The 55,808-nt window shown below is 53.7% G+C and carries 70 protein-coding genes, 1 pseudogene and 1 other annotated feature (2 of these 72 only partly in view); of the genes and pseudogenes, 68 read left to right on the top strand and 3 right to left on the bottom strand.

Annotated elements, in window-relative coordinates; all coding sequences use genetic code 11:
* On the top strand, positions 1-704 hold the 3' portion of the coding sequence (gene disA / locus L6439_RS25065; protein WP_006676462.1) for a DNA integrity scanning diadenylate cyclase DisA. Its footprint begins 370 nt before the window's first position; the window shows 704 of its 1,074 coding nt (coding positions 371-1,074); its start codon lies beyond the left edge, outside the window; it ends in the stop codon at positions 702-704.
* Between the two features lie 54 nt (positions 705-758).
* Positions 759-1,487: a CDP-diacylglycerol--serine O-phosphatidyltransferase gene (gene pssA / locus L6439_RS25060; RefSeq protein ID WP_168182416.1), complete on the top strand. Its 729-nt coding sequence runs from the start codon at positions 759-761 to the stop codon at positions 1,485-1,487.
* Positions 1,488-1,604: 117 nt separating this feature from the next.
* On the opposite strand, the gene L6439_RS25055 is transcribed toward pssA, so the two are convergent.
* Positions 1,605-2,000, bottom strand: coding sequence for a nucleoside triphosphate pyrophosphohydrolase family protein (locus L6439_RS25055; RefSeq protein ID WP_168182415.1), 396 nt, complete (start codon positions 1,998-2,000; stop codon positions 1,605-1,607).
* 202 nt (positions 2,001-2,202) lie between these two features.
* Here L6439_RS25055 and L6439_RS25050 point away from each other — a divergent pair, with 202 nt between their 5' ends.
* The 65 genes and pseudogenes from L6439_RS25050 to L6439_RS24730 all read left to right on the top strand — a co-directional run bounded on the left by L6439_RS25050 (position 2,203) and on the right by L6439_RS24730 (position 53,580).
* Positions 2,203-3,294, top strand: a complete 1,092-nt coding sequence (locus L6439_RS25050) for a PIN/TRAM domain-containing protein (protein ID WP_213471540.1) — start codon at positions 2,203-2,205, stop codon at positions 3,292-3,294.
* Between the two features lie 43 nt (positions 3,295-3,337).
* Complete coding sequence (gene ispD / locus L6439_RS25045) at positions 3,338-4,087, top strand: 2-C-methyl-D-erythritol 4-phosphate cytidylyltransferase (RefSeq protein ID WP_213471539.1); 750 nt, start codon at positions 3,338-3,340, stop codon at positions 4,085-4,087.
* Positions 4,084-4,566, top strand: coding sequence for a 2-C-methyl-D-erythritol 2,4-cyclodiphosphate synthase (gene ispF, locus L6439_RS25040; RefSeq protein ID WP_168182412.1), 483 nt, complete (start codon positions 4,084-4,086; stop codon positions 4,564-4,566). Before ispD ends, ispF begins: the two co-directional genes overlap by 4 nt.
* A gap of 58 nt (positions 4,567-4,624) precedes the next feature.
* Complete coding sequence (gene gltX, locus L6439_RS25035) at positions 4,625-6,079, top strand: glutamate--tRNA ligase (RefSeq protein WP_213471538.1); 1,455 nt, start codon at positions 4,625-4,627, stop codon at positions 6,077-6,079.
* Between the two features lie 1,102 nt (positions 6,080-7,181).
* Complete coding sequence (cysE, locus tag L6439_RS25030) at positions 7,182-7,871, top strand: serine O-acetyltransferase (RefSeq protein WP_168182410.1); 690 nt, start codon at positions 7,182-7,184, stop codon at positions 7,869-7,871.
* A 37-nt stretch (positions 7,872-7,908) separates the two neighbouring features.
* Positions 7,909-9,327: a cysteine--tRNA ligase gene (cysS, locus tag L6439_RS25025; protein WP_213471537.1), complete on the top strand. Its 1,419-nt coding sequence runs from the start codon at positions 7,909-7,911 to the stop codon at positions 9,325-9,327.
* Between the two features lie 71 nt (positions 9,328-9,398).
* Positions 9,399-9,881: a Mini-ribonuclease 3 gene (locus tag L6439_RS25020; RefSeq protein ID WP_213471536.1), complete on the top strand. Its 483-nt coding sequence runs from the start codon at positions 9,399-9,401 to the stop codon at positions 9,879-9,881.
* A gap of 153 nt (positions 9,882-10,034) precedes the next feature.
* A complete protein-coding gene (gene rlmB, locus L6439_RS25015) occupies positions 10,035-10,772 on the top strand; it encodes a 23S rRNA (guanosine(2251)-2'-O)-methyltransferase RlmB (protein WP_213471535.1) in 738 nt (245 codons plus the stop codon).
* A 2-nt stretch (positions 10,773-10,774) separates the two neighbouring features.
* Positions 10,775-11,314 carry an NYN domain-containing protein gene (locus tag L6439_RS25010; protein ID WP_197253690.1) on the top strand — a complete coding sequence of 180 codons (540 nt, stop codon included), beginning with the start codon at positions 10,775-10,777 and terminating at the stop codon, positions 11,312-11,314.
* Between the two features lie 136 nt (positions 11,315-11,450).
* A complete protein-coding gene (gene sigH, locus L6439_RS25005; RefSeq protein WP_040730925.1) occupies positions 11,451-12,110 on the top strand; it encodes an RNA polymerase sporulation sigma factor SigH in 660 nt (219 codons plus the stop codon).
* Between the two features lie 656 nt (positions 12,111-12,766).
* Positions 12,767-12,916, top strand: a complete 150-nt coding sequence (gene rpmG / locus L6439_RS25000; protein ID WP_006676475.1) for a 50S ribosomal protein L33 — start codon at positions 12,767-12,769, stop codon at positions 12,914-12,916.
* 38 nt (positions 12,917-12,954) lie between these two features.
* Positions 12,955-13,146, top strand: coding sequence for a preprotein translocase subunit SecE (gene secE, locus L6439_RS24995; RefSeq protein WP_172879079.1), 192 nt, complete (start codon positions 12,955-12,957; stop codon positions 13,144-13,146).
* Positions 13,147-13,169: 23 nt separating this feature from the next.
* Positions 13,170-13,703, top strand: coding sequence for a transcription termination/antitermination protein NusG (gene nusG, locus L6439_RS24990; RefSeq protein WP_006284329.1), 534 nt, complete (start codon positions 13,170-13,172; stop codon positions 13,701-13,703).
* Between the two features lie 76 nt (positions 13,704-13,779).
* The gene (gene rplK, locus L6439_RS24985) at positions 13,780-14,205 is read left to right on the top strand and encodes a 50S ribosomal protein L11 (RefSeq protein ID WP_006676477.1); all 426 of its coding nucleotides are present in this window, start codon (positions 13,780-13,782) and stop codon (positions 14,203-14,205) included.
* Between the two features lie 62 nt (positions 14,206-14,267).
* Entirely contained in the window at positions 14,268-14,960 is a 693-nt protein-coding gene (gene rplA, locus L6439_RS24980; protein WP_168182404.1) for a 50S ribosomal protein L1, read from the top strand.
* 99 nt (positions 14,961-15,059) lie between these two features.
* Positions 15,060-15,224: a sequence feature (ribosomal protein L10 leader region), on the top strand.
* 60 nt (positions 15,225-15,284) lie between these two features.
* On the top strand, positions 15,285-15,788 hold the full coding sequence (gene rplJ / locus L6439_RS24975; RefSeq protein ID WP_168182403.1) for a 50S ribosomal protein L10: 504 nt from the start codon (positions 15,285-15,287) through the stop codon (positions 15,786-15,788).
* A 71-nt stretch (positions 15,789-15,859) separates the two neighbouring features.
* Positions 15,860-16,225 (top strand): 50S ribosomal protein L7/L12, encoded by a 366-nt coding sequence (rplL, locus tag L6439_RS24970; protein ID WP_168182402.1) that lies wholly within the window; start codon positions 15,860-15,862, stop codon positions 16,223-16,225.
* A gap of 194 nt (positions 16,226-16,419) precedes the next feature.
* Positions 16,420-17,025, top strand: coding sequence for a class I SAM-dependent methyltransferase (locus L6439_RS24965; RefSeq protein ID WP_172879077.1), 606 nt, complete (start codon positions 16,420-16,422; stop codon positions 17,023-17,025).
* A gap of 379 nt (positions 17,026-17,404) precedes the next feature.
* Entirely contained in the window at positions 17,405-20,947 is a 3,543-nt protein-coding gene (rpoB, locus tag L6439_RS24960) for a DNA-directed RNA polymerase subunit beta (protein WP_168182400.1), read from the top strand.
* Between the two features lie 167 nt (positions 20,948-21,114).
* Positions 21,115-24,738 (top strand): DNA-directed RNA polymerase subunit beta', encoded by a 3,624-nt coding sequence (gene rpoC / locus L6439_RS24955; RefSeq protein WP_168182399.1) that lies wholly within the window; start codon positions 21,115-21,117, stop codon positions 24,736-24,738.
* A gap of 185 nt (positions 24,739-24,923) precedes the next feature.
* Complete coding sequence (locus L6439_RS24950) at positions 24,924-25,181, top strand: ribosomal L7Ae/L30e/S12e/Gadd45 family protein (RefSeq protein ID WP_168182398.1); 258 nt, start codon at positions 24,924-24,926, stop codon at positions 25,179-25,181.
* Positions 25,182-25,317: 136 nt separating this feature from the next.
* The gene (gene rpsL, locus L6439_RS24945; protein WP_143802307.1) at positions 25,318-25,740 is read left to right on the top strand and encodes a 30S ribosomal protein S12; all 423 of its coding nucleotides are present in this window, start codon (positions 25,318-25,320) and stop codon (positions 25,738-25,740) included.
* Between the two features lie 122 nt (positions 25,741-25,862).
* A complete protein-coding gene (rpsG, locus tag L6439_RS24940; RefSeq protein ID WP_006284340.1) occupies positions 25,863-26,333 on the top strand; it encodes a 30S ribosomal protein S7 in 471 nt (156 codons plus the stop codon).
* A gap of 62 nt (positions 26,334-26,395) precedes the next feature.
* Entirely contained in the window at positions 26,396-28,468 is a 2,073-nt protein-coding gene (fusA, locus tag L6439_RS24935; protein ID WP_213471534.1) for an elongation factor G, read from the top strand.
* Between the two features lie 96 nt (positions 28,469-28,564).
* Positions 28,565-29,758 (top strand): elongation factor Tu, encoded by a 1,194-nt coding sequence (gene tuf / locus L6439_RS24930; protein WP_168182396.1) that lies wholly within the window; start codon positions 28,565-28,567, stop codon positions 29,756-29,758.
* A 242-nt stretch (positions 29,759-30,000) separates the two neighbouring features.
* The gene (locus L6439_RS24925) at positions 30,001-31,350 is read left to right on the top strand and encodes a globin-coupled sensor protein (protein WP_237096637.1); all 1,350 of its coding nucleotides are present in this window, start codon (positions 30,001-30,003) and stop codon (positions 31,348-31,350) included.
* A gap of 313 nt (positions 31,351-31,663) precedes the next feature.
* Complete coding sequence (gene rpsJ / locus L6439_RS24920) at positions 31,664-31,972, top strand: 30S ribosomal protein S10 (RefSeq protein ID WP_006676490.1); 309 nt, start codon at positions 31,664-31,666, stop codon at positions 31,970-31,972.
* A 48-nt stretch (positions 31,973-32,020) separates the two neighbouring features.
* Complete coding sequence (gene rplC / locus L6439_RS24915) at positions 32,021-32,644, top strand: 50S ribosomal protein L3 (protein WP_168182395.1); 624 nt, start codon at positions 32,021-32,023, stop codon at positions 32,642-32,644.
* Between the two features lie 25 nt (positions 32,645-32,669).
* Positions 32,670-33,293, top strand: a complete 624-nt coding sequence (gene rplD / locus L6439_RS24910; protein WP_006676492.1) for a 50S ribosomal protein L4 — start codon at positions 32,670-32,672, stop codon at positions 33,291-33,293.
* Positions 33,293-33,583: a 50S ribosomal protein L23 gene (rplW, locus tag L6439_RS24905; RefSeq protein WP_006676493.1), complete on the top strand. Its 291-nt coding sequence runs from the start codon at positions 33,293-33,295 to the stop codon at positions 33,581-33,583. The genes rplD and rplW overlap by 1 nt, the downstream gene beginning before the upstream one ends.
* A 33-nt stretch (positions 33,584-33,616) precedes the next feature.
* A complete protein-coding gene (gene rplB / locus L6439_RS24900) occupies positions 33,617-34,447 on the top strand; it encodes a 50S ribosomal protein L2 (protein ID WP_168182394.1) in 831 nt (276 codons plus the stop codon).
* Positions 34,448-34,518: 71 nt separating this feature from the next.
* Complete coding sequence (rpsS, locus tag L6439_RS24895; RefSeq protein WP_006284347.1) at positions 34,519-34,797, top strand: 30S ribosomal protein S19; 279 nt, start codon at positions 34,519-34,521, stop codon at positions 34,795-34,797.
* A gap of 35 nt (positions 34,798-34,832) precedes the next feature.
* Positions 34,833-35,165, top strand: coding sequence for a 50S ribosomal protein L22 (gene rplV, locus L6439_RS24890; protein ID WP_087444234.1), 333 nt, complete (start codon positions 34,833-34,835; stop codon positions 35,163-35,165).
* Positions 35,166-35,178: 13 nt separating this feature from the next.
* The gene (gene rpsC, locus L6439_RS24885; RefSeq protein ID WP_168182393.1) at positions 35,179-35,844 is read left to right on the top strand and encodes a 30S ribosomal protein S3; all 666 of its coding nucleotides are present in this window, start codon (positions 35,179-35,181) and stop codon (positions 35,842-35,844) included.
* 2 nt (positions 35,845-35,846) lie between these two features.
* Positions 35,847-36,272, top strand: a complete 426-nt coding sequence (gene rplP, locus L6439_RS24880) for a 50S ribosomal protein L16 (RefSeq protein WP_006676497.1) — start codon at positions 35,847-35,849, stop codon at positions 36,270-36,272.
* Entirely contained in the window at positions 36,272-36,472 is a 201-nt protein-coding gene (gene rpmC, locus L6439_RS24875; RefSeq protein ID WP_006676498.1) for a 50S ribosomal protein L29, read from the top strand. Before rplP ends, rpmC begins: the two co-directional genes overlap by 1 nt.
* A 61-nt stretch (positions 36,473-36,533) precedes the next feature.
* On the top strand, positions 36,534-36,800 hold the full coding sequence (gene rpsQ, locus L6439_RS24870; protein WP_006676499.1) for a 30S ribosomal protein S17: 267 nt from the start codon (positions 36,534-36,536) through the stop codon (positions 36,798-36,800).
* 35 nt (positions 36,801-36,835) lie between these two features.
* Positions 36,836-37,204, top strand: coding sequence for a 50S ribosomal protein L14 (gene rplN / locus L6439_RS24865; protein ID WP_006284354.1), 369 nt, complete (start codon positions 36,836-36,838; stop codon positions 37,202-37,204).
* Between the two features lie 39 nt (positions 37,205-37,243).
* On the top strand, positions 37,244-37,594 hold the full coding sequence (gene rplX, locus L6439_RS24860; protein WP_087444235.1) for a 50S ribosomal protein L24: 351 nt from the start codon (positions 37,244-37,246) through the stop codon (positions 37,592-37,594).
* Positions 37,595-37,620: 26 nt separating this feature from the next.
* Entirely contained in the window at positions 37,621-38,163 is a 543-nt protein-coding gene (gene rplE, locus L6439_RS24855; RefSeq protein WP_168182392.1) for a 50S ribosomal protein L5, read from the top strand.
* An 86-nt stretch (positions 38,164-38,249) separates the two neighbouring features.
* A complete protein-coding gene (locus L6439_RS24850) occupies positions 38,250-38,435 on the top strand; it encodes a type Z 30S ribosomal protein S14 (RefSeq protein WP_006676503.1) in 186 nt (61 codons plus the stop codon).
* A gap of 32 nt (positions 38,436-38,467) precedes the next feature.
* Positions 38,468-38,866 carry a 30S ribosomal protein S8 gene (gene rpsH / locus L6439_RS24845; protein ID WP_168182391.1) on the top strand — a complete coding sequence of 133 codons (399 nt, stop codon included), beginning with the start codon at positions 38,468-38,470 and terminating at the stop codon, positions 38,864-38,866.
* A gap of 33 nt (positions 38,867-38,899) precedes the next feature.
* Entirely contained in the window at positions 38,900-39,442 is a 543-nt protein-coding gene (gene rplF / locus L6439_RS24840; protein WP_168182390.1) for a 50S ribosomal protein L6, read from the top strand.
* Positions 39,443-39,506: 64 nt separating this feature from the next.
* Positions 39,507-39,875 carry a 50S ribosomal protein L18 gene (gene rplR, locus L6439_RS24835; protein ID WP_168182389.1) on the top strand — a complete coding sequence of 123 codons (369 nt, stop codon included), beginning with the start codon at positions 39,507-39,509 and terminating at the stop codon, positions 39,873-39,875.
* A gap of 26 nt (positions 39,876-39,901) precedes the next feature.
* Complete coding sequence (gene rpsE, locus L6439_RS24830) at positions 39,902-40,399, top strand: 30S ribosomal protein S5 (RefSeq protein ID WP_006284361.1); 498 nt, start codon at positions 39,902-39,904, stop codon at positions 40,397-40,399.
* 13 nt (positions 40,400-40,412) lie between these two features.
* Complete coding sequence (gene rpmD, locus L6439_RS24825) at positions 40,413-40,598, top strand: 50S ribosomal protein L30 (RefSeq protein ID WP_168182388.1); 186 nt, start codon at positions 40,413-40,415, stop codon at positions 40,596-40,598.
* Positions 40,599-40,686: 88 nt separating this feature from the next.
* Complete coding sequence (gene rplO, locus L6439_RS24820) at positions 40,687-41,130, top strand: 50S ribosomal protein L15 (protein ID WP_168182387.1); 444 nt, start codon at positions 40,687-40,689, stop codon at positions 41,128-41,130.
* Positions 41,130-42,425: a preprotein translocase subunit SecY gene (gene secY, locus L6439_RS24815; RefSeq protein ID WP_168182386.1), complete on the top strand. Its 1,296-nt coding sequence runs from the start codon at positions 41,130-41,132 to the stop codon at positions 42,423-42,425. The genes rplO and secY overlap by 1 nt, the downstream gene beginning before the upstream one ends.
* A 141-nt stretch (positions 42,426-42,566) precedes the next feature.
* Positions 42,567-43,211 carry an adenylate kinase gene (locus tag L6439_RS24810; RefSeq protein WP_168182385.1) on the top strand — a complete coding sequence of 215 codons (645 nt, stop codon included), beginning with the start codon at positions 42,567-42,569 and terminating at the stop codon, positions 43,209-43,211.
* 4 nt (positions 43,212-43,215) lie between these two features.
* A complete protein-coding gene (gene map / locus L6439_RS24805) occupies positions 43,216-43,968 on the top strand; it encodes a type I methionyl aminopeptidase (RefSeq protein ID WP_168182384.1) in 753 nt (250 codons plus the stop codon).
* Between the two features lie 10 nt (positions 43,969-43,978).
* A complete protein-coding gene (locus tag L6439_RS24800) occupies positions 43,979-44,290 on the top strand; it encodes a KOW domain-containing RNA-binding protein (RefSeq protein WP_006676513.1) in 312 nt (103 codons plus the stop codon).
* A 2-nt stretch (positions 44,291-44,292) separates the two neighbouring features.
* Entirely contained in the window at positions 44,293-44,508 is a 216-nt protein-coding gene (gene infA, locus L6439_RS24795) for a translation initiation factor IF-1 (RefSeq protein ID WP_006676514.1), read from the top strand.
* Between the two features lie 97 nt (positions 44,509-44,605).
* On the top strand, positions 44,606-44,719 hold the full coding sequence (rpmJ, locus tag L6439_RS24790; RefSeq protein ID WP_003333770.1) for a 50S ribosomal protein L36: 114 nt from the start codon (positions 44,606-44,608) through the stop codon (positions 44,717-44,719).
* Positions 44,720-44,739: 20 nt separating this feature from the next.
* Positions 44,740-45,108, top strand: a complete 369-nt coding sequence (rpsM, locus tag L6439_RS24785; protein ID WP_111154675.1) for a 30S ribosomal protein S13 — start codon at positions 44,740-44,742, stop codon at positions 45,106-45,108.
* A gap of 19 nt (positions 45,109-45,127) precedes the next feature.
* Entirely contained in the window at positions 45,128-45,523 is a 396-nt protein-coding gene (rpsK, locus tag L6439_RS24780; RefSeq protein ID WP_006676516.1) for a 30S ribosomal protein S11, read from the top strand.
* Positions 45,524-45,660: 137 nt separating this feature from the next.
* Positions 45,661-46,605, top strand: a complete 945-nt coding sequence (locus L6439_RS24775; RefSeq protein ID WP_006676517.1) for a DNA-directed RNA polymerase subunit alpha — start codon at positions 45,661-45,663, stop codon at positions 46,603-46,605.
* Positions 46,606-46,638: 33 nt separating this feature from the next.
* Positions 46,639-47,004: a 50S ribosomal protein L17 gene (rplQ, locus tag L6439_RS24770; RefSeq protein WP_006676518.1), complete on the top strand. Its 366-nt coding sequence runs from the start codon at positions 46,639-46,641 to the stop codon at positions 47,002-47,004.
* A gap of 137 nt (positions 47,005-47,141) precedes the next feature.
* Positions 47,142-47,963, top strand: a complete 822-nt coding sequence (truA, locus tag L6439_RS24765) for a tRNA pseudouridine(38-40) synthase TruA (protein WP_168182383.1) — start codon at positions 47,142-47,144, stop codon at positions 47,961-47,963.
* Positions 47,964-48,198: 235 nt separating this feature from the next.
* Positions 48,199-48,636 (top strand): 50S ribosomal protein L13, encoded by a 438-nt coding sequence (gene rplM / locus L6439_RS24760; protein WP_006676520.1) that lies wholly within the window; start codon positions 48,199-48,201, stop codon positions 48,634-48,636.
* 21 nt (positions 48,637-48,657) lie between these two features.
* On the top strand, positions 48,658-49,050 hold the full coding sequence (gene rpsI, locus L6439_RS24755) for a 30S ribosomal protein S9 (RefSeq protein WP_006284382.1): 393 nt from the start codon (positions 48,658-48,660) through the stop codon (positions 49,048-49,050).
* Positions 49,051-49,174: 124 nt separating this feature from the next.
* Positions 49,175-49,387: pseudogene (locus tag L6439_RS24750) on the top strand (DUF2264 domain-containing protein); the annotation flags it as partial.
* Positions 49,388-49,628: 241 nt separating this feature from the next.
* Positions 49,629-50,321, top strand: coding sequence for a phosphoadenylyl-sulfate reductase (locus tag L6439_RS24745; protein ID WP_168182382.1), 693 nt, complete (start codon positions 49,629-49,631; stop codon positions 50,319-50,321).
* 21 nt (positions 50,322-50,342) lie between these two features.
* The gene (sat, locus tag L6439_RS24740) at positions 50,343-51,518 is read left to right on the top strand and encodes a sulfate adenylyltransferase (protein ID WP_213471533.1); all 1,176 of its coding nucleotides are present in this window, start codon (positions 50,343-50,345) and stop codon (positions 51,516-51,518) included.
* A 109-nt stretch (positions 51,519-51,627) separates the two neighbouring features.
* On the top strand, positions 51,628-52,398 hold the full coding sequence (gene cwlD, locus L6439_RS24735; RefSeq protein ID WP_168182380.1) for an N-acetylmuramoyl-L-alanine amidase CwlD: 771 nt from the start codon (positions 51,628-51,630) through the stop codon (positions 52,396-52,398).
* Positions 52,399-52,473: 75 nt separating this feature from the next.
* A complete protein-coding gene (locus L6439_RS24730; protein ID WP_168182379.1) occupies positions 52,474-53,580 on the top strand; it encodes an Mrp/NBP35 family ATP-binding protein in 1,107 nt (368 codons plus the stop codon).
* A gap of 70 nt (positions 53,581-53,650) precedes the next feature.
* Here L6439_RS24730 and gerD read toward each other — a convergent pair whose 3' ends face one another.
* Positions 53,651-54,337, bottom strand: a complete 687-nt coding sequence (gene gerD / locus L6439_RS24725) for a spore germination lipoprotein GerD (protein WP_168182378.1) — start codon at positions 54,335-54,337, stop codon at positions 53,651-53,653.
* Positions 54,338-54,472: 135 nt separating this feature from the next.
* On the opposite strand from gerD, the gene L6439_RS24720 reads away from it, so the two are divergent.
* The gene (locus L6439_RS24720; RefSeq protein ID WP_213471532.1) at positions 54,473-55,075 is read left to right on the top strand and encodes a KinB-signaling pathway activation protein; all 603 of its coding nucleotides are present in this window, start codon (positions 54,473-54,475) and stop codon (positions 55,073-55,075) included.
* Positions 55,076-55,123: 48 nt separating this feature from the next.
* Here L6439_RS24720 and pdaB read toward each other — a convergent pair whose 3' ends face one another.
* On the bottom strand, positions 55,124-55,808 hold the 3' portion of the coding sequence (gene pdaB, locus L6439_RS24715) for a polysaccharide deacetylase family sporulation protein PdaB (RefSeq protein WP_213471531.1). 119 nt of this gene lie beyond the right edge of the window; only the last 685 of its 804 coding nucleotides appear in the window; its start codon lies beyond the right edge, outside the window; its stop codon occupies positions 55,124-55,126.

Here is a 55,808-nt window from a genome sequence, read left to right as displayed (position 1 = left end):
CCCAGCGCCGCAATATCATTACCCTGTACCAAGGCAGCCTCCGGTATGCGCTGAAGGAGATTGGCGTCATCCTGACGAAGGCGAATCAGGCGATTCAGACCTTGGAGAAATATCGAGCCGTGCTCGTTCAGGGAATGACGAACTTAACCGCTTCCGAATTCGAGGAGCAAGTGACGCTGTACGATGTCGTCAATGTGTTGCAACGGATCGAGATGGTATTACGTATTAAAATGGAGATAAAGCGATACATCAACGAACTGGGAACGGAAGGCCGTCTCATCAGCATGCAGTTGGAGGAATTGGTGAGCAACACGGAAGAGGATGCGTGGCTGCTGCTCAAGGATTATGCCCGCGACAACGGGGATGACAAAGTCCGCGAGATTCTCGTTCAACTGAAGAAGAGCACCGCCGACGAGCTGCTGGACGCGCACCATCTGATACGGCTGCTCGGTTACCCGACGACAAGCGCCATCCAGGATGAATCGGTATCTCCGCGCGGTTACCGCGTGCTGAGCAAGATTCCTCGCTTGCCGAACGTCATCATTCAGAACCTGGTAGATACGTTCCAATACTTGCCTCACGTCATGATGGCTACGATCGAAGAACTGGATGACGTGGACGGAATTGGCGAAGTGCGCGCACGCGCCATCAAGGAAGGGCTCAAGCGTATTCAGGAGCAGGTATTCATTGACAGGCAAATTTGATTTTCCTACAATGAAAAGATGAACGTTGGGCATAGTAAAATTAGAGGTGAACCTATGATTACAAAGTCCATTCCGAGCTTGTTTACCGTTGGTAACCTGTTCCTCGGAATCATTTCCATCATGCTTGCGTTTCATAATAATTATGATTTGGCTGCTCTCATGATTATCATCGCAATGCTGCTGGACGGTCTAGACGGCCGCGTGGCCCGGGCCTTGAACGCGCAGAGCGAATTCGGCAAAGAGCTCGATTCCTTGTCCGATGTCATTTCCTTCGGTGTGGCGCCGGCATTTATTATGTACGTGGTCGCTTTTAGCGATATGAACCCGGCGTTGGGTTGGGTCGTTACCGCCATCTTCCCGATTTGCGGGGCGCTCCGGCTGGCCCGCTTCAACGTGAAGGCAGGCATTCCGGGCTACTTCATCGGCTTGCCGATTCCGGCCGCAGGCGGCGTAGCCTGCACCTTGGCGCTGTTCCATGAAAGCATTCCGGCACCGTACCTTATCATCGCCATGCTTTTATTATCGTACTTAATGGTTAGCACCGTGAAATACCCGAATTTCAAAAAGGTCGGCATTTCCAAAAAAGCGCTCTGGCTGACGCCTTTCGTCATCGCGGCAGCTGTCGGCATCGCGCTCTGGAAGCCGGAACAGACGCCGAAGCTCATTTTCGTGCCGCTGGTTCTGTACGCACTGCTCGGCTTAAAAAAAAACGTTAGGATGCTGAAACGGCGCCGAGGCAAACAGCGCGATTCGGAAGAATGGGTCCGCTCGAAGCATTCGTAACGGCATCCTGCACTTGCTATCGTTCATGAGTTTATACCGAAGAAGCCCTCTCCATCGGCGGAGAGGGCTTTTTGCATACCTTGACACAAAAAAGCAGCCGCGCATGCAGCTGCTTCTTCAAGACAAGTTAAAGATACCGAGCGTATCGCACCGGCTGGATTCCTGCTTCACTACATCGTCGAGACTGATGTCGAGGAGGTTGCACAGAGCCGACATGTAGAACAGATGCTTGCCCAGTTCATGCTTCACGATATCTTTGCAATTTTCGCATAAATGGCCGTGAACATGGCTTTCGAGGGACTGGCGAGCTTCCTCCACGTCCATCTCTGCCCTGTAAGGCTGCCGCTTGGCGTGAACCTCCAGGCATCCGCATTCTGTGATTGCCTTCGTCACGGCACGGTTAACCGAGGCGTCGGACTGGCCGTACTTGGACAGAATGTCCAACAGGCTCCGGTGTCGCAGGACAAGATCGGCTACTTGCTCTTGGAGCGCTTGCAAATTGGGAGTACTCATTTCCATCCACCTCTATTCTTGATATGATGCGGCGCACAGCCCGCATAAATCGCTCACAACACGGTTTCATGTCCATTATACGTCTCTGAATTACCAGATTTCAACTTGGACAGGCAGGAAAATCTGGAAGTGAACGATTAGGAGATGGGATCTTGGGCCATAATTGTAAGGAAATCGATTGAAAGTGAGGAGGTGGACGCACATGTTCAAACGTTGGTTTACCGGAATGGCGGGCGTGATCGGCGCCTGGGCCGGTTGGGAGTTCCATGGCTATTGGTACGCCCAGACCATGGGCTTCACGGGATTGGCGAATCCGGGACTATCTGCCGGCCGGCTCGCTTGGGCCTTGGGCGGGGCATTTTGCTTATTTGTACTCAGTCGTGTACTTTTTATGCCGTTGGCAAAAAGCTGGAATGAATGGCGGGAGAGAATCACGCTCATGTCCACAGGAACCTTGGTTACGGGTACGGCGGGCGCTTTCGCCGGAATCTGCTTTGCCGCGCTGCTGACGCCGCTGCTGCGCGAATTCGGAAGTGCCGGGCTGATGCTGTCGGCGGTGTTGCTGGTGCTGTTCGCCAGCGCGGGCATGCAGATTGCGCTGATGAAGCAGCAGGATCTGGCGGAATGGATCGCCGCCCTGCCATGGCTGAGCGAGCCGGTGGCTGAGGAAGAAGAGCTGCGCGCCGAGGAGCATAAAATATTGGACACGAGCGTCATTATCGACGGCCGCATCGCCGACATCTGCAAGACAGGATTCATTGAAGGGACGATCGTCATCCCGGAATTCGTGCTGGAGGAGCTGCAGCATATCGCCGACTCGTCGGACTTGCTGAAGCGTAACCGCGGCCGGAGGGGCTTGGATATTTTGAATAAAATCCAAAAAGAACTGGAAGTGAAGGTCCTGATCTACGAAGGAGACTTCGAGGAGATCTCCGAGGTGGACAGCAAGCTGGTGAAGCTGGCCAAAGTCTTGAAAGGCAAAGTGGTTACGAACGACTTCAACTTGAACAAAGTATGCGAGCTGCAGGGCGTGTCGGTTCTGAACATCAACGACCTGGCCAATGCGGTCAAGCCGGTTGTCCTTCCCGGCGAGGAAATCGTCGTCCAAGTCATCAAGGACGGCAAGGAACATGGCCAAGGCGTCGCTTATCTGGATGACGGCACGATGATCGTCGTCGAAGGCGGGCGCGAATACATCGGCATGACGATGGAGGTGCTCGTGACGAGCGTGCTGCAGACGTCGGCCGGACGCATGATTTTTGCCAAGCCGAAACTGTTGGAAAAAGCCCAATAAAACAGGTATGATGGGAAGAGCACCATCATGGAGGTTGACAGGGATGGAACAGGGCTTTGGAGTGGTTATCGTGGCGGCCGGCAGAGGCTCGCGCATGGGGGCCGCGGAGAGCAAGCAATATTTGACGCTGCTGGACAAGCCGGTCATTATACATACGCTGGAGCGCTTCCAGACGATGCAGACATGCGAAGCCATCGTCTGGGTCGTCTCCCCGGAGGATACGGCCCGCTGCGCCGCTTGGCAGGAGGAGTACGGCCTGGACAAGGTCCGGGCCATCGTCCCCGGCGGCGCGGAGCGGCAGCATTCCGTATATGCCGGGCTCCAGGCGATCCAGGCGTTGGGACTGGACTACGTGCTGATACACGACGGCGTGCGGCCGTTCGTGGAGACGGGCAGCGTAGAGGCCTGCTACCGGGCTGCCAGAGCGCACGGGGCGGCCGTCCTGGCCGTGCCGGTGAAGGATACGATTAAGCAGGTGAACGGAGGCGTCATTACGGCGACGCCGGACCGACGCAGCTTGTGGGCGATTCAGACCCCACAGGCTTTTCGTCTTGCCGACGTGATGGCTGCGCATGAACAGGCCGCGGCGGACGGATTCATCGGCACAGACGATGCGATGCTGGCGGAGCGGGCCGGGATGGAGGTTCGCATCGTGGAAGGCGAGTACACGAATGTGAAGCTGACGACGCCCGACGATCTGGAGTGGGCGTCCTGGTGGCTCGGCCGCCGTGCGGCGGCGCCGGGGGAGAGCGGGAAGACCGGATGGAATGATGAAGGGAGAGGCAGAACATGATACGAGTAGGACAAGGCTTCGATGTGCACCAATTGGTGGAAGGCCGTCCTTGCATTATCGGAGGGGTGCGCATTCCGTATGAGAAGGGGCTGCTTGGCCACTCGGATGCGGATGTGCTGCTGCATACGGTCAGCGATGCGGTGCTCGGGGCGCTCGGGCTGGGCGATATCGGCAAGCACTTCCCGGATACCGATGAAGCCTACAAGGACGCGGACAGCAGCGTCCTGCTGGAGAAGGTTTGGGCGCTCGCCAAGGAGCGGGGCTACCGGCTGGGCAACCTCGACTGCACGATTATCGCGCAGAAGCCGAAGATGCTGCCGTATGTCCCGGAGATGGCCGCTAACCTGGCGCGTCTCCTGGAAGCGGACGTGTCGCAGATCAACGTCAAGGCGACGACGACCGAACAGCTTGGCTTCACGGGCCGGGGGGAAGGCATTGCGGCTCAAGCGGTCGTGTGCTTATTTCACGTTTCGCGGTGATATGGTATCATAATTGGATAGATTCAAGACTAGGCAATGGGTCCGGAGGGGAATTCGAATGAGCAACGACATTCGTGTCCGGTATGCGCCAAGTCCGACAGGACATCTGCATATCGGCAATGCGCGCACGGCATTATTCAACTATTTATTTGCACGCCATCACGGCGGCGACTTTATCGTCCGCATCGAGGATACGGACGTGAAGCGCAATGTGGAAGGCGGCGAAGAGAATCAGTTCAAGTATATGAAATGGCTCGGCATGGATTGGGACGAGAGCGTCGATGTCGGCGGGGAATACGGGCCGTACCGTCAGACCGAGCGTCTCGATATTTATAACAAGCATGTGGATGAGCTGCTTGAGCGCGGTCTCGCCTACCGCTGCTACTGCACGGAGGAGGAGCTGGAGGCGGAGCGGGAAGCGCAGATGGCGCGAGGGGAGACGCCGAAGTATGCGGGCACCTGCCGTCATCTGACGGCGGAGGACCGGGCGCGCCTCGAAGCGGAAGGCCGCCAGCCGAGCATCCGCTTCCGTGTGCCGGAGCAGCGCTCCTATACATTCCACGATCTCGTCAAAGGGGAGATTACGTTCGATTCGGAGACGACCGGCGACTGGGTCATCGTGAAGAAGGACGGCATTCCGACCTATAACTTTGCGGTCGTGCTCGACGATTATTTGATGCGCATCTCGCATGTGCTCCGCGGCGAGGATCATATCACCAATACGCTGCGCCAATTGATGATCTACGAAGCGTTCGGCTGGGAAGCGCCGGTATTCGGGCATATGACGCTCATCGTAAACGAGAACCGGAAGAAGCTGAGCAAGCGGGACGAGTCGATTATCCAGTTCATGGAGCAGTACGAGCAGCTCGGTTATTTGCCGGAAGCGATGCTGAACTTCATCGCGCTGCTTGGCTGGTCGCCGGAAGGTGAAGAAGAGATTTTCTCCCGCGAGGAGCTGATTCGGATTTTCGACGCGAACCGGTTGTCGAAGAGTCCCGCCGTATTCGATACGAACAAATTGGCTCACTTGAACAACGTATACATGAAGCAGGCGGATCCGGAGCGGATTGCGGCGCTGGCCATTCCGCACTTGCAGAAGGCGGGGCGCTTGCCGGAGACGATGAGCGAGGAGCAGCAGGCATGGTCGAAAGCGCTCGTGAAGCTGTATCAGGAGCAGATGACCTGCGCTTCGGACATCGTCGCGCTGTCGGAAATGTTCTTCCGCGAAGAGCTGGCGCTAGAGGAAGAGGCCAAGGCCATCCTCGAGGAGCCGCAGGTTCCGGCGGTGCTGCAGGCGCTGCACGCCAAGCTTGAAGCGGCGGAGGCATGGGACGCCGACACGGTCAAGGCGGCTCTGAAGGAAGTGCAGAAGGAGACCGGCGCCAAGGGCAAAGGGTTGTTCATGCCGGTCCGTGTCGCCGTATCCGGCCAGATGCACGGGCGGGATCTGAACGAGACGATCGTGCTGCTCGGCAAAGAAACCGTACTCAACCGTCTCCATCAACGCGCGTAGGCGGGCAGGCGGGCAGGCAGCGGCAGGACCGGCGGTCTGTCAGCGCCTAGGCGTGTAGCTGGGGAACCGGCACTGCGTGGAGCGCAGATGCGGAATCGTCACGGCGTGGAGCGCAGATGCGGAATCGTCACGGCGAGGAGTGCAGATGCGGGACCGTTACGGCGAGGAGTGCCAATGCGGGCCCCCTCGGTCAAGGGTCATAAATGTCCGCGCAAAGCCTAGGGGTCCAACTTCTTATTGTCATTCGGAGGACCGATCCGATATACTGGGAAGCATCAGGATTAGTGGGACTGCAGGGATTGTCGGGACTTCGTACCGATAGGTTAGACGATGCTCAATAATCGACGACAGGAAGCCGAATCATCCGAAAAAAGGCGTTGAACGGGAGAGCGCCAGCGACACCGAACCGCACAGAGAGAACGACCGGCAGGACGCGGCAGACAGCCAAGGCCTGGCAGGCTGCAAGTCGTTCCGGTTCGCAGCTGGCGCGTTGCGCCCGGAAGCTCCGTCCTTGAGCGTGCCACGGCACGGGTAGGGGGCGGCGGGTTGTCCGCGTTACGGGACAGTGAAGATGGATAGCGATATCCGTTGGTGCAGCCGGATCCTTGCCAAAGGGCTGCCGGCGCCTCATCGCTGTCTATGCAGAGTGGAACCGCGCCTTGCGCCTCTGCAGCCGATACCGGCTGCGGAGGCATTTTTTGTGTGAAGGGCTCGAAGGGCCCTTGTAAAATCATTGATCCTGCAAAAATGCATCAATTTCTCGTCTCGGAGCGGGAATCTGCGTAAATTGCTGCTAGAATGCAGTATTTTTCCGGGATTAGGGCGAAACTCGGCAAAAGCGGCGAGAATTCCTGTATATTTGCAGGATTCATTCAGGTGCTCGCCGGCGTTAATGAAAATCATGTAATTTTACAGCATTTTGGAATGCATGCTTGGACTACACTTTTGAAGTACATTTTGAAGTCCACGTTTGAAGCGTACGTTTGAAGCACACTTTTGAAGTACACATTTGGAGTACACGCATGCGGAAATCCCGAACACCGTGTTCTCCGACCACCGTATGATGAACGAAGCAAGCCGACAAAGAAGAGGGGGACGGGTCATGCGACGCATTTACCGAAGAATGCAATCCGACATCCGGGCCGTATTCGAGAACGACCCGGCGGCACGCAGCCGATTTGAAGTGATTTTTACCTATTCCGGCCTGCACGCGATCTGGGCTCATCTGGCGGCGCATTGGTTCTATAAGCACCGCTGGTTCACGATCGCCCGCATTATCTCCCAGGTGAGCCGCTTCTTTACGGGCATCGAGATACATCCCGGCGCCCGCATCGGGGAACGGCTGTTCATCGACCACGGCATGGGCGTCGTTATCGGCGAGACCTGCGAGATCGGGAACGATGTCGTGATCTACCAAGGCGTCACGCTTGGCGGTACCGGCAAGGAGAAAGGCAAGCGACACCCGACGATCGGGAACAATGTCGTTATCGCCTCCGGGGCCAAGGTGCTCGGGTCGTTCAAGGTCGGGGACAATTCGAATATCGGGGCCAACTCCGTCGTCCTGCGGGAGGTGCCGGCCAACTGCACGGTCGTCGGCATTCCGGGCCGGATCGTGAAGCAGGACGGCATCCGCGTCGACCGGCTCAACCATGCCCAGCTTCCGGATCCGGTCATTGATATGCTGCGCGGGATGCAGCGGGAGATCGATGCGCTGCGCGCGGAGCTGGAGCAGCACAAGCAGGAGACGGCGGCCCCCCGCGAGGGCTCCGCAGAGCTTGCGCAACGTCAATAGCCCGTACGGGCACATGAAACAGGGAGGTTAACTCAACATGACGCTTCAGATTTACAACACGATGACGCGCCGCAAGGAAACGTTCGTTCCGGTCAATCCGGATAAGGTGAACATGTATGTATGCGGCCCGACCGTGTACGATTATATTCATATCGGAAATGCCCGCCCTCAGATCGTCTTCGATGTGGTGCGGCGCTATTTGGAACAGATCGGCTATGAAGTGAATTATGTCGTGAATTTCACCGATGTGGACGATCGCCTCATCCGCAAGTCGATGGAGACGGGCGATCCCGTGCCTGTCATCGCGGAACGGTTCATCCAGGCGTTCTATGAGGATATCGATGGCCTCGGCGTGCGCCGCGCGACGCACAATCCGCGCGTGCTCGATCATATCGGGGAAATTATCGCCTTCATCGCCAATCTGGTGGAGGAAGGCTATGCTTACGAATCCGGCAAGGATGTCTACTTCCGCACGAACCGGTTCCAAGAATACGGGAAGCTCTCCCATCAGAACCTGGAGGAGCTGCAGCACGGCATCCGGGTCGAGGTCGACGAGCGGAAAGAGAATCCGGAAGACTTCGTGCTCTGGAAGGCGGCGAAGCTGGGAGAGATCTCGTGGCCGAGCCCGTGGGGCGAGGGCCGTCCGGGATGGCATATCGAGTGCTCCGCCATGGCGCGCAAGTTTTTGGGCGATACGCTGGATATTCACGGCGGAGGCCAGGATCTGCAATTCCCGCATCACGAGTGCGAAGTGGCGCAATCCGAATCGCTGACCGGCAAGCCGCTCGCGAATATTTGGATGCATAACGGGTACATTCATATCAACAACGAAAAAATGTCGAAATCGCTCGGCAACGGCGTCATCGTCAAGGAACTCCGCGCGCGTTACAAAATGGAGGCGATCCGCTACTTCATCCTCGCCACCCATTACCGCAATCCGCTCAATTTCAGCGAGGAAGCGATGATGCAGGCCGAGAAGAGCGTGGGCCGCATCGTCAATGCGGTCCAGAATCTACGCCATCTGCTCAAGTCGGCGGAGGACACCGCGGAGCGCGAGCCGGACGAGGCGTTGCAGCAGAAGCTGGCCGGCATCCTCGATACGTTCGACGCGAAGATGCAGGACGACTTCAATACGGCCGATGCGATTACGGCCATGTTCGATTGGGTGAACCTGGCGAACAGCACGATGCAGCAGGGAAGCGAGGACGAACGGCGGACGGCGAATCTGCAAGCGCTGCTCGATGCGCTCGAGGCGATGAACAATGTCCTCGGGCTCGTACCGGAGCAGGAGGAAGAGGAACTGCTTGACGAGGAGATCGACCGCCTGATTCAGGAGCGCGCCGAAGCGCGCCAGGCGAAGAACTGGGCGCGCGCCGATGAGATTCGCGATATGTTGACCGCTCAGGGCATCATCCTGGAAGATACGCCGCAGGGCATCCGTTGGCGCCGCAAATGAGGGAGCCGCGAGTGCAGCCGGATACAAAGGACGGAGCAACAGACGTGAGGAATGACAATGAGGAACAGGGAATGAATGCCGTGCGCCCGGACGGCGCAGAGGCGGGAGGGACATGGCTGTTCCCTTACCCGCCGGCGAAGGAGCCGAAGCTGCTGCCGCCGATCGTGCTGGCGTATATGGGCGATGCGGTCTATGAGATGGCGATCCGGCAGTATCTCATCTCGATGCCGAACCACCGGCCGCAGGTGCTGCACCGGCAGGCGACACGCTACGTGTCGGCCAAGTCGCAGGCGCGGGCGCTTGCGCGGCTTGCGCCGATGCTGACGGCGGAGGAGGCGGACATCGTTCGCCAGGGGCGCAATGCCAAGTCCGCGGTGCCGAAGAGCGCCAATGTGAATGAGTACCGCCAGGCGACGGCGCTGGAGGCGCTGTTCGGCTACTTGTACTTTATCGGCCGCGGCGACCGAATTCGGGAGCTGGCCGAGATCATCGTGCAGGCGCCGGATGGGGAGGAAGCGCCGTCACAAGCGGGTGCGCGCGGGAAGCCCGATTAAAGGATAGCGGCGAAGTGGCCGGGGGAGCGGGAATTGGATGCCCGCTCCGGAGGCGAACATTCGCCCAAGCCGGCCCGGCCGCGACAGCCGGTACAACCCGGAATAAGCAGTGAGAGGCAATAGGAAGCAACAATTACGGGAGGCAGCAGAGACATGGAAGAATACATTGCCGGGAAGCACTCGGTCACCGAGGCGCTCCGCTCCGGCCGTACCATTCATAAAATATGGATTGCGGACAACGCGCAGAAGCATCTGACGCAGCCGATTACCGCCGAAGCGAAGAAGGCGGGCGTCATCGTTCAGACCGTGGACAAGCGCAAGCTCGATCAGATGGCCGAGGGCGTTCAGCATCAAGGGGTCGTCGCCCAGGTGGCCGCTTACGGCTATGTGGAGGTGGACGACATCCTCGCCCGGGCGGAGGCGAAGGGAGAGACGCCGTTCCTCCTGATCCTCGACGAGATCGAGGATCCGCATAATCTCGGATCGATTCTGCGGACGGCCGACTGCACGGGGGTGCATGGCGTCATCATTCCGAAGCGGCGTTCGGTCGGCTTGACCGCCACCGTGTCCAAAACATCCGCCGGCGCCGTGGAATATGTGCCGGTCGCGCGGGTAACGAATCTGGCGCAGACGATGGAGCAGTTGAAGGAGCGGGGCGTCTGGCTTGTCGGAACCGATGTGTCCGCGACCCAGGACCTGTACGAGACGGACCTGTTTACGATGCCGCTCGCGCTGGTCATCGGAAATGAGAGCAAGGGCATGGGCCGCCTCGTCAAGCAGACCTGCGATGCGCTGCTGAAGCTTCCGATGGCCGGACAGATCAATTCGTTAAATGCGTCGGTCGCCGCCGGGATATTCATGTATGAGGTCGTGCGCCGGCGCCGCGGCTGAGAATGCGCCAGCAAGATTGGCGCGACGTGCTGTTGGTCGATGGCTACAATATGATCGGCGCCTGGCACGAGCTGAAGCAGCTGGCAGACCGGAGGCTCGAGGACGCGCGCGACCGCCTGCTGGACAACCTGGCGGAATACCAGGCGTATTCCGGCCGGCGGGTCATCGCCGTCTTTGACGCCTACCGCGTCCCCGGTCTGGGGGCTACCTATACCCAGGGCAAGATCGAAGTCTACTTCACGAAGGAGAAGGAGACGGCGGACGAATGCATCGAGCGTCTTGTCAAGGAGCTCTCCCATCGCCGGCGCCAGATCTATGTTGCCACTTCGGATATGACAGAGCAGCGCGTCGTCCTCGGCCTCGGCGCGCTGCGGATATCGGCACGCGAGCTTCGGATCATCGTGGAGCAATCGAGGCGGGAGGTGGAGAGCCGGATTCGCGAGCATGCCTCGAAGCCGGTGAAGCGCAATCCGCTGGAAGGAAAGCTCAGCCTCGACCAACTGCTGAAGCTCGAACGGATGCGCCGGGGGGAAGAAGATTAGGACAATTTGTCGAATAGCTGGAATTCCGCGCCGGATAAGGCTTTCCTTGGTTGACGGTGCGAGATAGATTCATATATACTGAATCTATCATTTGTGATGTGACGGTGAATTGCGTTGCAGGCCGGAGGGATTGCTAGTGAGTGTTGACCTCAGAGCATTGAGCACCCCCTGTCCGTACGAACGGTTGTCGGATGAACTTCTCGTCGACGCAGTTCGTGAGGGAGACAGCGAAGCGCTAGAGTATTTAATTAACAAGTACCGTAATTTCGTACGTGCCAAGGCACGCTCTTATTTTTTGATAGGAGCCGATCGCGAGGATATCGTACAAGAAGGTATGATCGGATTATATAAGTCAATCCGGGATTTCAAGGGCGATAAGTTGGCTTCATTCAAGGCGTTTGCCGAACTGTGCATCACGAGGCAGATCATTACCGCAATCAAGACGGCAACGCGCCAGAAGCATATTCCATTGAACTCCTATGTATCCTTGGACAAGCCGATCTATGATGAGGATTCGGACCGCACGCTTCTTGATATTATCGGAGGCTCCCGCGTGTCGGATCCCGAAGAGTTGATTATCAATCAGGAAGAATTCGTCGGACTGGAAGACAAGATGGCCGAGATTTTGAGCGATCTTGAGCGCAGAGTGCTAATGTTGTATTTGGATGGCCGATCCTATCAGGAGATTGCCGTTGACCTGGATCGCCATGTCAAGTCGATAGACAACGCCCTCCAGCGCGTCAAGCGCAAGCTGGAGCGCTATCTGGAACTGCGGGACGGCGACGGAGAAGAGTAGAAGAAAAGTGTCCGTGGCTTCTATAAGAAACTTGTTCAAAAAGGCTGGCGCTCCGCGCCGGAAGGTTGCTTGAGCACGAGTAAAGAGCATCGGGATGTAGTTGAGGCTGCATGATCGGCTAAAATGTTTCTCTTGGAAACATGCTTCGAAGCTGGCTCTCTCCGAGAGGAAGCGCAAGATTCGATGCTGCCTGCCTGAGCTGCTCGTGATCACAAGCGGACTTTTTGAACACCCTCTGCGAGGAGAGGCCGGACGCTTTCTTTTTTTGCCCAACTCTCCCCTTCTGCTGACCGCCCCTATCGCCTTGTCTGTCGATTGCCTCATCGTCGCAGGTTTAGATTTGTTCAGATTCCACAATAATGAATAATAGTCGATTCGAGAGAGCGGATTTACCAGCAAGCAGCTGTTCTACGGCATAGCGAGGAAGCCCTGCGAACCCCACAGCAGCGCTATCTTTTCATTGACTTCAATTGACCCTTGTGATAAAGTGTTTTAGGTAGGCCTAAATATGCGTACGTATTACTGAGTAAGCTTGGCTTATTCAGCTTGCGGGAACGGAAGCTCCCTGTCATCGGGCAGGAGGGCGTATCCGTATTCGTTAGACTATAATTTCGACGCTTCTTATCACAATAAGGTGTCTTCAGGAGGTGTACTACATGCGGGTAATTATTACGATGGCTTGCACGAGCTGCAAACAACGCAACTACACGACGACAAAGAACAAGCGCAATCACCCAGACCGCATTGAGTTGAAGAAATTCTGCAAGTTCTGCAACGAGCATACTTCTCATCGCGAAACGAGATAAGTCTGATGGAGGTGTAGTCCGTGGCTTTCTTCGGGAAACTGAAACAACCTTTCAGTTCATTGTTTTCCTTCTTTGCCGACAGCTGGGGTGAATTAAAAAAAGTTCGCTGGCCCAATCGTAAAGAACTGACAAGCTATACGCTGGTCGTATTGGGGACGGTTATCTTTATGACGCTTTATTTCTGGGTCCTTGACATCGGGATTTCCGCGATCGTCGAAGCGATTATTTAATAAAGTCCCAAGGTGGCTTAGTTATGGAAAAGAGATGGTACGTTGTTCATACCTACTCCGGGTATGAGAACAAAGTGAAAGCCAATCTGGAAAAGCGCGTCGAATCCATGGGAATGGAAGACAAGATATTCCGGGTTCTTGTTCCGATGGAAGAAGAATTGGTGAACAAAGACGGCAAGAAAAAAACCGTCATGCGCAAGGTTTACCCTGGCTATGTTTTGGTTGAGATGATCCAGACGGATGAATCTTGGTATGTTGTCCGCAATACGCCGGGCGTCACTGGATTTGTCGGTTCCACCGGATCCGGCTCCAAGCCGATTCCTCTGATGCCGGAAGAGGTTGAACAGATTTTGCGGCAGATGGGAATGGAAGAGCCGAAGCCGAAGGTCGATTTCGAGTTGAAGGAATCGGTACGCATTAAGGTAGGGCCTTTCGCTAACTTTGTCGGCACGGTCGAAGAGATCCTTCTCGATAAAGCGAAGTTGAAGGTCCATGTTAACATGTTTGGAAGGGAAACCCCGCTTGAACTGGATTACCATCAGGTGGAGAAGATTTAATACATCTTTGACAGGTTTTCTAATGTGAGAGGGGCTTGCTCCGGACTCACATATTAGCGCAAGGAGGTGTACGACAATGGCAAAAAAAGTCATCAAAGTGGTAAAATTGCAGATTCCTGCAGGGAAAGCGAATCCTGCGCCGCCGGTCGGTCCAGCATTGGGTCAAGCAGGCGTGAACATCATGGCATTCTGTAAGGAATTCAACGCGAAGACTGCCGATCAAGCAGGCCTTATCATTCCTGTTGAAATCACAGTATTCGAGGATCGCTCCTTTACGTTCATCACGAAGACGCCTCCAGCAGCAGTATTGCTGAAAGTGGCTTCCAAGATCGAAAAAGGTTCCGGCGAGCCAAACAAAAAGAAAGTAGCTACAGTGAAGCGCGACACGGTTCGCCAAATCGCTGAGCAAAAAATGCCAGACCTGAATGCGGCATCCGTAGAATCGGCTATGCGCATGGTTGAAGGCACAGCCCGCAGCATGGGTATCGTCATCGAAGACTAATCGGGTCTGCGTGACAGATGTGGGAGGTCCAACCGCTATTACCACGAAGGAGGAACAAAATCATGGCAAAACGTGGCAAGAAGTATGAAGAAGCCGCGAAGTTGATCGATAGAGATGCAACTTATGAGCCGGCGGAAGCCATTGAATTGGTGAAAAAGTCGGCTACGGCTAAATTTGACGAAACCGTTGAAGTTGCTGTGCGCCTGGGCGTTGACCCGCGCAAACAGGACCAAAACGTGCGTGGGGTAGTTGTGCTTCCTCACGGAACAGGTAAGACGAAACGCGTTCTCGTCTTTGCAAAAGGCGAAAAAGCGAAAGAAGCGGAAGCGGCTGGCGCTGATTTTGTAGGTGATCAGGACATGATCAACAAAATCCAGCAAGGCTGGTTCGACTTCGATGTCTGCGTGGCAACACCGGACATGATGAGCGAAGTAGGTAAATTGGGCCGTATCCTCGGCGGTAAAGGCCTGATGCCTAACCCGAAAGCCGGCACGGTTACATTCGATGTTGCCAAGGCGATCCAAGAGATCAAAGCGGGTAAAATCGAGTACCGTCTGGACAGAGCGGGCCAAATTCATGCGCCTATCGGAAAAGCGTCCTTCAGTGCTGAACAGTTGAATGAAAACCTGAAAGCACTCATCGACGCGCTGAACCGTGCGAAGCCGGCAGCAGCCAAAGGCGTATACATGAAGAACATCGCGGTATCTTCCACGATGGGACCTGCCGTACGCGTGAACACGGCGAACTACCGCTAAGTTTGACAGTCTCTCGCATTGTTGGTCTGCTATAGTTAAGGTTGACACCGGTTAGCCATCTATGGTATTCTAATGAGGTTGTGAGATTCGCGCGTATGTTGAAAATGAATAATCGTACCATAGACAGTAGGTGCCGTAAGGCTTAATCTCCTACCGAGGTGTTCGAAATAGAAGATGCGGTGGCGCATGGGAACATGCGTGATCAGGCGCCGCTGCATTCGTGATGCCTCTGTAGATTGCTGCAGAGGCTTTTCTTATGCTCGTGTAGGCAGAACATAATAGTCCAGGATGCGGTTAGATAAGAACTTGTAGGAGGTGGATCGAGTGGCAAACGCAAAAGTTATCGAAGCGAAACAGCAAGAAGTGAAAGTAATCGCAGAGAAACTGCGTGGCAGCGTAACGACGGTTGTTGCCGACTATCGTGGTTTGAACGTGTCTCAAGTGACTGAACTTCGCAAGCAGCTTCGCGAAGCGGGCATCGAGTTCCAAGTGTTGAAGAACACGATGGTTCGCCGCGCGACAGCGGAAGCGGAATTGACTGAGCTGGATCAAGTGTTGTCCGGACCGACGGCTATCGCTTTCAGCCCGGAAGACGCAGTAGCTCCTGCGAAGATTTTGAATGATTTTGCGAAGAAGAATGACGCTCTTGAGATCAAAGGTGGCGTGGTCGAAGGCCGCGTTGTCGATGTAGCTCAGATCAAAGCACTGGCCGAGCTGCCTTCCCGCGAAGGTTTGCTGTCCATGTTGCTCAGCGTGCTCCAAGCGCCTATGCGCAACTTCGCACTCGCCGTCAAGGCGGTCGCAGAGAAGCAAGAAGCAGAAGCGTAAGAGACTTCCGTGCCCATCCGGGGACGTGAACATTTACTACTATCACTTACTATGAATATGGAGGTTTAACCATGAGCAAAGAGCAAATCTTGGAAGCCATCAAAGGCATGTCCGTATTGGAACTGAACGACCTGGTTAAAGCAATCGAAGAAGAATTCGGCGTAACCGCTGCAGCTCCTGTGGCAGTTATGGCTGGCGGTGCTGGCGATGCTGGCGCAGCTGAGCAATCCGAATTCGACGTAATTCTGACGAACCCAGGCGCTGGCAAAATCAACGTCATCAAAGTCGTTCGCGAAATCACAGGTCTCGGCCTGAAAGAAGCGAAAGATCTCGTAGACAACGCACCAAAGCCATTGAAAGAAAAAGTAAGCAAAGAAGAAGCAGAAGCAGTAAAAGCGAAGCTCGAAGAAGCTGGCGCAACTGTAGAACTGAAATAGTATTTGCTTGCTGAAGTGCGGAACCCCTTGAAGAATATTCAAGGGGTTCGTTGTCTAGGATACGACGTCACGAAGCGCCTGTCCTTGCCGCCTCCTTGGGGCCCAGGACAGAGGACCGGGATAGCATCACAGAGGCTAGCGCATCTTAGCCAATGAACAGCAGCACTTTGAACGCAGAGGAAGGAGGACGGAAGTTGACGGGACATTATTATAGTCACCGGCCGGATACGCCGCATGATCGGCAGTATTGGAAGACGGAGCTGCGCGGGCATACGCTGCAGTTCGTGTCGGATGCAGGCGTGTTCTCGAAGGGCGGAGTTGACTTCGGAAGCCGCGTGCTGATCGAACATATGGACATTCCGGACGGCGCACAGGTGCTTGACGTCGGCTGCGGCTATGGCCCGATCGGAATGGCGGCCGCCAAGCTTGCTCCACAGGGGCATGTGACAATGGTGGATGTGAATGAACGGGCGCTGGAGCTGACCCGGGAAAATGCGGAGCGGAACGCCATAACCAATGTGACGGTGCTGAAGAGCGACGGATTGAACGGCATCGGCTCGTCAACCTTCGACGTCATTTTGACGAACCCGCCGATACGGGCAGGCAAAGAAGTCGTGCACCGGATTTTTGAACAATCACAGGGACATTTGAATGCTAGAGGAGCGCTGTGGATCGTCATTCAGAAGAAGCAGGGGGCGCCTTCCGCGGAAGCCAAGCTGCGGGAGCTGTTCGGCGAGGAGCAAGTGGAGTTGGTCGCCAAAGAGAAGGGGTACCGCATCTATCGGGCTGTCAAAGAATAGTTTAAATTCGACGTTGACTCGGCATGCCCATTATGGTATTATTATAAAATGTCAGTATTAGGATGGCCTTCATGTCTTTACATGACCAAAATGTCAAGCTTTTTTTTGAAAAGACGAATACATTTTCGTGAAATGAAGTATAATGTTTACATTTTGGGCAAGTCTATCGGATATGAAGGATGTTCTACAACAGGAAACGACGGCACGGGGAAACGGCGTCCATCGGAAAAGGCGTTTTATCGTGAGCGTACGTTTTTCTTTTTGTTTGATCAACCCATTTTCTCGTTTTCAGAGTCTCTTTCGTGGACTTTATTATAAAGGATATCGAAAAGGATTCGCAATCCAATTTTTGTGAGTAGACATGAGGGGTGAGTTAAAGTTGGCAGGACATCTTGTTCAGTATGGTCGACGCACTCGGCGCAGCTACGCGCGCATCAAAGAGGTACTCGAAGTCCCGAACTTGATTGAAATCCAACAGAAATCGTACGAATGGTTTTTGGACGAAGGATTGCGTGAGATGTTCCAAGACATTTCGCCGATTCAGGATTTCACGGGTAACTTGGTTCTGGAGTTTATCGATTACAGCTTGGGCGAGCCTAAGTATTCGGTCGATGAATCGAAGGAACGCGATGTAACGTATGCAGCACCGCTCCGGGTCAAGGTGCGTCTCCTCAATAAAGAGACCGGAGAAGTCAAAGAGCAAGAAGTGTTTATGGGTGATTTCCCGCTCATGACGGAGACAGGCACGTTCATCATCAACGGTGCGGAACGTGTTATTGTCAGCCAGTTGGTTCGCTCCCCAAGTGTCTATTTCAGTACGAAAGTCGACAAGAACGGGAAGAAGACATATACGGCAACCGTCATCCCGAACCGCGGGGCCTGGCTTGAGCTGGAGACGGACGCCAAGGACATCATCTATGTCCGTATTGACCGCACGCGGAAGATTCCGGTCACCGTCCTTCTTCGCGCCTTGGGCTTCGGTACGGACGAGCAGATTTTGGAGCTGCTTGGACAGGATGAATACATCCGGAACACCCTGGACAAGGACAATACCGATTCTACGGAAAAAGCGCTGATCGAAATCTATGAGCGCCTGCGTCCGGGTGAACCGCCGACATTGGATAATGCGAGAAGCTTGCTCATCGCACGTTTCTTCGATCCTAAACGTTATGATCTGGCCAACGTGGGCCGGTACAAGATTAATAAAAAGCTTCATATCAAGAACCGTCTCTTCAACCAGCGCCTCGCCGAGACGCTGTTCGATGCGGAGACGGGCGAGATCGTGGCGGAAGCAGGGCAAATGATCGACCGCCGCTTGCTGGATGAGATCATGCCGCGCCTGGAGAGCGGCGTCGGCTTCAAGACATATCACGTCGCAGGCGGAGTGTTGGAGTCCGATGATATTCCGATGCAGGTTATCAGCGTGTTCTCGCCGATGGAAGAAGGCAAGGTCATCAAGGTTATTTCCAACGGCAACATCGATAAATCGGTGAAGAACATTACGCCGGCCGATATCATCTCCTCGATCAACTATTTCATCAACCTGCTGCACGGAATCGGCAGCACGGATGATATCGACCATCTGGGCAACCGCCGTCTCCGTTCGGTCGGCGAATTGCTGCAGAACCAGTTCCGGATTGGTCTGTCCCGGATGGAACGCGTCGTCCGCGAGCGGATGTCCATCCAGGATGCGAGCGTCATTACGCCGCAAGCGCTGATTAATATCCGTCCGGTCATCGCCTCGATCAAGGAGTTCTTCGGCAGCTCGCAGCTGTCCCAGTTCATGGACCAGACGAACCCGCTGGCGGAATTGACGCACAAGCGCCGTCTGTCCGCGCTCGGACCGGGCGGTTTGACGCGGGAACGCGCGGGCTTCGAAGTCCGCGACGTCCACCATTCGCACTATGGGCGGATGTGTCCGATCGAGACGCCGGAAGGTCCGAACATCGGTCTGATCAACTCCTTGTCCACCTTCGCTCGCGTCAACGAGTACGGCTTCATCGAAGCGCCGTATCGTTGGGTCGATCCGAAGACCGGCAAGGTCACGGAACAGATTGATTATATGACGGCGGATGAGGAAGACAACTACGTCATCGCCCAGGCGAACGCGCTGTTGAATGAAGACGGCTCGTTCCAGGACGATATGGTTATCGTCCGCTACAACAAGCAGTCCGACAATATTTTGACGATGCCAAGCGAACGCGTCGACTATATGGACGTCTCGCCGAAGCAGGTCGTGTCGGTTGCGACCGCGTTGATTCCGTTCCTGGAGAACGACGACTCCAACCGTGCGCTGATGGGTTCCAACATGCAGCGGCAAGCGGTGCCTCTGCTGGTGCCGGAAGCGCCGTTCGTCGGGACCGGAATGGAGCACAAGTCCGCGAAGGACTCCGGTGTCTGCATCGTGTCCAAAGTGGACGGCATCGTGGAGCGCGTAACGGCGAACGAGATTCAAGTCCGCCGCATTGAAATGATTGACGGCAAAGAGGTCAAGGGTGACCTCGTCAAATATAAATTGCAAAAGTTCATGCGTTCCAACCAAGGAACCTGCATTAACCAGCGCCCGCTGGCGAAGAAAGGCGATATCGTCAAGAAAGGCGATATTTTGGCGGACGGTCCGTCCACGGAGATGGGTGAACTGGCGCTGGGCCGCAACGTTGTCGTTGCCTTCATGACTTGGGAAGGCTACAACTACGAGGACGCGATTCTGCTGTCCGAGAAATTGGTCAAAGAAGACGTCTACACTTCGATTCATATCGAGGAGTACGAGTCGGAAGCCCGCGACACGAAGCTGGGGCCGGAAGAGATTACGCGCGATATCCCGAACGTCGGGGAAGAAGCGCTGAAGAATCTCGACGAGCGCGGCATTATCCGTGTCGGCGCCGAGATCAAGGCCGGCGACATCCTCGTCGGTAAAGTAACGCCAAAAGGGGTTACCGAGCTGACGGCGGAAGAGCGTCTCCTGCACGCGATCTTCGGCGAAAAAGCGCGGGAGGTGCGCGACACGTCCCTGCGGGTTCCGCACGGAACCGACGGGATTGTCGTTGACGTGAAGGTGTTCACGCGGGAGAACGGCGATGAGCTGCCTCCAGGCGTCAACCAACTGGTACGTGCTTATATTGCCCAAAAGCGGAAAATATCCGAAGGGGATAAAATGGCGGGACGCCACGGTAATAAAGGGGTCATCGCCCGCATTCTACCGGAAGAGGATATGCCGTTCCTGCCGGATGGCACGCCGGTTCAAGTCGTATTGAACCCGCTCGGCGTTCCTTCCCGGATGAACATCGGTCAGGTGCTCGAGGTTCACTTGGGCATGGCGGCTCGGTACCTCGGCATGCATATGGCTACGCCGGTCTTCGACGGAGCGACCGAGTACGACGTATTCGACACGATGGAAGAAGCCGGCATGCAGCGCAACGGCAAGACGATCCTGTACGATGGCCGCACAGGCGAACCGTTCGAGCGTGAAGTGACGGTCGGCGTCATGTACATGATTAAGCTCGCGCACATGGTTGACGACAAGATTCACGCCCGTTCCACAGGTCCTTACTCGCTCGTTACGCAGCAGCCGCTCGGCGGTAAAGCCCAGTTCGGCGGACAGCGCTTCGGCGAGATGGAGGTGTGGGCTCTTGAAGCTTACGGCGCAGCTTACACGCTGCAAGAGATCCTTACCGTCAAATCCGATGACGTTGTCGGCCGGGTGAAGACGTATGAATCGATTGTCAAGGGCGAGAATGTGCCGGAGCCGGGTGTTCCAGAGTCCTTCAAGGTCTTGATCAAAGAGCTGCAAAGCTTGGGTATGGATGTCAAGATTTTGACGGAGAACGAGGAAGAAATCGAAATGCGCGAATTCGACGATGACGATGATATGCCGCAAGACAAGCTGAACCTTGGCATGGATGACGAATACGTGGCGGAATAAGCCGCCGCAACTGCATCAGGACACGTTGGTATCGACGGTGGCCGGAAGCCGCGCTGAATACAGCCGCTGCCGGCCACCGTCAGCCCCTATAGATTGGAACACAGCCTGCCGCTCCTGTGTGAAGTGAACAGCGGCGAACTCTAGTACAAATTAAGGAGGGTCGCTCCTTGATGGACGTCAACAATTTTGAATATATGAAGATTGGGCTCGCCTCTCCCGACAAGATTCGCTCTTGGTCTCGTGGCGAAGTCAAGAAGCCGGAGACAATCAACTACCGCACGCTCAAGCCGGAAAAAGAAGGCCTGTTCTGCGAGAAGATCTTCGGACCGACGAAAGACTGGGAATGTCACTGCGGCAAGTATAAGCGGGTGCGCTACAAAGGCGTCGTCTGTGATCGATGCGGCGTTGAAGTCACGCGCCAGAAAGTGCGCCGCGAACGGATGGGCCATATCGAATTGGCCGCTCCGGTCTCGCATATCTGGTATTTCAAGGGCATTCCGAGCCGGATGGGCTTGGCCCTCGACATGTCGCCCCGCTCGCTGGAAGAGATTATTTACTTCGCCTCCTATGTGGTGACGGATCCGGGCGATACGCCGCTGGAGAAAAAGCAATTGCTGTCGGAGAAGGAATACCGCAGCTACCGCGAGAAGTACGGCCATGCATTCCAGGCCGGCATGGGCGCGGAAGCGGTCAAGAAGCTGCTGCAGGATCTGGACGTGGAAAAAGAGCTGACGATGCTGAAGGAAGAGCTTCGCACGGCTCAAGGCCAACGCCGCAACCGCGCGATTAAGCGTCTGGAAGTCATCGAGGCGTTCCGCAATTCGGGCAATGCGCCGGAGTGGATGATCCTCGATGTGCTCCCGGTTATTCCGCCGGAGCTTCGTCCGATGGTTCAATTGGACGGCGGACGCTTCGCGACCTCGGACTTGAACGATCTGTACCGCCGCGTCATCAACCGGAACAACCGCCTCAAGCGGCTGCTCGATCTGGGCGCGCCGGACATCATCGTGCAGAACGAGAAGCGGATGCTTCAGGAAGCCGTTGATGCCCTGATTGACAACGGGCGCCGCGGCCGTCCGGTTACCGGACCGGGGAACCGTCCGCTCAAGTCGCTCAGCCATATGCTCAAAGGGAAACAAGGCCGCTTCCGTCAGAACCTGCTCGGGAAGCGCGTTGACTATTCCGGACGTTCCGTTATCGTTGTCGGCCCGTATTTGAAGATGTATCAATGCGGTCTGCCGAAGGAAATGGCCCTGGAGCTGTTCAAGCCTTTCGTTATGAAAGAGCTCGTGAACAAAGGCTTGGCGCATAACATCAAGAGCGCGAAACGCAAAGTCGAGCGCGTCAGTCCGGAAGTATGGGACGTCCTTGAAGAAGTGATCCGCGAGCATCCGGTTCTGTTGAACCGCGCTCCTACGCTTCACCGTCTCGGCATCCAGGCGTTCGAGCCGATTCTGGTCGAAGGCCGCGCGATCCGTCTTCACCCGCTCGTCTGTACGGCGTACAACGCCGACTTCGACGGCGACCAGATGGCGGTTCACGTGCCGTTGTCCGCGGAAGCGCAGGCGGAAGCGCGCCTGCTCATGCTGGCATCCGGCAATATCTTGAACCCGAAAGACGGCAAGCCGGTCGTTACGCCATCTCAGGATATGGTTCTAGGATCGTTCTACCTGACGATGGACAACAAGGAAGCGAAAGGCTCCGGCATGATCTTCGCCTCTGTCAATGAAGCGGTATCCGCCTACCAGCGCGGAACGGCCTCCTTGCATGCGCGCGTCGTCATTCCGGCCCGGGCGCTGAACAAGACCTCGTTCACGGAGAAGCAGCAGGAAGCGCTGCTCGTGACGACGGTGGGACGTATCATTTTCAATGAAATATTCCCGCCGGAATTCCCTTATATCAACGAGCCGACCAAGCGCAACTTGTTCGAGGGAACGCCGGATCTCTACTTTATCCATGAGAAAGGCGCGAATATTCCGGAGATTCTCCAGAGCATTCCGCAATCGGGCGCGGTAGGCAAAGACTATCTCGGTCAAATTATTGCCCGCTGCTTCGATATTTTCCATACGACGCTGACTTCGGTCATCCTGGACCGCATCAAGCAGATTGGCTTCACCTACTCCACCCGCGCAGGGATTACTATCGCTGTAGCGGACGTTATCGTGCCGCAGGAGAAGGCGGAGATTCTCAAGGAGTCCGAAGAGAAGGTCAAGGTAATTACGAATCAATACCGTCGCGGTCTGATTACGAACGACGAGCGGTATGACCGCGTCATCGAGATCTGGTCGGATACGAAGGACCGCATCACGGATATCCTCATGAAATCGATGGATCGCTACAACTCCATCATGCTCATGGTCGATTCCAAGGCGCGGGGTAACAAATCGCAGATTACCCAGCTCGGCGGGATGCGCGGTCTCATGGCGAACCCGTCCGGACGGATTATTGAATTGCCAATCAAATCGAACTTCCGCGAAGGCCTTACCGTCTTGGAGTACTTCATCTCGACGCACGGCGCGCGGAAAGGTCTCGCGGACACCGCCCTCCGTACGGCGGACTCGGGTTACTTGACCCGCCGTCTCGTCGACGTCGCGCAGGACGTAATCGTGCGCGAGGACGATTGCGGCACGGACAAAGGCTTCCTCGTCAGCAATATTTCCGACGGGAAGGAAGTCATCGAAGGCTTGTATGACCGCATCGAAGGACGTTATTCGTTCGAGACGGTGCGTCATCCGGAGACGGGCGAAGTGCTCGTGAACCGGAACGAGCTCATCGATACCGACAAGGCCGAAGCGATCGTCAAGGCTGGCGTGAAGAAGCTGATGATTCGCTCCGTGCTGAGCTGCCGCGCCCGTCACGGCGTCTGCAAAATCTGCTACGGCCGCAACCTGGCGACAGGCAAGCACGTGGAGATCGGGGAAGCGGTCGGCATTATCGCCGCGCAATCGATCGGTGAGCCGGGAACCCAGCTCACGATGCGTACGTTCCATACCGGGGGCGTCGCCGGAGACGATATTACCCAAGGTTTGCCGCGTATCCAGGAGTTGTTCGAGGCGCGCAATCCGAAGGGGCAAGCGATTATTTCCGAGATCGACGGCGTCGTCAAAGAGATCCGCGAAGCGAAGGACCGCCGCGAGGTAGAGGTTCAAGGCGAAGCGGAGACCAAAGTATACTCCGTTACGTACGGCTCCCGCATCCGTGTCACCGAAGGCATGGCTATCGAGGCCGGGGACGAGATTACGGACGGCTCCATCGATCCGAAAGAGATGCTGCGCATCAAAGGTATCCGCGGCGTGCAGAACTACATTCTTCAGGAAGTTCAGCGCGTATACCGGAACCAAGGGGTAGAAATCAACGACAAGCACGTTGAGGTAATGATTAAGCAGATGCTGCGGAAGATCCGCATCGTCGACGCGGGAGATACGACACTTCTGCCTGGCTCGTACGTCGACCTTCATGAGTACGAAGCGGCGAACAAGGAAGCGATCCTGTCCGGCAAAGAGCCGGCTGTCGCGAAGCCGGTGCTGCTCGGTATCACGAAGGCGTCGCTGGAGACCGATTCCTTCCTGTCGGCCGCATCGTTCCAGGAGACGACGCGTGTCCTGACCGACGCCGCCATCAAGGGCAAGGTCGACCAGTTGCTCGGCCTGAAGGAGAATGTCATTATCGGGAAGCTGATCCCGGCAGGTACGGGCATGAACCGCTACCGCAGCGTGAAGCTGATCAACCCGCTGATGGAAGAAGAGACGGAAGAAGCGCTGGACGCCGCCGGTGTCGGCGTCGCCGAATAATAGAATCGTGCGTGCAACATGCCGCCGGCCGGGCCCGTTGAGGGACGGCCTGGCGGCATGCTTCACGGTGCCGTGTTGGGGCTATCATTCAACTAAAAATAATTTCTTGACACATGAAATCGAAAGTGCTACTATATCGTAGTGTGCCCAAGGCAATGACCTGTACTTTTGGAGGAACATGATTCATGTCTTATGATAAAGGGTTACAGGATGAGAAGATCAAGATTGGGACCAAGCAGACACTGAAGATGGTAGAGCAAGGCCTGGCCGCCGAAGTATACGTGGCGGAAGACGCCGACGCGCGGGTGACTTCGAAGATTATCGCGCTGTGCGAGAAGCAGGGCATCAAGCTGACGTATGTCCAGACGATGCGCGAGCTTGGCAAGGCGTGCGGCATCGAGGTCGGCGCGGCTGCAGTGGCTGTCGTCAACACGAATTCATAAGCAAACCTATTGTTTTTGTCGGGGGAAGTCCTATGGCAAAAACATTTCATTTGTTCATTTATGAACCACCTGGATCTGTGGGCTTAAATGAATGAATTGTAAAAGGTGTTGAAACTTATAGGAAGGGGGTGCCAACATGCCAACAATTAACCAATTGGTACGTAAAGGCCGCAAAGATAAAGTAACAAAATCCAAGTCCCCAGCTTTGCAAAAAGGATACAACGCTCTGAAGCGTGAAGAAACGGATTTGAGCGCGCCTCAAAAACGCGGTGTCTGCACTCGTGTAGGTACGATGACACCGAAGAAACCGAACTCCGCACTTCGTAAGTATGCCCGTGTTCGCTTGACGAACCGTGTTGAGGTTACTGCTTACATCGGAGGTATCGGCCACAACCTGCAAGAGCACAGCGTTGTACTCGTGCGCGGGGGCCGGGTTAAGGACCTTCCAGGGGTTCGTTACCACATCGTTCGCGGTGCATTGGATACTGCTGGGGTGAACAACCGCATGCAAGCTCGTTCCAAGTACGGTACGAAGCGTCCGAAAGCGAAGAAATCCTAATCGCGATCACCGGGAGTAGGGTAGACAATCTACCTTATTCCGTTACAGAAAGAGACGCTTTCCTCGGGAGAGGAAGACGGACTCGCTTCTGCTTGTGAAGTTATTTGGAAAGGGGGATTCACATGCCACGCAAAGGTCCAGTTCCTAAGCGCGACGTGCTGCCGGATCCGGTGTATAACAGCAAGCTGGTTACTCGCCTGATTAACCGCATCATGATCGACGGTAAACGTGGTGTTGCTCAAACAATTCTATATGATTCTTTCGCGCTCATTCAAGAACGCACGGGGAAAGATCCTATGGAAGTGTTTGAAGCGGCACTGAAAAATATCATGCCGGTCCTTGAAGTTAAGGCTCGCCGTGTCGGCGGTTCGAACTATCAAGTGCCTATCGAAGTGAAGCCGGATCGCCGCACTTCGTTGGGATTGCGCTGGTTGGTCAACTACTCTCGCAACCGCGGAGAGAAGACCATGCAAGAACGTCTGGCAGCAGAGATTATCGATGCTTCCAACAACACAGGCGCTGCTGTTAAGAAGCGCGAAGATACGCATAAAATGGCTGAAGCAAACAAAGCGTATGCTCACTACCGCTGGTAGGATTCAGCTGAGCAGGTCTCGATTATTGAGTTACCTAACCCAATTTGAAGGGAGATCACTCCATGGCAAGACAGTTCTCCTTGGCAAATACGCGTAATATCGGGATTATGGCTCACATCGATGCCGGTAAAACAACGACAACGGAGCGTATTTTGTTCTACACCGGTCGTACCCATAAGATTGGTGAAACTCACGAAGGTTCCGCAACAATGGACTGGATGGAGCAAGAACAAGAGCGCGGTATTACGATTACATCGGCGGCAACGACCGCACAATGGAAAGGTCACCGCGTTAACATTATCGACACTCCGGGCCACGTTGACTTTACGGTAGAGGTTGAGCGTTCCCTTCGCGTATTGGACGGAGCCGTAGGCGTTTTCTCTGCAAAAGAAGGCGTTGAGCCACAATCCGAGACGGTATGGCGTCAAGCTGACCGTTACGGCGTACCTCGTATTGCTTACGTCAACAAAATGGACATCATCGGCGCTGATTTCCTCAACGTCATCCAGTCCATGAAAGACCGTCTGCAAGCGAATGCCGTAGCGATTCAATTGCCTATCGGCGCAGAGAATGATTTCGTAGGTATCGTCGATTTGATGACGGAAAAAGCGTACATCTTCAAAGACGATCTCGGAAAAGAAATCGAAGAGACGGAAATTCCGGCAGAGTTGAAAGACCAAGCCGAAGAACTCCGTCAGGAAATGGTTGAGAAGATTGCGGAACTCGACGAAGACTTGATGATGAAATACCTCGAAGGCGAAGAGATTACAGTTCCTGAACTGAAAGCCGCTCTCCGCAAAGGGGTATGCACCGTTCAAATCTTCCCGGTTGTCTGCGGTTCTTCCTACCGCAACAAAGGCGTTCAGATGATGATCGACGCTGTCGTCGACTACCTGCCGTCTCCGCTGGATGTGCCTGATATCAAAGGCCACCTCGAAGACGGAACGGAAGCGGTTCGTCATTCCTCGGACGAAGAGCCGTTCGCGGCACTGGCGTTCAAGATTATGACAGACCCTTACGTCGGTAAGCTGACATTCTTCCGCGTATACTCCGGCGTACTGAACTCCGGTTCTTACGTCCTGAATGCAACGAAGGGCAAGCGCGAGCGCATCGGCCGTATCCTGCAAATGCACGCGAACAGCCGTGAAGAGATCGATATCGTCTACTCCGGCGACATCGCAGCAGCTGTTGGCTTGAAAGATACGGGCACAGGCGACACGCTGTGCGACGAGAAGAATCCGATTATTCTGGAATCGATGAACTTCCCTGAGCCGGTCATCCACATTGCCGTCGAGCCGAAGACGAAAGCGGACCAAGACAAACTTGGCGTAGCTATCGCGAAGCTGACGGAAGAGGATCCTACGCTCCGCGCTCATACGGACGAAGAAACAGGTCAAACGATCCTGGGCGGTATGGGTGAGCTTCACCTTGACGTCATCATCGACCGTATGCGCCGCGAGTTCAAAGTAGAAACGAATATCGGTAACCCGCAAGTTGCTTATCGCGAAACATTCCGTACACCGGCACGAGTTGAAGGTAAGTTCGTGCGTCAGTCCGGTGGTCGCGGTCAATACGGTCACGTATGGATCGAGTTCGCACCACAAGAGCCAGGCGCAGGATTTGCATTCGAGAACAAGATCGTCGGTGGGGTAGTGCCGCGCGAATACATCGCACCGGTACAAGCGGGAATCGAAGAAGCGATGCAGAACGGTGTCTTGGCCGGTTATCCGCTCGTAGACATCAAAGCAACGATCGTCGACGGTTCTTACCACGATGTCGACTCCAGTGAAATGGCGTTTAAGATTGCCGGTTCGATGGCGCTTAAAGCGGCGAAGGACAAGTGTAACCCTGTTCTTCTCGAGCCAATCATGAAGGTCGAAGTTACCGTGCCAGAAGAGTACATGGGCGACGTAATGGGCATGCTGAACTCCCGCCGCGGCCGCATCGAAGGTATGGATTCCCGTGCAGGCGCACAGATTATCCGTGCCAAGGTGCCTCTCGCAGAGATGTTCGGATATTCCACAACGCTTCGTTCCGGTACGCAAGGACGCGGTGTGTTCTCGATGGAACTCTCTCACTATGAAGAAGTTCCGCGGAATATCTCGGAAGAGATCATTTCGAAGAGCAAAGGCTAATTCGCCGACTTGATGTTTGCAACGGCTGGCGCACATGACGCGTCATGTGCCCGCCGCAACATACTTATTCCACTTATTAAGGAGGAACTGGTTCAAATGGCAAAGGCTAAGTTTGAACGTACGAAACCGCACGTTAACATCGGTACGATCGGTCACGTTGACCATGGTAAAACGACTTTGACAGCTGCAATCACGACAGTATTGACGAAAAAGTATGGCGGTGGCAGCGCAATCGCCTACGACCAAATCGACAAAGCTCCAGAAGAGCGCGAGCGCGGTATCACAATCTCGACGTCCCACGTTGAGTATGAGTCCGCTACTCGTCACTATGCACACGTAGACTGCCCAGGTCACGCCGACTACGTTAAGAACATGATCACGGGTGCTGCCCAAATGGACGGCGCGATTCTCGTCGTATCCGCAGCAGACGGCCCAATGCCGCAAACTCGTGAGCACATCCTGCTCTCCCGCCAAGTAGGCGTACCTTACATCGTCGTATTCATGAACAAATGCGACATGGTTGAAGACGAAGAGTTGCTCGAACTGGTAGAAATGGAAATTCGCGACCTTCTGAGCGAATATGAATTCCCAGGCGACGACACTCCAATCATTCGCGGTTCTGCGCGTGAAGCGCTGCAAAACCCAGACGGCCCTTGGGCTGACAAAATCGTCGAGCTGTTCGAGCAAATCGACTCTTACATCCCGACTCCAGAGCGCGACACTGACAAACCATTCCTGATGCCTGTCGAGGACGTATTCTCCATCACAGGCCGCGGTACGGTTGCTACTGGCCGTGTTGAGCGCGGTACGGTTAAAGTCGGCGACGAGATCGAAATCGTCGGTATCCAAGAAGAAACGAAAAAATCCGTTGTTACGGGCGTTGAAATGTTCCGTAAGCTTCTGGATTCCGCTCAAGCGGGCGACAACATCGGCGCATTGCTCCGCGGTGTTGACCGTAAAGAAATCGAGCGCGGTCAAGTATTGGCTAAGCCAGGCTCCGTTAAGCCGCACACTGAGTTCACTGCTCAAGTGTACGTCTTGACAAAAGAAGAAGGCGGCCGTCATAAGCCTTTCTTCACTGGCTACCGTCCACAATTCTACTTCCGTACAACGGACGTAACAGGTATCATTGAACTGCCAGAAGGCACTGAAATGGTTATGCCTGGCGACAACATCACCGTTACTGTAAAACTGATCGCTCCTATCGCGATCGAAGAAGGTACTCGCTTCGCTATCCGCGAAGGTGGCCGTACAGTAGGCGCAGGTGCGGTTGCATCCATCATTAAATAATGAACTGCCGGCGCGAGCCGGCAGTCCCGGCCCTTCACTCTTCGGAGTGAAGGGCTTTTTCATGCGGGCGTCCGAGCCTTTCCCTGGCCGTTCACGGAATTGACGATATGCGCCAAGCTGTGAATGACATCGATTATATAATCTGTATAGATCGGCAATGTACAATATTATAGGAAAAAATCGAGCACTCCGTAGAGCGGTACGCGCATCGAAGAGACAGGGAAAGGATGAGAAGCACCAAGATGTGGAGAAGATTCAGAACCCATTTACATAGAAGACGCTCGTCGGCGGCCGCGAAGTCTGCCGCGGCGCAGCGCGGCAGGTGGAACATGCATGAGGACGAGCAACCGCTGCCGGGAGAGATTCGCCTGCCTTCCGGCCATCCGCTGCACCGTCAAATCGGGTTGATCGGTCTGACCGATGCCGATTTGACCCTGCTCCGCCGCATTCAGCCTCATATTCTTCCTTATATGAAGAAGGTTACCCGTATTTTTTACTCCCAGATCACCGCTATTCACGAGCTTCGGGATATGATTATGGCCCATAGCACGATAGAACGACTGCAGTTGACGCTGGAACGGCATGTTAGCGAGATGTTCAACGGACGGATCGATCAGGCCTATATTATGAAGAGATTGAAAATCGCCGAGATGCATCGCCAGATCGGATTGGACACGAAATGGTATATCGCCGCGTTTCAAAATCTTCAGAATGAATTGACTTCCTTGCTGCATGCCCATATCGGCGAGGAGTCGAAGAGAATCGAAGCTATCCTTGCCCTGAACCGGATCTTGAGTCTGGAATTGCAGCTTGTCGTCCATGCGTATGAAGAGCGCAGCCAGATGGAACGGGAGCGGAGCTACCAGGAGGTGAAGGAGAAGCTGAAGGGAAGCGTGGCGCAGTTGAGCGGAGAGCTGGCCCGCTTGACGGCCGGCACGAATAAGACGATACGGCAGTTCATGGGCCAGGGATTGGAGATGAAAGACAAAATCGTCTTGACGACACAATCCGCCGCCCGGACGCAGGACAAGGCGCACAGGGGGATGGAACGAATCGTTCAATTTTCGGATGGGATCCGGCATATCGATCACAATGCGCAGGAGATGCATGCTCAGATCACGGAATTGAAGAATACATCGCTCCGAATCGGTACAATTGTAGGCGCCGTGAAGGAGATCGCCGACCAGACGGGGCTGCTGGCGCTAAATGCCTCCATTGAGGCCGCAAGGGCGGGAGCGCAGGGAGCCGGATTTGCCATCGTCGCGAAGGAAGTTAGCAAGCTGGCCGCTCATACGAAGGAGACCGTATCCGATATTGAAGAGCTTATCGGCAATTCTACGCTGGCTACCAACGCGGTGGTCCACCGGATCGGGCTGGTGAAGGATAATGTCGCGGCCGTGCATGAGCAGGCGGATGGGACGAAGGAGGCGTTCGGGGACATTGTGCGGCAGGCTGTTCAGAGCGTTGAGGAGTTGGACCGCTTCATGAGGGAAATGCAAGCGCTGCTGGCGATGACGGAGAGCATCGGGCAAGCGACGAATGAGGTGGCCGCTTCGGCGGAGAGGCTGAATGAGACGGCGCTTCAGTTGTAATGAAATCACTGTGGCAAGTCTATCTATTATATAGGGGAAAATGAATAGATTGAACGGGAAAAAGGCAGATGAAGAACCCGTTAAGACCCGGATCTCATGCTGTTTTGGCCTCGCAAGCACGGATACGAAAACAGTTATGAAAAAAGCTTGCAAAAGCCGGGACATTTCTTTATAATAGTGAATGTTGTTCGTCGACGTTGCGATGAAGTGAGAGGTTACCGACACACCCGGCCCCTTTGCCATGGCGGTGCGGTCGGAAAATTTTCACGGAGTATGTCCGATGCAAAATTGGGCGATAAAAGGAGGGACTAAAATGGCAAAGCAAAAAATTCGTATCCGCTTGAAAGCATACGATCACAGAATTCTTGACCAATCCGCTGAGAAAATCGTTGAGACGGCAAAACGTTCCGGTGCAGGAGTATCCGGGCCAATCCCGTTGCCAACGGAGAAGCAAGTTATCACGATTCTTCGTGCGGTGCACAAGTACAAGGATTCCCGCGAGCAGTTCGAAATGCGCACGCACAAGCGCTTGATCGACATCGTGAATCCAACGCCGCAAACGGTGGATGCGCTGATGCGTCTGGACTTGCCGTCCGGTGTAGATATCGAAATTAAGCTGTAAGCTTTGCATTACATTGATTCGGATTAAGGAACGAAAAGAGGTGTCAACATGAAAGGTATCTTAGGTAAAAAGCTCGGCATGACTCAAGTGTTTACCGCTGAAGGTAACGTTGTGCCGGTAACTGTTATCGAAGCAGGTCCTTGCGTCGTTCTTCAAAAGAAAGACGTTGAGAACGACGGTTATGAGGCTATCCAAATCGGCTATGCTGATAAAAAGGAAAAAAGATCGACGAAGCCGGAAGTCGGCCACGCGAAGAAAGCTAACACAACGCCTAAGCGCTACGTAAAAGAACTTCGTGGTGTGGATCTTTCTCAATATGAAGTTGGCCAGGAGCTGAAGGCCGACATCTTTGCAGAAGGTGAATTCGTTGACGTTACAGGTATCTCCAAAGGTAAAGGATTCGCAGGCGTAATCAAGCGCTGGGGACAAAGCCGCGGACCAATGGCTCACGGTTCCCGTTATCACCGCGGTCCTGGTTCCATGGGTTCCATTCAAGCGAACCGCGTGCCTAAAGGCAAACGCCTTCCAGGCCACATGGGAAGCGAAACCGTAACGATTCAAAACCTCGAAGTTGTGAAAGTGGATGCAGAACGCAATGTCATCCTCGTAAAAGGTTCCATTCCGGGTCCGAAGAACAGCTTCGTTAACGTAAAACAAGCAATTAAAAAGTAATCCGTAAGGAAAGGAGGAGCTCAGAATGCCAAAAGTAGCAGTATACAACATCAGCGGTGCGCAAGTCGGCGAGATCGAACTGGCTGACACGGTATTCGGCATCGAACCGAACAAGCACGTGCTTCATGATGCGGTTGTTATGCAGCTTGCATCGATGCGTCAAGGTACGCACAAAGTTAAAACCCGTTCTGAAGTTAGCGGTGGTGGCCGCAAGCCTTGGAAACAAAAAGGAACTGGACGCGCGCGTCAAGGATCCATTCGTTCGCCACAATGGAAAGGCGGCGGTACGGTATTCGGTCCTACGCCACGCAGCTATGCGTATAAGCTTCCTAAGAAAGTTCGCCGTCTGGCAATCAAATCCGCGCTGTCTTCCAAAGTTCTGGCAGAGCAAATCATCGTGTTGGATCAATTGACGATGAATGCGCCAAAGACGAAGGAATTCGCTGCAATCTTGAACAATCTGAAAGTGGACCGCAAAGCTTTGGTCGTTGTGCCTGAGTACAATGACAATGTGGCACTCTCCGCTCGCAACATTCCTTCTGTGAAGCTCGTTGCGGCTGACGGCGTGAACGTATATGACGTTCTTCGCCATGAGAAGCTCATCATTACGAAGGATGCGGTTCAGAAGGTAGAGGAGGTGTTCGCGTAATGAAAGACCCTCGCGATATCATTAAGCGTCCTATCATCACTGAACGCACAGCCGACATGATGAACGACCTGAAATATGTATTTGAAGTCGATATCCGTGCGAACAAGACGGAAATCAAGCAAGCCGTTGAGTCGATTTTCAAAGTAAAAGTAGCGAACGTGAACACGCTTCGCGTACCAGCCAAGCCGAAGCGCTATGGCCGCTACTCCGGATATACAACCGAATGGAAGAAAGCATTCGTTACGCTGGCCAAAGACAGCAAGCCGCTTGAATTCTTCGAGACGGTATAATGACACACTCGTACAAGTAAGGAGGGAAAACCAGTGCCTATCAAAAAGTACAAACCGACATCTCCGGCTCGTCGTGGCATGAGCGTATCTACGTTCGAAGAGATCACAACGAATGTGCCAGAGAAGTCCCTGCTCGCTCCATTGAGCAAGAAAGCAGGCCGCAACAACCAAGGTAAAATCACGGTTCGTCACCACGGCGGCGGACATAAGCGTAAATACCGGATCATCGATTTCAAACGCAACAAGGATGGCATTCCAGGCCGCGTTGCTACGATTGAGTACGATCCGAACCGTACGTCCAACATCGCGTTGATTCACTATGCAGACGGTGAGAAACGTTACATCATCGCTCCGAAAGGCCTGAAAGTGAACGATGTGATCGTATCCGGACCTGGAGCCGACATCAAGACAGGCAATGCAATGCCGCTTGAGAACATTCCAGTAGGTACAGTTATCCACAACATCGAGCTGAAGCCAGGCAAGGGCGGCCAATTGGTTCGCGCAGCCGGTACGGAAGCTCAATTGCTCGGTAAAGAAGATAAATATGTGACGATTCGCCTGTCCTCTGGCGAAGTTCGCAAGGTCCTCAAAGTATGCCGCGCGACAATCGGTTCCGTAGGCAACGGCGACCACGAGCTTATCAAAATCGGTAAAGCCGGCCGCAGCCGCTGGTTGGGCAAGCGTCCTACCGTCCGCGGTGTCGTCATGAACCCGGTTGATCACCCTCACGGTGGTGGTGAAGGTAAAGCTCCTATCGGCCGCAAAACGCCTATGTCTCCATGGGGCAAACCGACGCTCGGTTACAAAACGCGTAAAAAAGGTAAGCATTCCGATAAATATATCGTACGTCATCGCACGAAATAATATTTACCCGACTGCATACTCTGCGGCGTAACGCACGCAAGCATAAGGTTTTGTGAAGGGAGGATTCACACATGGGTCGCAGTTTGAAAAAAGGACCATTCGTCGATGGTCATTTGATGAAGAAAGTCGAGCAAATGAACGAGTCCAACAAGAAGGCTGTCGTTAAGACTTGGTCGCGCCGCTCCACGATTTTCCCTCAATTCATCGGTCATACGTTCGGTGTCTATGATGGACGCAAGCACGTGCCAGTGTACGTGACGGAAGATATGGTCGGACACAAGCTCGGCGAATTCGCGCCGACACGCACGTACAAAGGCCACACGAACGACGACAAAAAAACTAGACGCTAATTTTGACTATATAGCATTTGAGGGGAGGTACTTCCATGCAAGCGAAGGCACATGCGAATAATGTTCGCATTTCTCCGCGCAAGGTCAAGCTGGTGATTGACTTGATCCGCGGCAAGCAAGTGGGCGAAGCGATCGCGATTCTGCGCCACACGCCTAAATCGGCATCTCCGGTCGTGGAGAAGCTGCTCAACTCGGCGATTGCCAATGCAGAACACAACTATCAAATGGACGTGAACAAGCTCGTAATCGAGCAAGTGTACGTGAACCAAGGTCCTACTTTGAAACGATTCCGTCCGCGCGCTATGGGACGTGCAAGCCGTATCAATAAGAGAACCAGCCACATTTCTATCGTGGTATCTGAAAAATAAGGAGGGATAACGAGTGGGTCAAAAGGTAAATCCAGTCGGACTTCGAGTTGGTATCATCCGCGATTGGGAATCCAAATGGTACGCGGAAAAAGACTTCGGTACCTTGCTTATCGAAGACGTAAAGATTCGTGAGTATTTGAAAAACAAATTGAAGGATGCAGCCGTATCCCGCATCGAAATCGAACGCGCGGCTAACCGCGTGAACGTGACGATCCACACTGCCAAGCCGGGCATGGTCATCGGTAAAGGCGGTTCCGAAGTTGAAGCCCTTCGTCGCGAGGTAACAGCTATCGCCGGCGGCAAAAAAGTGCACATCAACATTTCGGAAATCAAAACTCCAGACCTGGATGCAATCCTCGTCGCTGAGAGCATTGCACAACAACTGGAGCGCCGCGTATCTTTCCGTCGCGCTCTGAAACAAGCGCTCCAACGCTCGATGCGTGCCGGTGCAAAAGGAATCAAAACTGCAGTTAGCGGTCGTCTGGGCGGTGCTGAAATCGCTCGTTCGGAAGGTTACAGCGAAGGGACTGTGCCACTTCATACGCTTCGCGCTGACATTGACTACGGCACAGCCGAAGCGCATACTACTTACGGTCGTCTGGGCGTAAAAGTATGGATCTATCGTGGAGAGGTACTTCCTACGGCTAAGAAAAAGGCTGCTCAGGAAGGAGGCAACTAATCATGTTGGTACCTAAACGTGTAAAACACCGCAAGCAATTCAAAGGACGCTTGAAAGGTCAAGCGAAAGGCGGCACAACGCTTAACTTTGGCGATTTCGGTCTCCAAGCATTGGAACCGACGTGGATCACGAACCGTCAAATCGAGGCTGCCCGTATCGCGATGACTCGTTACATCAAGCGTGGCGGTAAAGTATGGATTAAAATTTTCCCTGACAAGCCAATCACGGCGAAGCCGCTTGAGGTTCGGATGGGTAGCGGTAAAGGTAACGTTGAGAAATGGGTAGCTGTGGTTAAACCAGGCAAGATCATGTTCGAACTTTCTGGTGTCTCCGAGGAAGTAGCTCGCGAAGCGATGCGTCTTGCCGCTCACAAGCTGCCAGTCAAGACGAAGTTCGTGAAACGTGAAGAAATGGGTGGTGAAGCATAATGAAAGCTAGTGAATTCCGCAACTTGACCACTGCTGAAATTGAACAAAAGATTGCCGGATTCAAGGAAGAACTTTTCAACCTCCGTTTCCAATTGGCTACCGGACAGCTTGACAACCCGACTCGTATCCGTGATGTACGCAAAGCGATTGCCCGCGCACATACGGTTCTTCGTGAAAGAGAACTTGGGATTACTAGTTAATCGACCTTGATGTCGAATCGGAATATAGAGATCCTGTATGCAGGAAGGAGGCCCAACACTCATGAGTGAACAACGTAACGCTCGTAAAGTGCAAGTCGGCAAAGTCGTCAGCGATAAAATGGACAAAACCGTTGTTGTCGCGGTCGAAACATACAAGAAGCATGACCTGTATCACAAGCGCATCCGTTATACGAAGAAGTTCAAAGCGCATGACGAGAACAACGAAGCGAAAATCGGCGATACTGTAAAAATCATGGAGACTCGCCCGTTGTCGAAAGACAAGCGCTGGAGACTCGTTGAAATCGTAGAAAAAGCAGTCATCGTTTAAGCAGCGAATAGCTTCAACGAAAGGAGGACAATCGAATGATTCAACCATTCACACGTTTGGCGGTCGCAGATAACTCTGGTGCGAAAGAATTGATGTGTATTCGCGTGTTGGGCGGAACTGGACGCAAAGCGGCTCACATTGGTGATTTGATCGTATGTTCTGTAAAACAAGCAACACCAGGCGGCGTTGTCAAAAAGGGCGACGTTGTAAGAGCTGTTATCGTTCGTACGAAGCGCTCGGTTCGTCGGAAAGACGGATCTTACATTTCGTTTGACGAAAACGCGGCAGTTATCGTAAAAGAAGACAAGGGCCCACGCGGAACTCGTATTTTCGGACCGGTTGCTCGTGAACTTCGCGAGAAAGACTTCATGAAAATCGTTTCCCTGGCTCCGGAAGTGATCTAATCAACTTGCCGGCCGGGCAAGATGCAGGAGGTGTGACACATGCCACGACTGAAGAAAATTCTCGAGTCGCATAACAATAAGCTGCACGTGAAGAAGGACGATACAGTCATCGTCATCACGGGTAAGGACAAAGGTAAAAAAGGCCGCGTTATTGCTGCGTATCCGCGCGAGAACCGTGTTCTCGTTGAAGGAGTCAACATGGTGAAGAAGCACCAGAAGCCGAACGCTGCGAATCCGCAAGGCGGCATCATCGAGCAAGAAGCGCCAATCCACGTATCCAACGTCATGCACGTGGATCCGAAGTCCGGTAAAGTAACGCGCATCGGTTACAAAGTAGAGAACGGCAAAAAAGTGCGCGTCGCTAAGCGCTCTGGCGCAATCATCGACTAATCGCTAAGAAAGGAGGTCTGTGCCTTATGGCAGCTCGTCTGAAAGAACGTTACTTGAACGAAATTACTCCTGCTCTGATGCAGAAGTTCAACTATACATCCGTTATGCAGGTGCCAAAAGTGGAGAAAGTCGTCATCAACATGGGTATGGGTGAGGCTGTTCAAAACTCCAAAGTTTTGGATTCCGCTGTTGCTGAACTGCAATTGATCGCGGGTCAAAAACCAGTAATTACACGTGCGAAAAAGTCTATCGCAGGCTTTAAGCTTCGTGAAGGAATGCCGATTGGTGTGAAAGTGACTTTGCGCGGTGAGCGTATGTATCACTTCATGGACAAATTGTTCAACGTCACGCTTCCTCGTGTCCGTGACTTCCACGGTATCTCGAACAAAGCATTTGACGGCCGCGGCAACTACACGCTCGGTCTGAAGGAGCAAATCATCTTCCCTGAGATTGAGTACGATCAAGTAGACAAAGTGCGCGGTATGGACATCGTTTTCGTAACGACCGCGAAAACGGACGAAGAGTCCCGCGAATTGTTGACGCAACTCGGCATGCCTTTCGCGAAGTAATTCGCAACGAAGGCGAACAAGGTAGTACGAACGGAACGATTCCATGAATCGATATCTTGGACACGATTTAGGAGGTGTCAACTCACGTGGCAAAAACTTCGATGAAAATCAAGCAACAACGCAAACCGAAGTTTCAAGTACGGGCATACACACGCTGTGAACGCTGCGGCCGTCCACACTCTGTATTACGTAAGTTCAAAATTTGCAGAATTTGTTTCCGCGAATTGGCATACAAAGGCCAGATTCCTGGCGTTAAAAAAGCTAGCTGGTAATCAACCCTGTTGCGGGAAGGAGGTTTACACTAATGGTTATGTCCGATCCGATTGCTGATATGCTTACACGCATTCGCAATGCTAACACAGTACGTCATGAGACCGTGGAGATGCCTGCTTCGACGATGAAGAAGCAAATTGCTGAAATCTTGAAGCGCGAAGGATTTATCCGCGATGCAGAATATATCGAAGACAACAAACAAGGGCTTATCCGCATTTTCCTGAAATATGGTGCCGACAACGAGCGTGTCATCACAGGCTTGAAGCGCATCAGTAAGCCGGGACTGCGCGTATACACGAAGTCCACTGAGGTGCCACGCGTTCTGGGTGGCCTCGGGATTGCTATCATCTCGACGTCCAAGGGCGTTATGACTGACAAAGAAGCTCGCCAAGCAAAAACGGGCGGCGAGGTTATCTGCTACGTTTGGTAAACCATTCGCATAAGATTGGAGGTGCAACAACACATGTCTCGTATTGGTCGTAAGCCAATTACAGTTCCAGGCGGCGTCACTGTCACTCTGGACAATAGCGTGATTACTATCAAAGGACCAAAAGGAAGCTTATCCCGTGAAATTCATAAGGACATGAAAGTGTCCATTGAAGAGAACGTGATTCATGTAGAGCGTCCTTCTGACAATAAACTTCACCGTTCTTTGCACGGCACGACTCGCAGCATCATCAGCAACATGGTTAACGGAGTAACGGAAGGTTTCTCCAAAACATTGGAGCTGGTTGGTGTCGGTTACCGTGCGAACAAGACTGGCAACAAACTCGTGTTGAACGTCGGATACTCCCATCCGGTTGAGATTACACCAGAAGAGGGCATCGAGTTCGAACTGCCTGCTCAGACGAAAATCATCGTCAAAGGCATCGACAAAGAGCGCGTTGGTGAATATGCGGCAAAAATCCGCTCCGTACGTGAACCAGAACCTTACAAAGGCAAAGGGATCAAGTACGAAGGCGAGCGCATTCTCCGCAAAGAAGGTAAAGCAGGCAAGAAGAAATAAGATCTTGCCTAGCTCGCTTGTCTTAGCAGCTTAACGGTTATTCCGAAGGGAGTGAATCAATCAGATGATTACTAAGGCGAATAAAAATAAAGCGCGTCTGAAAAGACACCTTCGTGTCCGCAAGAAAATCGAAGGTACATCGGCACGTCCGCGTTTGAACGTATTCCGTTCCTCCAAGCACATCTACGCTCAGCTTATCGATGACGTTAAAGGCGTAACGCTCGCAGCTGCGTCGACGATGGACAAAGAGCTTCGTGAAGAGATCAAAAACGGCGGCAGCGTCGAAGCTGCGCGCAAAGTAGGCGAATTGATCGCAAAACGCGCCAAGGCGCAAGGACACGACAACGTCGTATTCGACCGCGGCGGTTACTTGTATCATGGCCGAATTCAAGCATTGGCTGAAGCAGCACGCGAAGCCGGCCTTGAATTCTAAGAATTCAATCGAAGGAGGTAAACGACTTGCGAGTTGATCCTAACACGTTAGAACTTTCTGAAAAAGTTGTGCAAATTAACCGTGTTGCTAAAGTCGTTAAAGGCGGACGCCGTTTCAGCTTTAGTGCACTCGTAGTCGTCGGCGATGGCAAAGGCTGGGTTGGTGCAGGCATCGGTAAAGCATCCGAAGTACCTGACGCAATCCGCAAAGGCATCGAAGACGCGAAAAAGAATCTCATCCATGTTCCGTTCGTGAACACTACGATTCCTCACCAAGTCATCGGACATTTCGGCGCAGGCAGAGTTCTCTTGAAGCCAGCATCCGAAGGTACGGGGGTTATCGCAGGCGGTCCAGTACGTGCCGTGTTGGAATTGGCGGGAGTAGGCGACATCTTGACGAAATCGCTCGGTTCCTCGAACTCCATCAACATGGTCAACGCGACGCTCGAAGGTCTGTCCCGTCTGAAGACGGCAGAGCAAGTAGCGAAACTGCGCGGCAAATCCGTTGAGGAACTGTTAGGATAAGGAGGGGACGACAATGGCGAAGTTGCAAATTACCCTCGTTCGCAGTCTGATCGGTCGCCCAGAGACACACCGTACAACGGTGAACACATTGGGTCTTCGCAAAATCAATCAGACGGTTGTCCATGAAGACAACGCAGCGATCCGCGGAATGGTTGACCAAGTGAAGCACTTGGTAGACGTCAAAGAAGTCGAAGCGTAAGCTTCCTTCATGCATGCTTCAATCGCAACGTACGCAATAGCGACAACAAATAGCAGAGTCATAAATAACTAAGGAGGTGCGACGAACGATGAAGTTGAATGAACTTACTCCGGCTCCTGGCTCCCGTAAAGACAGCAAGCGCCGTGTTGGACGCGGTATCGGTACTGGTAACGGGAAAACGGCTGGCCGCGGTCACAAAGGTCAAAACGCTCGTTCCGGTGGTGGTGTTCGTCCAGGCTTCGAAGGCGGACAAAACCCACTGTACCGTCGTTTGCCAAAACGCGGATTCATCAACCCAACTCGCAAAGAGTATGCGGTAGTGAATGTTACGGAATTGAACCGCTTCGAGGCTGGTACTGAAGTTACTCCGGAACTGTTGATGGAACAAGGCATCGTGAAAAACCCAATGAGCGGAATCAAAGTATTGGGCAACGGTGAACTGACTGTCAAGCTGACAGTGAAAGCGAACAAGTTCTCTCAATCTGCGGTGGAGAAGATCGAGGCTGCCGGCGGCAAATCCGAGGTGATTTAATGTTTAAGACCGTATCGAATATATGGCGAGTCGAAGATCTGAGACGCAGAATTCTTTTTACGCTCATGATCTTGATCGTTTATCGCATCGGATCCTTTGTCCCGGTACCCGGTGTGGATACATCGGTTTTTGCTAATGCCAACCAGGGCACGGAGCTGTTCGGCTTCCTGAACACGTTCTCCGGCGGCGCGCTCTTCAAATTCTCCATCTTTGCGCTTGGTATATTTCCGTATATCACGGCGTCCATCATTATGCAGTTGCTGACGATGGATGTTGTGCCGAAATTCGCCGAATGGGCCAAAGAAGGAGAAGTGGGCAAGAAGAAAATTGCCCAAGTGACGCGTTATGGCACCGTGGTTCTGGGTCTGATCCAAGCATTCGGTACAGCGATTGGTTTTAACCGGCTATATGGCTTGGAGCTTGTTCCGAACGCCACGTACACGGATTACATCCTAATCGCCATCGTATTGACGGCGGGTACAGCGTTCCTGATGTGGCTTGGCGAGCAGGTTACGGAGAAGGGAATCGGTAACGGGATTTCCATCATCATCTTCGCCGGTATCGTGGCAGGCATTCCGACGCATATCCAGGAGATCGTGCAGAGCCAGTTCATTGACGGTAATCAGCTGTTCTTAAACATCATTAAGATGATCATCATTGCGCTGTTCATCGTTCTCATCATCGTCGGGGTTATCTACATTCAGCAAGGTAACCGCAAAATTCCGGTCCAGTACGCCAAGCGCGTGGTCGGGAACAAAATGTACGGCGGACAAAATACGCATATTCCGTTGAAAGTCAACGGAGCAGGGGTTATTCCGGTAATCTTTGCGTCATCGCTGCTGATGTTCCCTGCTACAATCGCCCAGTTCTGGGCGGATAAAACGTGGGCTCAATGGATAATCACCCATATGATGATCGATAAACCGCTGGGCATGGTGTTGTACGTGCTCATGATTATCGGCTTCACGTTCTTCTACACGTTCGTGCAGTTGAACCCGCAACAAATGGCGGATCAAATGAAAAAGAACGGTGGTTATATCCCGGGCATCCGTCCAGGGAAAGCGACAGCCACATATTTGACGCGGGTCATGACTCGCATCACGCTGGCCGGCGCCATCTTCCTGGCGGTGGTATCCATTATACCGGTGTTCTTCGGATCGCTCGCCGGATTGCCTCGTTCCGTTCAAATCGGCGGAACTTCGTTTCTTATCGTCGTCGGCGTCGCGCTTGACACGATGAAGCAAATTGAAAGCCAATTGATTAAACGCCATTACAAAGGTTTCATCAATAAATAGGCAATAGGTTCTGATGAGGCTTTGTGCTCATCGGCACCTATTGTGCTGTTTCTTGTATAGCAGAGGCTTAACGAATGGCATCGAAGCACCCCACTTCCGGCGAAGTTAAGCCTGTGCTTGCATAAAGGGGAGTGACATTCGATGAACATTCTATTCATGGGGCCTCCTGGGGCAGGGAAAGGGACGCAGGCCGAACGCATTGTTGCCGAGTTCGGAATTCCCCATATTTCTACGGGGGATGCGTTCCGCAAAGCGATGAACGAAGGCACCCCTATCGGGTTGAAGGCCAAGCAGTACATCGATCAAGGTCTGCTCGTTCCGGATGACGTTACCGTGGGCATCGTTCGCGAACGGCTCGCGCAGCCGGATTGCGAAGCCGGCTTCCTGCTGGACGGCTTCCCGCGCACATTGGCGCAAGCCGAGGCGCTGGACGGCATCCTGACGGAGTTGGGCCGAACGCTGGACCATGTCATTAATCTGAGCGTGGACCGCGATTTATTGCTGGCTCGTCTTACGGGACGACGTATCTGCAAGTCTTGCGGCGCGACGTACCATGTCATATTTAACCCACCTGCACAAGCAGGCGTTTGCGATAAGTGCCAAGGCGAGCTGTACCAGCGCTCGGACGATACCGAGGAGAAGGTCGGCACGCGCCTTGACGAATATATCAACAAAACGGCTCCTTTACTCGAATACTATGGGAACAAGGGCTTGTTGCGTCAGGTTGACGGGGAGAAGGAAATCGATACGGTGACGTCTGAAATCGTATCTTTACTGCGAGGTTAAAAAGATGATCATCTGTAAGTCCGAAGTAGAATTAGGCTTCATGAGAGAAGCTGGGCGAATTGTAGCGGAAACGCATCGTCTTCTGGCCCAATCCATTAAGCCAGGGATCACGACTCGTGAACTCGATTCTATTGCAGAGACGTTCATTCGCAGCCAAGGGGCGACACCTTCGTTCAAAGGTTATAACGGATTTCCCGGCAGCATCTGCGTATCAGTCAACGAAGAACTGGTGCACGGCATTCCCGGCACACGCAAGTTAAACGAAGGCGACATCATCAGCATCGATATCGGTGCGGAATACCGTGGATATCATGGAGACTCGGCCTGGACCTATGGCGTCGGCACCATCTCGGAGACAGCCCGGCGGCTGCTCGAGGTAACGGAGCAATCGCTATATGCAGGGCTTGCCCTGGTCAAGCCGGATACGCGTCTTTACACGATATCCCATGCGATCCAGCGCGTAATCGAAGATGCAGGTTTTTCGGTCGTGCGAGAATATGTTGGGCACGGGATTGGAACGGATCTTCACGAAGAACCGCAAATCCCGAATTACGGGATTCCGGACCGCGGCCCGCGTCTCAAACCGGGCATGACGCTTGCGATAGAGCCGATGGTCATTGTCGGTGAGCGGTATGTCAAGACGCTCGCAGACAACTGGACGGTAGTGACGGCGGACGGAACGCTGTGCGCTCACTTCGAGCATACGGTAGCCGTAACGCCGGAAGGTTGCGAAATTTTGACGAAGCTGGTTGAGTAGGTGATGGAAGATGAGTGAACAATCAACCCCTCGTCTCGGCCAATTCGTCAAGGTGCTTCGAGGTCGTGATGCGGGCAAGCTCGCAGTCATCATCGGCATTGAAGAATCGCGCTACGTCAATATAGCGGATGGGGACAAACGGAAGTTTGACCAGCCTAAGCGAAAAAACTTGCTTCATCTCGAGGTGCTACCCGAGATTAGCCATGAAGTTGTCCGAAGTTTACAGGAGAGCGGCCGGGTTACGAACAGTAAGCTCCGGTACGTCCTGACGAAATTTGCGGAAGAGTCAGCCGCTGCAGATGTTGAACAGAAAGGAGAATGACGTTGGCCAAGGAAGATGTAATTGAGGTGGAGGGCACGGTCATTGAGCCGTTGCCGAATGCAACGTTTCGAGTTGAATTGGAGAACGGTCATCAAATTTTAGCCCATGTTTCCGGCAAGCTGCGGATGCACTTCATCCGTATTCTGACAGGGGACAAAGTGGTCGTGCAACTTTCGCCATACGATTTGAGCAAAGGTCGCATCACATATCGGAAGTAGCGCCCGGCTGTCGCCGAGGAGCACTTGCATGCACTTGCAGGCCGTCAGACGCGGGCTGGAGATACGGGTGCAACTTGATAACTAGGAGGTATTCAGCATGAAGGTAAGACCTTCTGTTAAGCCGATTTGCGAGAAATGCAAAGTCATTCGACGCAAAGGCAACGTTATGGTAATCTGTGAAAATCCGAAGCATAAACAAAAACAAGGATAAAAGAAGGGGGTGTAGCGTTAATGGCTCGTATAGCTGGTGTGGACTTGCCACGTGATAAACGCGTTGAGATCGCCTTAACATACATTTTCGGAATCGGAAAATCGACTTCTCAGAAAGTCATTGCGCAAGCAGGTGTCAACCCGGATACTCGCGTTCGCGATTTGACGGAAGACGAAGTGAACAAAATCCGTGAGGCGATTGACAAGAATGTTAAAGTTGAAGGCGACCTCCGCCGCGAGATCTCTTTGAACATCAAACGTCTGGTCGAAATCGGATGCTATCGCGGAATCCGCCATCGCCGCGGATTGCCTGTTCGTGGGCAACGTACGAAGACAAATGCTCGTACGCGTAAAGGCCCTCGTCGTACCGTAGCGAACAAGAAGAAGTAATAAGGGGGGATAACTAGCAATGGCTAAAGCGAAAAAAGTCGTACGCACAAAACGTCGTGACCGTAAAAATATCGAGAGTGGTGTGGCTCACATTCGTTCTACGTTCAACAACACGATCGTAACGATCACGGATCCACACGGCAACGCTATTTCTTGGGCTAGTTCCGGGAATTTGGGCTATAAAGGCTCTCGTAAATCGACGCCATTCGCAGCGCAAATGGCTGCGGAATCCGCTGCCAAAACGGCAATGGAACACGGCATGAAGTCGGTTGAGGTAATGGTTAAGGGTCCTGGCGCAGGTCGTGAAGCTGCCATCCGCTCTCTGCAAGCTGCAGGCTTGGAAGTCAGCATGATCAAAGACGTTACGCCAATCCCGCACAACGGCTGCCGCCCGCCAAAACGTCGTCGCGTATAATGATGGCACACCGATGCGTGTAGTATTAAGCTAGCGCCTGTTGGGAATAATGGTTGTTTAGGCATACTGCATGAATCGACCGACCGTAGGTGTTTGACGTTGGAAAACGCCAGCGACGTTTGAAGGAGGGTTATACAGTGATTGAGATCGAAAAGCCGAAAATTGAGACCGTGGACGTCAATGAGGAAGGCACATACGGCAAATTTGTCGTAGAACCGCTGGAGCGAGGATACGGAACGACGCTAGGCAACTCCCTGCGCCGTATTCTGCTCTCCTCCTTGCCCGGTGCTGCGGTGACGTCCGTCCAAATCGACGGTGTCCTGCACGAGTTCTCGACGATTCCGGGAGTCTATGAAGACGTAACGGAAATCATCTTGAACTTGAAGGCCCTGTCGCTCAAAATCCACTCCGATGAAGAGAAAGTTCTCGAGATCGATGCGGATGGCGAAGGGATTGTAACGGCTGGCGATATTCGAGCGGACAGCGATGTGGAAATTTTGAACCCGGATCTCCGCATTGCAACTTTAGCGCAAGGTTCCAGACTTCATATGCGAATCTTCGCAAATCGTGGCCGTGGCTATGTGCAGGCTGACGGGAACAAGCGGGAAGACCAACCGATTGGTGTCATCCCGGTGGACTCGATCTACACGCCGATCTCCCGCGTGAACTACAACGTGGAGAATACGCGTGTCGGCCAAGTCACGAACTACGACAAGTTAACCCTTGAAGTGTGGACGGATGGAAGCATTCGACCAGAAGAAGCGGTGAGCCTCGGTGCGAAGATTCTGACGGAGCACTTGATGCTGTTCGTCGGATTGACGGATGAAGCGAAAGACGCGGAAATCATGGTTGAAAAAGAGGAAGACAAAAAAGAGAAAGTGCTTGAGATGACAATCGAAGAGCTCGATCTCTCCGTTCGTTCCTACAACTGCTTGAAGCGTGCAGGCATCAATACGGTTCAAGAGCTGATTACGAAGACCGAAGAAGATATGATGAAGGTCCGGAACCTGGGCCGCAAATCTTTGGAGGAAGTTCAAGAGAAGCTCGAAGAACTCGGATTGGGCCTTCGCATGGAAGACTAACAGGAACTTGGCTTAGAAGGAGGGGAAATAGCAATGGCATACCAAAAGTTGGGTCGTGATTCCAGTGCCCGTAAAGCATTGTTCCGCGACTTGGTAACTGATTTGTTCTTGTATGAGCGTATTCAGACGACGGAAGCGAAAGCGAAAGAAGTTCGCTCCATCGCTGAGAAGCTCATTACGCTGGCGAAACGTGGGGATCTGCATGCTCGCCGTCAGGTGGCTGCATTCGTTCGCCGCGAGACTCTGAATGGGGAACAGGATGCAATCCAGAAGTTGTTCTCGGATATTGCTCCACGCTACACAGAACGTCCAGGCGGATATACCCGCATCATGAAATTGGGACCGCGCCGCGGCGATTCTGCGCCTATGGTGTACTTGGAACTGGTTGACCGCGCGTAAGTTCGCGGTCCTGTTTAGCGATACGATAACGACGCAGCAGCGGCGTGAAAGAAGGCTCCCATGAGGAGCTTTTCTTTTTAATCGCGTCGGGACGCCGTCCCCGCAGCCATGCAGGCGGTTCACCACGGAGGTGCTTTATGCGTAACATTGGAATGCTGTTAAGCTATGACGGCACGGCATACAGCGGTTACCAGACGCAGCCGGGTCGGGACACGATACAAGGACGCATCGAAGAAGCGATTCACATGTTAACGAAGGAGCATGCGGCCGTTACGGCTTCCGGGCGTACGGATGCCGGCGTGCATGCGCTTGGGCAAGTGGTTAACTTCGCGACCGAGTCATCGATACCCATCGAACGTTGGTGCGCCGCGATGAACTCGCGGTTGCCCGATGACATTGTCATCCGGGATGCATGGGAAGCTCCCGAATCGTTCCATGCCCGGTTCTCAGCGAAGCGCAAGACGTACCGTTATTCAATCCTGGCGGAGCGGACGCGTGATGTTTTCCGGCGCAATGTGGAATTCCATCATCCCGCACCGCTTGATATTGAGGCGATGCGTCAGGCGCTTCAGCACTTCGTCGGAGAGCATGACTTTACGTCAGTCGCATCGCCCAAATCACCGAAACTGACCAATGTGCGCACGATTTGCGAGGCGCGATTGGAGCATGAACCGAACGCGAACCAGGAGCCCGGCCGGGGCCGGATTCATCTGTTCGTGACGGGGAACGGTTTTTTGTACAACATGGTACGCATCATTGCGGGCACCTTGATCTGGGTCGGCGAAGGCAAGTTCTCTCCTGATGATATTGTGCCCATTCTTGCGGCAAAAAACCGGGAGGCCGCAGGACCGACGGCGGTGCCCCACGGCTTGACGCTGTGGAGTGTGGAATATGACGGAGAAGACCGGATAGATAAGGCCCCGCCGGTTTTTGCCGAAGGAAAAAAAGACCTTGCATAATAGAACCGAATACGGTAAAATAACATCTGTGTTTCTTTAGGCTTTCCCACGGCCCCGCAAAGAAATCACGCTGCCTCAGGGCAGTTTTGACAGATTTTTTTCACAGATCAAGAGAACGAACGTACTGAACGAATATACACACGAACTATCGTAACGATGGTAATCAATAATGATTGTGATAGGATGCAGTTGTGCCGTTCACACTGTATCGAAGGTCATCAGAGGAGGATGTTTCATGCGTACCACATATATGGCGAAGCCAGCTGAAGTTGAGCGCAAATGGTTCGTTATCGACGCAACTGGCAAGACACTCGGTCGCCTTGCTTCTGAAGCAGCGGCTCTTATCCGCGGCAAGCATAAGCCGACATTTACACCCCATGTTGACGGCGGCGACTTCGTCGTTGTTATCAACGCGGAGAAAATCGTCTTGTCCGGCAACAAGCTGCAAGACAAGAAATACTATCGTCACTCCCTCTATCCAGGCGGTCTGAAAGTGACAAGCGCACAGGAAATGCTGAACAAGAAGCCTGAGCGCATGATTGAACTTGCGGTTCAAGGCATGCTGCCTAAGACGCGCATGGGCAACAAAATGAAGCTTCGCATCAAAGCATATGCCGGCGCAGAACACCCGCATCAAGCACAACAACCTGAAGTTTACGAACTTCGCGGATAATAGAAAGGGGAGGACAGTTTCATGGCACAAGTACAATACTATGGGACAGGTCGTCGCAAGCACTCGGTAGCACGTGTTCGTCTCGTACCGGGCGAAGGCCGCATCGTGATTAATAAACGTGACATTAACGAATACTTCGGTTTGGAAACGTTGAAGCTGATTGTAAAGCAGCCGCTGAACCTTACCGAGACTCTTGGCAAATATGATGTAATCGTATTGGCTCACGGAGGCGGAATCTCCGGACAAGCCGGAGCGATCCGCCACGGCATTTCCCGTGCGCTGTTGAAAGCCGATCCGGAACTCCGTTCTTCGTTGAAGAAAGCCGGATTCCTGACTCGCGATCCGCGCATGAAAGAACGTAAAAAATACGGCCTCAAAGCGGCTCGCCGCGCGCCTCAGTTCTCGAAGCGTTAAGAAGCCTGTTATATCAACGATTATCGCCCTTGGCCCTTGCTGGTCAAGGGCTTTTCATTTGTTCCAGGCGTACTCTTGCTGCGTCGCCAACCATTCTTGTGGGCATAGAGTCCCCCCCCTCACCGCCGACGGGTGGCTGACCATCGGCTTCTGCGGGCATCAGCCAGGGAACGGGGAGGCCTACATATCTGCGGGGAGCCTGTATTTATGCTCTGCGGTCCTACTGCCGCTTGGTCTCCCTCCCGATCGTCCATTCTGGCAAGGGAAGGAAGCTTGGACCTCATGCAAGGCATGGTCCGGCGAGCCGTTCCCCATGGATGAAGCCATAGGGGACTAGCGAGAGAGCCAACTTCTGCTTGCGGAACCGTATGAACGCCACTGATCGGGCTTGGATACAGGCCCGATTTTTTGCTGCCCGCGATCATTCACCTGGGGCATTGTCCCGGTATATGCTGTAACATCAAGACGATATACGGCGATGCGTAAAAATAAATTGACAAAGATAGGAAAGCACATATAATTAAATAAACAAAACATATTGAAAAACTCGGAATAATTCATGAGTGAGGGGAGACACAATGAATCTGTTGGAAAAGGAAGCGCTGGCACGAGAGAAGGCAGAGGAATTCGAACATGCGGATCCGGAAGAAGTCATTGCTTGGGCGGTCAAGGCATTTCCCAAGTTGACCTTCGCATGTAGCTTCGGCGCGGAAGACGTTGTACTGGTGGATATGCTGCAGCGCATTAGCCCATCAACCGATATCTTCTATTTGGATACCGATTTTCACTTCCAGGAGACCTATGAGACGCGCGATCGATTGAGCGAACGGTACAATCTGGAATTCGTCCGCGTCGCCCCTGCGCTCTCGCCGGAAGAGCAGGCCAAGCTCCACGGGGAGGCGCTGTGGGAACGGGAGCCGAATCTATGCTGCAATATACGGAAAGTCGAGCCGCTCACCGGCATTCTCGGGCAATACGATGCCTGGATTACCGGGATACGCCGCGATCAGGCGCCGACCCGGGCGAACGCCAAGAAGGTCGAGTATGATACGAAGTTCGGCCTCATGAAGTTCAACCCGCTTGCCGCATGGACCTCCGAAGATGTATGGACCTACATTCGTTCGCATGACGTCGTTTATAATCCCCTGCACGATTTGAACTATCCTAGCATCGGCTGCACCTACTGCACGCGTCAGGTCCGCCCTGGAGAAGATCCGCGCGCCGGGCGCTGGTCCGGTACCGGCAAGGTGGAGTGCGGGCTTCACCAGTAAGCAGCGAAAGGAGAACGATGAATGACTACGATCTTACCGCATGGCGGCCAACTCATCTCCAGGCTCGTCCCGGAAGCCGAGGCGAACCGATTTGAGGAGGATGTCAAGGGGCTGCCGGCCATTCGAATCAATCGACGAACGCTGTCGGATGCCGATCTCATTGCCATAGGGGCATTTTCTCCCTTGCAGGGCTTTATGAACGAAGAAGATTACCGCCATGTCGTCGAACGGATGCGGCTCGCCGACGGCACCGTATGGAGTCTTCCGATAACGCTTCCGGTCCAGGCGGAGACTGCTGGCGCCTTGCGCATCGGCGATGAAGCCGCCCTGATTGGGGAAGAGGATGGCGTCTTGTACGGAACGATCGAGGTGCAGAGCATCTTTGAGATCGATCCCTATCATGAGGCGGAGAAGGTGTTCCGTACGACCGATGCCGCTCATCCGGGCGTCCGGAAGCTGTTGGAGCGCCCGGCGTTCTGTGTCGGCGGAAGCATTCGCTTGGTTCGGAGGCTGCAACCGGAGCGCTTCGGCGAGTATTATTTTGACCCGGCCGAGACGAGACAGATTTTCCAGGAACGCGGGTGGCGGACCGTCGTCGGCTTCCAGACCCGCAATCCGGTGCATCGAGCTCATGAGTACATCCAGAAGAGCGCGATGGAGATAGTCGACGCGCTGTTCCTCAATCCGCTCGTCGGCGAGACGAAGTCCGACGATGTGCCGGCGGATGTGCGCATGCGCAGTTATGTCAGTCTGCTGGAGCATTATTATCCGAGAGACCGGGTCTTTCTCGGGGTCTTTCCGGCCGCGATGCGGTATGCGGGTCCGAGAGAGGCGATTTTTCACGCCATTGTCCGGAAAAATTATGGCTGCACCCACTTTATCGTCGGCCGCGATCATGCCGGCGTTGGCGATTATTACGGGACTTATGACGCTCAGCATATTTTCCGCGAATTCCAGCCGGAAGAGTTGGGCATCCAGCCGCTCTTCTTCGAGCACAGCTTCTATTGTTCCGCGTGCGGCAATATGGCATCCAGCAAGACGTGCCCGCATCCGAAGGAGCGGCATGTCGCCTTATCCGGGACGAAGGTGCGCGAGATGCTGCGGAACGGGATCTGCCCTCCGCCTGAATTTTCGCGGCCGGAAGTGGCCCGGATTCTGATTGAAGGCATGTCGGAGACCGCCGAATTGAAGAGATAGGCCTGAACCCTCCATTTTGCCGCAGTGAGCTATAGAACGATGTATATTTGTCCACCTTGTCCCATATAGATGATTAGTGTCTGTATGGGAACGGAGGTGGACTTTTTGTATGATGAACTGGCCTGAGAAGCGAAGCAAAAAAACGTCGATTCTGTGGATCTCGCTCCATAGCGTGCGTAAATGGCTCGTCAGCCTCTGCCTCGTGTTGGCCGTCATCGCCATCATGACTGCCGAGATGCCGGCCACGAAGACATGGACCTACTGGACGATACCGTTATCCGGCAAGGTGGTCGTCATTGATGCCGGCCATGGAGGTCCCGATGGCGGCGCGGTAAGCAAGCATGGGGTGATTGAGAAAGATATTAATCTCTCTATCGCCTTATATTTGCGCGATTATTTGCAGCAGGCGGGAGCGCTGGTCTTCATGACCCGGGAAGGGGACTATGATCTGGCGGCCCCGGACACCAAAGGGTATTCGAAGCGCAAAGCGGAGGATTTGAAACGGCGTGTCAGCTTCGTTCAGGAGAAGAAAGCGGACATCCTGATTAGTCTTCATATGAACAGCATTCCGTCGGGCAAGTGGAGCGGGGCCCAGTCGTTCTATACGAAGCGGCACCCGGAGAGCGAGCGCCTGGCCAAATGGATTCAATCGGAGATTCGGCGGAATCTCGAAAATACGGATCGGGTCGCCAAGCCGGTGGATCGGCGCTTGTATCTGATGGATCACGTCGAGATTCCTTCGGCGCTTGTCGAGGTGGGGTTCCTCTCGAATCTGGAAGAATCCCGAAGGTTGGCGGACGAACAGTATCAGCGCAAGGTGGCAGCCTCGGTCTATAAAGGAATACTCCGCTTCATGGCAGGGGAAAACATTGGTAAATAGCGTTCCTATGATATAATAGACTACGTACGAAGCAGCATGTCCGTCTGCTGACCTTGATAGAGACGAGGTGCCATCATGATCACGAAAGAAGATATTTTGCAAGCGCTGCATGGATTAACGGAGCCCTTGACAGGCCAGGATTTAACTCATATTCAATGGATTCGCGATCTGATGATCAAGCCGGGAGAAGTGAAGCTAACCGCCCTGATCGCTCCTCAGGCCGCCGACGCCGAAGCGCGCGAGCGGCTTACCCGCGAGATCAAGACCCGTCTGTCGCCGCTCGGTCTGGACGATATCCATGTCCGCATCCGCCTGGCGACGGCGGCGGAGCTGCAAGCCATCGGTCTGCAGCCAGCCGAAGAGGCGCCGGCACGCGGCCCGGAGCCGGCAGGGCATGGAGCCGGAATGGAACAGCATCCGCTGTTGAATCCGGCATCAGGCGTGGAATTCATCGCTGTCGCCAGCGGCAAGGGCGGCGTCGGCAAATCGACCGTCACCGTCAACCTGGCGGCGGCCCTGGCCCGTCTGGGCAAGCGGGTTGGACTTATCGATGCCGATATTTATGGCTTCAGCGTCCCCGACATGATGGGAATTGAAGACCGCCCGATCGTGCAGGACAACATGGTGATTCCGATCGAACGGTTCGGCGTCAAAGTGATGTCGATGGGCTTTTTCGTGGAAGACAATAGCCCGGTTGTCTGGCGCGGGCCGATGCTGGGCAAGATGCTCCGGAATTTCTTCCAGGAGGTGGAGTGGGGCGAGCTTGATATCGTGCTGCTTGATCTCCCGCCGGGAACCGGAGATATCGCATTGGACATTCACCAGATGATTCCTCACAGCAAGGAGATTATCGTCACGACGCCTCATTCGACGGCAGCCTTCGTCGCAGCCCGGGCCGGCTCCATGGCGATTCATACAAAGCATGATATCCTGGGCGTCGTGGAAAATATGGCTTACGTCGAGTGCGCGAAATGCGGGGAGAAGCAGTACGTCTTCGGACGGGGTGGCGGCGGCAAGCTGGCGGAAGCGCTTCACGCCGATCTGCTGGCGCAGATTCCGCTCGGTTCGCCTGACAATCATCCGGCGGAGCCAGACTTCTCGCCGTCGGTCTACAAGGCGGATACGCCTATCGGCAAGCTGTATACGGAGCTGGCCGAACAGGTCGTTCGGCGTCTGTCCTGAACGAGAGCATCGCCATACACAAAAGGACTCCCACGCGGAGTCCTTTGTCATATCGAGGGAATAGAGAGACCTATGAACTGGAGCCCCCGCCGCCGGACTCGCCGCCGCCCTCTTCTTTTCCGCCGCCTTCTTGGCCCCCCTTGCCTTTTTCGCCTTCTTGTTTTTTCTTGCCCTTCTCTTCCGGCTGAAGCTCTTCCTTGACGACTTTGCTTAATAATTCCATGACTTCAAGCTTGAACAGCGGGCTGCCCATGGCATCCTTCACAAGCGTCATCATTTGCTTGCGGTATTCCGGGGTCTTCATTAGTTCAAGATATGCCTTCGTCATATCGGGAGCTTTCAGCATTTCGCCGAATGATTGCTGGTATGTTGGATCTTTAATTAGCGCTTTATGAAGCTCTTTATTTTCTTTATTGACGGCTTTTGCGAACTCTCCGGCAAATTTAGGATCCTTCATCACTTCTTCGATCACTTTCTCGTACTCGGGGGATACAAGCGTGTCCTTCACGGCCATCCGAATCTGCTCCTGCTGCTGAATGGTCAACGCCTGCATCTGCATGCCGCCGCCAGTTCCTCCGGAATGCGCCGATTGCACGGCTTTTTGGCCTTCTTCGCTTTTGAGAATATCGATAACCATGCTTTTTAGTTCTTTATAATCCATGGTGCTGTGGGCAGCGGGCTGTTCGGCTCCGCAACTGGCAAGAAGCAGCATCATAATGGCGCCAACCACCGCGAGACGGATAAATGATGTCTTCATGGCACGGCACTCCTTTCTGTCCCATTCATACCTTCACGCGTAGTATGGCAGGACGAATTGTGAATTATGTTTGACAGTTATAGTTTTTTGCTGAGAACCTTGGTAAAATAATGAACATTGCGGAGGTGCAGCGCCTTGACGTTGAAAAAATGGTTTTACTTATTTTGGACCACGCTCCTTATTGGAGGCGGAATCACATTAGTGATGGGTCTGTCCCTGCAAATCATTCAGGGAGAGTTCCAAAATTTCAATGGCCCGATGGACGGGGTATTGAATGTCGTGCAGCTGATTTTGAGCGGCTTTACCGTAAGCGTATACTCACAGATGGGATTTTTCGCGTATCTCACGCTGAATTTCATTGCCATCGGACTGTTCAGAAAAACATGGCCGTACATACAAGTGGCGCTCACCGTTATTGCTCTGCTGGATTTGATGTTCCTGCGGATGCTGCTTGCGGATAATGGAACGCAGCGGGGCGGAGACGCGATGAACGATATTTTGCTTGGCCTGGCCGTGCTCGCTGTCGCCTTGATCGTCGGTTATTTTAAAGTCAAGGCCACCAACCGGACCGCATTCATTCCTACCTTATTCTTCATGATCGCCATTACGACGGTCGAAACGCTGTCCGCCTTGAATATTAGCGGGATTGCAACCTGGTACGTCTATCTGCCGCTAGCTGCATGCAACGCCTATCAGGTGCTCATGCTGAACCGGATACTGGCAACACCAAAAAGCTGACGGAAATCCGCCAGCTTTTTTTCATGCGGGAAGGCAAAGATGCATATGCTACATTCCAACAGCTTTATGCAGGTGCTCGCTCATCGTCGACTTGTCCTCGATGGGCTTGCTTTTCAGGTCGGTCTGCTGAATCAGCTCCGACACGGTGACGAATTCATATCCTTTGGCCCGCAGACTGTCAATGATAGCGGGGAGCGCAAGGTGGGTCTGCTTGCAGGAATCGCTGGCATGGAGCAAGACGATATCCCCAGGATGAGCTTTGCCGACGACGCGCTTGACAATGGTATCGACGCCCGGGTTTTTCCAATCCAAAGAATCAGTATCCCATTGAATCACCTTATAGTTCAGGTTGTCCGCGATCCTGAGCACCCGCTTGTCGAAATCGCCGTTCGGCATGCGGATCAGATTGGCATCCTTGCCGGTCACCTCCTTCAGAAGCTGGTGGGCGGTCGTAATTTGCTTGCGGATCTCTTCATCGCTCAGACTGCTGTAATTGACGTGCTTATGACCATGACTTCCGATTTCATAGCCGGCGCTGACCATCTTTTTCACAATATCGGGATGCGTCTTGCTCCAAGGGGATGACAAAAAGAACGTCGCTTTGTTCACGCCTTTTTCCTTGAGTATGTCAAGGATCGGCTCAGCCCGTTTGTCGCCCCAGCTAATATCGAAGGTGAGGGCAATCACCTTTTTGTCGGTCGGCACGCTGTAAATGGCGGAAGGGTTCGATTCG

It is taken from the genome of Paenibacillus dendritiformis (assembly GCF_021654795.1).
In the GTDB taxonomy this organism is placed as follows: Bacteria; Bacillota; Bacilli; order Paenibacillales; family Paenibacillaceae; genus Paenibacillus_B.
This window is presented reverse-complemented; position numbering and strand designations above follow the sequence as displayed.

Bases quoted from the DNA above. Each gene is read 5' to 3' on its own strand.
- gltX (WP_213471538.1), top strand. From the start codon at position 4,625: ATGAGCAACGACATTCGTGTCCGGTATGCGCCAAGTCCGACAGGACAT.
- cysS (WP_213471537.1), top strand. From the start codon at position 7,909: ATGACGCTTCAGATTTACAACACGATGACGCGCCGCAAGGAAACGTTC.
- rplO (WP_168182387.1), top strand. From the start codon at position 40,687: ATGAAGTTGAATGAACTTACTCCGGCTCCTGGCTCCCGTAAAGACAGC.
- rpmC (WP_006676498.1), top strand. From the start codon at position 36,272: ATGAAAGCTAGTGAATTCCGCAACTTGACCACTGCTGAAATTGAACAA.
- rpmJ (WP_003333770.1), top strand. From the start codon at position 44,606: ATGAAGGTAAGACCTTCTGTTAAGCCGATTTGCGAGAAATGCAAAGTC.
- rplW (WP_006676493.1), top strand. From the start codon at position 33,293: ATGAAAGACCCTCGCGATATCATTAAGCGTCCTATCATCACTGAACGC.
- rpsJ (WP_006676490.1), top strand. From the start codon at position 31,664: ATGGCAAAGCAAAAAATTCGTATCCGCTTGAAAGCATACGATCACAGA.
- ispF (WP_168182412.1), top strand. From the start codon at position 4,084: ATGATACGAGTAGGACAAGGCTTCGATGTGCACCAATTGGTGGAAGGC.
- rplP (WP_006676497.1), top strand. From the start codon at position 35,847: ATGTTGGTACCTAAACGTGTAAAACACCGCAAGCAATTCAAAGGACGC.
- rplL (WP_168182402.1), top strand. From the start codon at position 15,860: ATGAGCAAAGAGCAAATCTTGGAAGCCATCAAAGGCATGTCCGTATTG.
- rpsK (WP_006676516.1), top strand. From the start codon at position 45,128: ATGGCTAAAGCGAAAAAAGTCGTACGCACAAAACGTCGTGACCGTAAA.
- L6439_RS24810 (WP_168182385.1), top strand. From the start codon at position 42,567: ATGAACATTCTATTCATGGGGCCTCCTGGGGCAGGGAAAGGGACGCAG.
- secY (WP_168182386.1), top strand. From the start codon at position 41,130: ATGTTTAAGACCGTATCGAATATATGGCGAGTCGAAGATCTGAGACGC.
- ispD (WP_213471539.1), top strand. From the start codon at position 3,338: ATGGAACAGGGCTTTGGAGTGGTTATCGTGGCGGCCGGCAGAGGCTCG.
- rlmB (WP_213471535.1), top strand. From the start codon at position 10,035: ATGGAAGAATACATTGCCGGGAAGCACTCGGTCACCGAGGCGCTCCGC.
- L6439_RS24800 (WP_006676513.1), top strand. From the start codon at position 43,979: ATGAGTGAACAATCAACCCCTCGTCTCGGCCAATTCGTCAAGGTGCTT.
- rplC (WP_168182395.1), top strand. From the start codon at position 32,021: ATGAAAGGTATCTTAGGTAAAAAGCTCGGCATGACTCAAGTGTTTACC.
- L6439_RS24730 (WP_168182379.1), top strand. From the start codon at position 52,474: ATGATCACGAAAGAAGATATTTTGCAAGCGCTGCATGGATTAACGGAG.
- rpsH (WP_168182391.1), top strand. From the start codon at position 38,468: ATGGTTATGTCCGATCCGATTGCTGATATGCTTACACGCATTCGCAAT.
- rplR (WP_168182389.1), top strand. From the start codon at position 39,507: ATGATTACTAAGGCGAATAAAAATAAAGCGCGTCTGAAAAGACACCTT.
- rpsL (WP_143802307.1), top strand. From the start codon at position 25,318: ATGCCAACAATTAACCAATTGGTACGTAAAGGCCGCAAAGATAAAGTA.
- L6439_RS24745 (WP_168182382.1), top strand. From the start codon at position 49,629: ATGAATCTGTTGGAAAAGGAAGCGCTGGCACGAGAGAAGGCAGAGGAA.
- nusG (WP_006284329.1), top strand. From the start codon at position 13,170: ATGGAAAAGAGATGGTACGTTGTTCATACCTACTCCGGGTATGAGAAC.
- rpmD (WP_168182388.1), top strand. From the start codon at position 40,413: ATGGCGAAGTTGCAAATTACCCTCGTTCGCAGTCTGATCGGTCGCCCA.
- tuf (WP_168182396.1), top strand. From the start codon at position 28,565: ATGGCAAAGGCTAAGTTTGAACGTACGAAACCGCACGTTAACATCGGT.
- map (WP_168182384.1), top strand. From the start codon at position 43,216: ATGATCATCTGTAAGTCCGAAGTAGAATTAGGCTTCATGAGAGAAGCT.
- rplV (WP_087444234.1), top strand. From the start codon at position 34,833: ATGCAAGCGAAGGCACATGCGAATAATGTTCGCATTTCTCCGCGCAAG.
- rpmG (WP_006676475.1), top strand. From the start codon at position 12,767: ATGCGGGTAATTATTACGATGGCTTGCACGAGCTGCAAACAACGCAAC.
- rpsQ (WP_006676499.1), top strand. From the start codon at position 36,534: ATGAGTGAACAACGTAACGCTCGTAAAGTGCAAGTCGGCAAAGTCGTC.
- rplM (WP_006676520.1), top strand. From the start codon at position 48,199: ATGCGTACCACATATATGGCGAAGCCAGCTGAAGTTGAGCGCAAATGG.
- L6439_RS25055 (WP_168182415.1), bottom strand. From the start codon at position 2,000: ATGAGTACTCCCAATTTGCAAGCGCTCCAAGAGCAAGTAGCCGATCTT.
- rpsS (WP_006284347.1), top strand. From the start codon at position 34,519: ATGGGTCGCAGTTTGAAAAAAGGACCATTCGTCGATGGTCATTTGATG.
- cwlD (WP_168182380.1), top strand. From the start codon at position 51,628: ATGATGAACTGGCCTGAGAAGCGAAGCAAAAAAACGTCGATTCTGTGG.
- sat (WP_213471533.1), top strand. From the start codon at position 50,343: ATGACTACGATCTTACCGCATGGCGGCCAACTCATCTCCAGGCTCGTC.
- rplX (WP_087444235.1), top strand. From the start codon at position 37,244: ATGCCACGACTGAAGAAAATTCTCGAGTCGCATAACAATAAGCTGCAC.
- pssA (WP_168182416.1), top strand. From the start codon at position 759: ATGATTACAAAGTCCATTCCGAGCTTGTTTACCGTTGGTAACCTGTTC.
- rpsI (WP_006284382.1), top strand. From the start codon at position 48,658: ATGGCACAAGTACAATACTATGGGACAGGTCGTCGCAAGCACTCGGTA.
- rplN (WP_006284354.1), top strand. From the start codon at position 36,836: ATGATTCAACCATTCACACGTTTGGCGGTCGCAGATAACTCTGGTGCG.
- L6439_RS24950 (WP_168182398.1), top strand. From the start codon at position 24,924: ATGTCTTATGATAAAGGGTTACAGGATGAGAAGATCAAGATTGGGACC.
- gerD (WP_168182378.1), bottom strand. From the start codon at position 54,337: ATGAAGACATCATTTATCCGTCTCGCGGTGGTTGGCGCCATTATGATG.
- fusA (WP_213471534.1), top strand. From the start codon at position 26,396: ATGGCAAGACAGTTCTCCTTGGCAAATACGCGTAATATCGGGATTATG.
- rpsG (WP_006284340.1), top strand. From the start codon at position 25,863: ATGCCACGCAAAGGTCCAGTTCCTAAGCGCGACGTGCTGCCGGATCCG.
- rplF (WP_168182390.1), top strand. From the start codon at position 38,900: ATGTCTCGTATTGGTCGTAAGCCAATTACAGTTCCAGGCGGCGTCACT.
- rplA (WP_168182404.1), top strand. From the start codon at position 14,268: ATGGCAAAACGTGGCAAGAAGTATGAAGAAGCCGCGAAGTTGATCGAT.
- rplE (WP_168182392.1), top strand. From the start codon at position 37,621: ATGGCAGCTCGTCTGAAAGAACGTTACTTGAACGAAATTACTCCTGCT.
- truA (WP_168182383.1), top strand. From the start codon at position 47,142: ATGCGTAACATTGGAATGCTGTTAAGCTATGACGGCACGGCATACAGC.
- L6439_RS25050 (WP_213471540.1), top strand. From the start codon at position 2,203: ATGTTCAAACGTTGGTTTACCGGAATGGCGGGCGTGATCGGCGCCTGG.
- L6439_RS24925 (WP_237096637.1), top strand. From the start codon at position 30,001: ATGTGGAGAAGATTCAGAACCCATTTACATAGAAGACGCTCGTCGGCG.
- rplD (WP_006676492.1), top strand. From the start codon at position 32,670: ATGCCAAAAGTAGCAGTATACAACATCAGCGGTGCGCAAGTCGGCGAG.
- rplQ (WP_006676518.1), top strand. From the start codon at position 46,639: ATGGCATACCAAAAGTTGGGTCGTGATTCCAGTGCCCGTAAAGCATTG.
- L6439_RS25010 (WP_197253690.1), top strand. From the start codon at position 10,775: ATGCGCCAGCAAGATTGGCGCGACGTGCTGTTGGTCGATGGCTACAAT.
- rplK (WP_006676477.1), top strand. From the start codon at position 13,780: ATGGCAAAAAAAGTCATCAAAGTGGTAAAATTGCAGATTCCTGCAGGG.
- rpsM (WP_111154675.1), top strand. From the start codon at position 44,740: ATGGCTCGTATAGCTGGTGTGGACTTGCCACGTGATAAACGCGTTGAG.
- L6439_RS25020 (WP_213471536.1), top strand. From the start codon at position 9,399: ATGAATGCCGTGCGCCCGGACGGCGCAGAGGCGGGAGGGACATGGCTG.
- cysE (WP_168182410.1), top strand. From the start codon at position 7,182: ATGCGACGCATTTACCGAAGAATGCAATCCGACATCCGGGCCGTATTC.